The organism is Micromonospora arida (assembly GCF_042873195.1).
GTDB lineage: Bacteria > Actinomycetota > Actinomycetes > Mycobacteriales > Micromonosporaceae > Micromonospora > Micromonospora arida.
Genome location: NZ_JBIALC010000014.1, coordinates 1 through 55228 on the forward strand (window position 1 = coordinate 1; position 55228 = coordinate 55228).

Consider the following 55228-nt stretch of genomic DNA (forward strand, 5'->3'; position numbering starts at 1 on the left):
GGGGGCGCGGCGGGGCTTGGGCGGGGGGGGGGCCGGGGGCCCCCCCCCCACCCCCCACCCCCCCCCCCCCCCGGCCCCCGGGGGGGGGCGGGCGCGGGGCCCCCCCCCCCCCCCACGACTCGATCTGCCCGGGGCTGTCAGCTTCCGGTGCAACTCGCTGTGGCCCCGCTGCCGCTGCCGGTGCCCTGGAAGCCGAAACTGGTGGCCTGACCTGCGGCCAGTCGCCCGTTGTAGCTCTGGTTGGCGACCGTGATGGTCCCGCTGGTGCCGCTGCTGACCCCGTTCCAGAGCGAGCTGACCGACGCGCCGCTCGGCAGGATGAGGGTGACCCGCCAGCCGGTCAGCGCCGTTGTTCCCGCGGTGACGCTGACGTTGGCGACGAATCCGCCGTTCCACTGGTCCTGGACGGAGTAGACCGCGGTGCAGCCGGTGGTACCGGTCGGCGGCGGTGTGGTGGGAGGCGGTGTGGTGGGAGGCGGCGTGGTGGGCGGCGTGCCGTCGTCGAGCGTCAGGTTCTTCTGCTGGACGCTCCACTGGCTGCGGCACAGACCGCAGTCGGCGCCGACGAAGTTGCGCCCGGCGGTGGTGTCGCCCTTCAGGCGCCACTTGAGGTAGAGAGTCGCCACCCGGCCGAACTCGCCGCCGTTGGCCTGGTCGTAGGTGCCGCCATGCCCGACGTTCAGGTTGCCCATGAAGGCGGGCAGGCCCGCGGGCAGCTTGCCCCAGTCGTCCATGGCGTTCGGGTAGGCGATGTCACTGGGCCCGCCGACGAAGTAGGCGATCGGCTTGGTCAGTCTCCTGAGCTGGTAGTCGTCGGCGTCGTTGAGCAGACCGCTGCTGAAGATGCCGGTCGTGGTGACGCGCGGGTCGTTCGAGACGGCGTACGCCTCCAGACCTCCGCAGGAGAAGCCCGCGACGGCGACCTTGCTCGTGTCGATCTTGTTGTAGTACTTGCTGCCCTGCCGGGAGTTCTCGGCGATCGCCCAGTCGATGGACTGGGTGAGCATCTGGGAGCTGGTGGAGCCGGATCCGTTCGGGGCGCCGTTGGCGATGGCGAGGAAGCCGTGGGAGGCGATCTCGCGGAGGAAGTTGCCCTGGGACAGGCCGTTGGCCGAACAGCCGCCGTTGCCCCACACGACGATGGGCAGGCGTTCGGACGGGAGGGTCTGCGGCCGGAAGATGGTGTGGTTGGCCAGGGTGGCCGAGGTTTCGTAGTCGGCCGGATAGGGGCCGGAACCGCCGATGGCGGCGGACGCCGGTGTCCCGCCGAGCGCCATGATCACGGAGGTGACCGGGACGATGGCGGCCGCCAGCCCCGCGTAGATCTTTGCTCGCCTTCTCATCGACCCTCCAGCACACGTCACGGTGGTGCTCCCGGCGGCGGTCGTTCATTCACGCCTCGACGAGGGTGGTCAGCGCTGGCCACGAGTCGGGTCGACGTGGGCGCGAAGGCCATTCGGCCGCGGTCCGCACAGACAATCCGATGGGAGCTGGATGCAGTTACTATCATCGGTCGAATGACGACTGTCAATGTCTGGTCTGTCCTGACCAGCCGGGACGGGTCGGCTCGGCATGGCCTCGTCCCGCAGGGCGGGGGTAAGGCGCTACCAGGGGCGGAAGGGAGCACTATCGTTCTGGCGTGCACATCCGTTTTGACGTCCCCGCCGATCCCGCCTACCCGAGCCGGGTGGCCGCGGCGCTCGGCAACGTCCGGCTACGCAGATTCGGCTACATCGGAGCGGTCCTGACGGCGGTCGGGGCCATCGGTCTCGTTGTCTCGCGGGGGCTCGGGTGGGGCGAGCGGAGTTCACCGCTATGGACCGCGCTGGTCGTGGCCGGCGTGCTGTCGATGCTGTACCGGCCGTGGGTGCTGGCGCGCGCCCGACGCCGTTCCGGTAGCTACGCCGTCGAGGGCGCCTACGACATCACCGAAGACAACATCATGATGCGCAGCGGCTCGGAGTCCGGCGGCATCGCCTGGGACGGGGTTGCCCAGGTGCGGGACGCCGGAGATTTCTGGGTCGTGTACGTCGGCCGAATGCCGGCGACCGTGATCCCCCGCTGGCTGATGTCCGCCGAGGATGCCGAGACCTTGCGTACCTACATGACCGAACGAGGGCTGCTGCCCCGTCGCTGAACTCGGCTGCCGCACGCCGCCGGGGGATCGGGCTACCGCGTCCTAGTCGGTCACGAGGGGGCGCCGAGGAGTACCTCGTACTGGTAGAGATCATCGTTGGTGCCGGTGTGCCGGAAGCCGGCACGTTCGAGGGTCCGCCGGGAGGCGACGTTGTCGCCGGTGGTCTCGGCGACGACGCGGGACAGTCCGTGCGCTGTCGCGAGGTCCAGCAGGGCGGCGAGTGCCTCCGCCGAGTAGCCGTTTCCCCGGGCTGACGGGGCAAGGCCGTAACCGACCTCGATGCGTCCGTTCTCCGATCGACCCTTGAAACCGATTCCTCCGATGGCCTTTCCGTCGGCGGCGCGGGTGATCCGGTAGTGCCCGAACGGACGTCGGTCGCCGTAGGCGGCGGTGGCGGCGAGAAAGCCACGCACGCCGAGGACGTCGCCGTCGAAGGGGAAGTCCTCGGCCCAGTCATCCCCGGCCCCGGCGCGTCGCCCGACGATGCGTTCACCCTCTGCGGTGTCGATGGGGTGCAGGCGCAGTCGCGGCGTACGAAGCTCGGTCACGGGCAACAGCGAAGCAGCCCTCAGGAAACAGCACAAGCCGATTTACGCGCCCGGCACAGGCCGGCTTCGCGAAATCGAACCTCCGTGTCGGCGTCCCAGCCCCTGATCGTCTGTGGCTACCTATCCTCGACGGAGATGCACCGATCCGAGTAATGGCCGTCGGCCCGACGGCTCACAGGAGGCCGTCATGAGCACCAAGGATCGACCTGAGGGGATCAGCCCCACAGCTGTGGAGTCAGCACCAGGGCTTTGGCGGATCGATCTGCAACGGCACGACCTCAGCATCCCCGGGCGAGAAGTCATTCAGACCCGGGTGGAGTTCACTCCGGATTCGCCACCGTTCAAGCATTTCCACCCCGGCGAGGAAATCATCTGCGTTCTGCAGGGAACGCTCGAATATCGGCTGGAGGGGCAGCCACCCGTGGTGTGCAATCCCGGCGACGCGCTCACGGTCCCCTACGGTGTGCACCACCAGGCGCGCAATGTTGGCGAGGGTATCGCCGTCGAACTGGCCACGTACGTCGTCGAGAAGGGCAAACCACTTCTCACCAAGGTGGAGTGAGAACTCCACGGGCGGCCGTTGATCGACGGGTGCGGCGCTCGCGCCAAGGCCGCCCGCCACCATCAACGCCAGCGCATTACACCAACCGCCCAGCGCCAGGAGCACGGGGGCACGGGAAACCGCGGCGGCGGCACGAACCTTAAAGTGAACGGATGTCGGTCAAGCAGTTCCAAGTGACTTTCGACTGCGCCGAGCCTGTGCGCGTCGGTCGTTTCTGGTGTGAGGTGTTGGGGTACGTCCCGCCGCCGCCCCCGGAGGGGGTCGCCACCTGGGACGATGTCAATTCCGAGCAGGGTTCGTGGTTCGCGTGCAGTGACCCTTCGGGGGTGGGTCCGCGGCTGTACTTCCAGCGGGTGCCCGAGGGCAAAATCGTCAAGAACCGGGTGCACCTCGACGTGCGGGTCGGCACCGGGCTCGTGGGCGAAGAGCGACTGGCCGCCCTTGAGGCCGAATGCGCGCGGTTGATCCCGCTCGGCGCCGTACGCGGGCAGCTGTTGCTCGCCGACGGCGAGAACGAGTCGTGCCTCAACATGCAGGACGTCGAGGGCAACGAGTTCTGCCTCGACTAGGGCCTGGCTCCAGCCGAGGGGCGCTAGTCTCGGCCCTCATGACCTGGCTGCCCGAGGACTTCGTCCACCCCGTCCACGTGCCGGTGCCTGGCACCGCGTTGCATCTTCGGCCGATCCGCGAGGCGGACACCCCGCTCGACTACCCCGCCGTGATGGGCTCCCGTGAGCGCCTGTGGGAGATCTTCGGTCCGGCCTGGGCGTGGCCCAGCGAGACGATGACATACGAAGAGGACCGCGTCGACCTGCTGCGGCACGAGATGGAGATCGCCGCGCACCAGTCGTTCAACTACGCGTTGCTGGACGAGGGGGAGACGGCGATCCTCGGCTGCGTCTACGTCGACCCGCCGGAGCGCACCGGCTCCGACGGCGAGGTCTCCTGGTGGGTGGTGGACGACCTGGTGGGCAGCGAGGTGGAGGCCGCGGTCGACGCGCTGGTGCCGCAGTGGATCGCCGCGGACTGGCCGTTCCGCCAGCCCCGCTATCTGGGCCGCGACATCACCTGGCAGGACTGGCTGGCGTTGCCGCGCGTCCCCTGAGCGCGACCGAGCCTGATGGGGGCCAGGCGAGGTCGCCCGGCCCCCCTTCGGGCTCGGTCAGCCCAGGTACTTCTCCCACGGGCCGGTGATGGCCAGGGTGAGGCCCGGGTCCTGCATGTTGACGAAGAGCACCTTGCCGTCCGCGCTGAAGGTCGGCCCGCAGAACTCCGAGTCGTTGAGCTGGTTGCGGGCGATCGCGTAGGTGGGCCCGCCCGGGATCGTGCTGAGCACGTGCGAGGCGCCCGAGCCGTCCTCGGCGAGCACGAGGCTTCCCCACGGGGTGACCGTCACGTTGTCCGGGCCGTCGAAGGTGATGTCGGTGTACTTGACCGGCGTGCCCTCCTCGGACTGGGTCTGGTGCGGGAAGTACGTCACGAGCTGGATGGTCTGGTCCTTGAAGTTGTAGAACCAGACCATTCCGTCGTGCGGCGCCGCGTCCGCCGGCAGGTCACCCTCGTCCCAGGCGTACGAGTTGACCACGTACACGCCCTCGTCGGTGGCCCACACGCCCTCGAACTTGCGTCCACGGGTGACCTGGCCGTCGGCGAACTGCTCGCGCACCGACCTGGTGCGCGCGTCGCGGTCCGGCACCTCGATCCAGCGGACCGGGAAGGGGCGGCCCAGCTGGGCGGAGGTCAGGTAGGCGACGTCCGGCAGCACTGAACCGTCATCCATGATGATCTGCATCGCGGCGAGGACGCCGGCGTTCGGTGCGAGGCGGGTGAGCACGCCCGGGCCCAGCTTGACGCCGTGTGGCGCCGTCCAGCGGTAGAAGAGGCCGTTGGGCTCGTCGGCGTCCTCGGAGAGGTAGATCCGAGTGCGGTCCTTGTCGACGGCCACTGCCTCGTGGGAGTAGCGGCCCAGGCACTTGATCGGCTTCGGGTCGGCGCTGCCGTCGGCCCACACCTCGAAGACGTAGCCGTGGTCCTTCTGGTAGACGCCGGACCGGCCGCCCTCTTCCCACTTGTCGCCGGCCCGGTCCTCGGTCTCCTCGCAGGTGAGCCAGGTGCCCCAGGGGGTCGGTCCGCCGGCGCAGTTGGAGATGGTGCCGGAGAGCGCCACGAACTCACCCAGGTTGCGGCCCGCGAGGTCGGTCTTGATCACGGTGCAACCGCCGGCGTCGACGGCGCCCGCGTCGTAGACAGTGCCCTTGGCGTGCGGCACGCCGAACTCCGCCCCCGGGTCGATCTCGTGGTTCTGGATCAGGGTGTACCGGCCGTGGCCGGCGTCGTAGACGGCCATGCCGTCGTGGTCCGACGGGGTGGTGCCCTGACCGCGGTCGAGCCGGGTGACACCGGTCCGGGTGATCACTGTGTAGCGGAAGCCCTTGGGCAGGGCCAGGATTCCCTTGGGGTCGTCCACGAGCGGCGGGAAGGGCACGTTACCGGGCTTCACCGGCGGGTGCGGCCGGGCCGGGCTGGCCTGGGCCAGGGACGGCAGGCCACCCGCGACGGCAAGGCCGACGCCGGCGGCGGCGCCACTGGCGAGGAAGGTACGACGAGAGGAAGGCACGTGGATCAGCTCCTGGTCAAGACAAGTGCGACGACTGGCAGCCAACTCCTTCGGGCGGACGGCGACACGTCACCCGGGGGATCGCGCGGTGACATCGGAGTGAAGAGTTACCTGCGGTCCCAACCAAAGCCCGACTGAGGCCGGCGGCATCGGGGCTTGACCTTGACGCTGCGTCAACCCTCCATGCTGCCGCCATGAGCAATTCGCACACAACAGCTCAGGCCGAGCAACCCGCGATCCACGTGCACGGCCTGGAGAAGTCGTTCAAGCAGCTGAAGGTGCTGCGCGGCGTCGACATCGACGTCGCGCGGGGCAGCATCTTCGCCCTGCTCGGCTCCAACGGTGCCGGCAAGACCACAGTGGTGAGGATCCTGGCCACGCTCCTCGGGGCCGACGGCGGGACAGCCCGGGTCGCCGGCTTCGACGTGGCGACCCAGGCCGCCGACGTACGGCAGTCGATCAGTCTCACCGGGCAGTTCGCGGCGGTCGACGAGATCCTCACCGGGCGGGAGAACCTGATCCTGGTCGCCCGGCTGCGGCACCTCAAGGAGCCCGGTGCGATCGCGGACGACCTGCTGAGGCGTTTCTCGCTGACCGAGGCGGGCGCCCGGAGGGTGCGGACGTACTCCGGCGGCATGCGTCGCCGTCTCGACATCGCGATGAGCCTGATCGGGGACCCGCCGGTCATCTTCCTCGACGAGCCGACGACGGGGCTGGACCCGGAGGCGCGCATCGAGGTGTGGCAGGCGATCAAGGAACTCGCCCGTGGCGGCACGACGGTGCTGCTCACCACCCAGTACCTCGACGAGGCCGAACAACTCGCCGACCGGATCGCGATCCTCCACGAGGGACGAATCATCGTGAACGGCACCCTCGACGAGCTCAAGCAGCTCCTGCCACCCGCCGAGATCGAGTACGTCGAGAAGCAACCGACCCTCGAGGACGTCTTCCTCACCCTCGTTGGCGCCAAGACCGAGAAGGAACAACGATGAACAAGCACTTTGTCGGCGACACCACAGTCCTGCTGGGACGCTCACTGCGCCACATCGCCCGCAGCCCGGACACCATCATCACGACCGCCGTCATGCCGATCGCCTTCATGCTGCTGTTCGTCTACGTCTTCGGCGGCGCGATCGAGACCAGCTCCGACTCGTATGTGAACTACCTGCTCCCCGGCATCCTGCTCATCACGATCGCCTCGGGCATCTCGTACACCGCCTTCCGGCTCTTCCTGGACATGCAGGGCGGCATCTTCGAACGGTTCCAGTCCATGCCGATCGCACGATCCTCGGTGCTCTGGGCGCACGTGCTGACCTCGCTGGTCGCCAACCTGGTCTCGTTGGTCGTCGTCGTCCTCGTCGCTCTGCTCATGGGCTTCCGCACCGGCACGAGCGTGCTGGGGTGGCTCGCCGTCGCTGGCATCCTGGTGCTGTTCACCCTGGCGCTGACCTGGATCGCCATCATCCCCGGCCTCACCGCTCAGTCTGTGGACGGCGCGAGCGCCTTCTCGTACCCCCTGGTCTTCCTGCCGTTCGTCAGCTCGGCCTTCGTGCCCACCGCGTCGATGCCCGGCCCGGTGCGCGCCTTCGCCGAGCACCAGCCGGTGACCGCCATCGTCAACGCGATCCGAGACCTCTTCGCGCAGGAGCCGGTCGGATCGGGCATCTGGACCGCTCTCGCCTGGTGCGTCGGCATCCTCGTGGTGGCCTACCTCTTCGCCAACCTGACCTACCGCCGCAAGATCTCCTGAGCTGGATTCGAGTGGGGCCGAGCGACTTGAGGGGCAGGATCAGGGCATGCTGACGATCAGTCAACTCGCGGCGTACGCCGGCGTCACGGTGCGGGCGGTACGGCACTACCACCAGATCGGCCTGCTGCCGGAGCCCGAGCGGGACGCCTCGGGTTACCGGCGGTACAGCGCGGGGGCGGTGGTGTCCCTCATCAGGATCCGGATTCTCGCCAACGCCGGCGTGCCGCTGTCCCAGATCGGTCAGATGCTGGAGGCCGACGCGTCGACCTTCGCGGCCGCGGTCGAGGAGATCGACAGGCAACTGGGCGACGAGATCGCACGACTGGAGGCCAGCCGGAAGCAGATCGCGCAACTCGCCGCCGGGGATCGGCTGGCGCTCGCACCAGAGGTGATCACCTACCTCGACCGGCTCCGGGACATCGGCGTCTCCGAGCGGGTGGTGGCGGGTGAGCGGGACAGCTGGATCCTGATGTCGGCTCGCTGGCCCGATCGCGTCCGCGAATGGATGCCCGGCAAGATCGCGCAGCTCGACGACCCGCAGCTCATTCGGCTCTACCGGATCCTGTCGGAGATCTTCGAGAGCGACACCGGCGACGACGCGCTTCTGGTGGAGGCCGCCGACATCCTGGCGAGCCTCGCCGAGCAGGCATACCGCTCTGGTGAGATCGACCTCGGTGAGGTGGCGCAGGACGATCTACCGTTCGACCTTCTGGACGCCTTGGCCGTCGAGTCGGACCCGCGGGTGCAGCGACTGCTGGATCTGATGCGCGAGCGCGGCTGGGATGGTCTGGCGCGGCTGGAGCGGCTGGCAGAGCCGTCCACCTGATCGACTGTCAGCTCTGTTGGTAGTTGACCGCGGCGAACCCGCAGGGCTGGTGCAGGTGCAGGTAGTAGGCGCCCTCGCCGAACTCGTCCAGGTCCGCGCCGCCGATCAGGCCCACGTAGTCCATCGGCTCCCCGCACCCGGGGCAGTCGGCGTGCTCGGCGTCCTGGATCCAGTCCGGTCGGCCGCCCAGGGTGGAGCCGCCCTGGTTCCAGGCACTGGCCTGGTACGGGCTCGCCAGGGCCGGCCCCGCAACCGGGAGTAGGGTCGGCGGGTCCTCCGGTCCGGTATCGCCGCCCAGGTAGCTCGGCCGGGTGTTGTCGGCCCACCAGGTGGTGGCACCGGCCGGCGTGACCCGGCTGTACAGCGTCGTGTAGCAGGCGCAGAAGTGGCAGGTCTCGACGACCAGGCGGCCGGACCAGCCGGTGTGGGCCAGCGCGGCGCCGATGGCGGGGTCGGTGGTGTCGAGGTCGGCGGCGACCCAGAGCGGGGACGCGCACCAGGGGCAGGCGGATCGGTCCGCGGACGCTGGCGCGTCCCGCATGACCCACCGGTACGCGACGTCAGCGCACAGGTCCCGTCGGTTGCCGTCCGGGCCGATCGTCCAACCGCCCTCGGCCGCGTAGCTCAGCACCCCCACGTGCAGGTCGTCAGCACCGGCTGGCGGGTGCGTCGACCAGCGACGCAGGGCGTCCTCGGCGAGCGGGTGAGCGCTGTGGGCCAGGATGAGGAGCAGATGGTTGAGTCGGTCCGGCGTCCGCCCGCCGTCGACCTGCTCGATGACCCGGCCGACCACGTCGGCGCCCGCCGCCCGGTACAACGTCGCCGGCCACAGCAGATCGAGGTCGAGCAGGGCCCCGTGGTACGGCGACAGTCTCTGCGGATCGGCGGCGGCGATCTCGCCCAGCTCCTCGATCGCGTCGTCGTCCTCGTCCGCCGCTCTCCTGATCAAATCCTCGATCACCAGCGGATGTTAGCTCCCAGCTCCGACGCTCAGCGTCCCGCTGCCGGGGCCGGCTGAGGTCGACGATCTGTGGACGTGTCGGGTGTGTCGCGCCACCAGCGGCGGGACGCCAGCGCCGCCAGCCCGGCGCCGGCGGCGTTGAGCAGGACGTCGTCCACCGACGACACCCGGTCCAGCCGCAGGACGTACTGGGCGGTCTCCACCAGGACCGAGCAGCCGGCCGCGAGAGCCAGGACGCGCGGCACCGACGCCAGCGCCGGGAACCGCAGCGGGGCGAAGAACCCCAGGGCCGCGAAGACCAGCAGGTTGCCGACGACCTGGACCGTCGCCGTCAGCGGCCCTCCGTCGGAGAAGATCGTGAACAGGTCGCGCAGCGGCACCACTGTCACCCGGCCGGGGACCGCGCCGGCCTGGTCACCCGGCAGCATGATCATCCATACCCAGGGGATCGTGCCGTAGACGATGCCGACATCGGCCAGCGACGTGCGCCATGCCGACGTGGTGCCGGCGGCGCGTCGGCGGCGGGCCAGGGCCCACACCGCCAGCACGGCCAACGGCAGGACGATGACCGTGATCAGGACGACGCCGTTGAACGTACCGAACCAGCCGTGCCAATCCCTGACCATCCGACCCCCGCCATTCGCCCAGCCCCGAACCTACCCGGCCCGGGTGGCGGGCGATCGCCCGTTTGTGGCACCCGCGCGCCGGGCACACACCAGCGTGGCGATTGAACGAGCCCCGCAGATCCTGTTCATCCAGGGTGCCGGTGCCGGCGTACACGACGAATGGGACAACAGGCTGGTCGACAGCTTGCGCCGTGAGCTCGGGGACGGGTTCGAGGTCCACTACCCGCGGATGCCCGACGAAGCCGATCCGGGCTACGCCACCTGGGGCGTAGCCATCCGGCGGGAGATTGCGGCGCTGGACGACGGCGCGATCGTCGTGGGTCACTCGGTCGGCGGGACGCTCCTCGTCCACACGCTCGGCGAACGGCCACCGGAGCGGGCGCTCGGTGCGATCGTGCTGATCGCCGCCCCCTTCGTCGGTGCTGGCGGCTGGGCCGGTGAGGAGTTCGAACTGCCGCCCGATCTGGGCGCAAGGCTGCCGCCCGGAGTGCCGGTGCACGTGTTCCACGGCCTCCAGGACGACACGGCGCCACCGTCACACGCAGATCGGTACGCCGCAGTCATCCCGCAGGCGCACCTGCACCTGCTCCCCGGTCGCGATCACCAGCTGAACGACGATCTGAGCGAGGTGGCGACGGTGATGCAGCGCGATCTGGCGACCGCAGCGGATCGTGCTCTGCCGCGGCTGTCGCTCGTCCGACCCGAAGCTGGTGTTCAGCGCATCACGGGCTCATCGGTTGACGTTGAGAGGGACCGCTCTTTTCGGGATGCGGCGACGGGCGAGGTGCCTGATGCCGGTAACGGCGGCCGCGATCACCGTGATGAGGATCGCCAGGGGTAGCGGCTGACCGTCGAAGTGCTGCATCGCCGTGTTGACGAGCAGCGGGTCGGGGATGAGCCATCCGGCCAGGAAGCCGGTGAGTCCGACGCCGACGATCACGGCGGGCCGGTGGCGGCGGACCGCGAAGGCGGCGACGACAGCGGCGGTGGCGGCAGCGAGGATTCCAATGACCGTCGGCACGGCGTCGAGAACGTAGACGCCGTGGCGTCCCCACTCACCGGTGCCTTTCCAGGCGAGGACGCCGAGCGGGACGAGGGCCCACCAGAACAGGCGCGGCCGGGGCGCGGTCCACCGCTCGCGGGCGGCGATCGCGAGCAGGACGAGGGTCGAGACCGGTACGGCGTACGTGAGGAGTTGTTGGCCGGGGTTGGTGCCCATGCCGGTGCCGTTGAGCACGTCGATGACGAACCAACCAACGGTGACCGTCAGGAATATGGCTTGCAGGGTGAGGGCTGTCCGGTTCGCGCCGCACAGCCAGGCGATCAGCGGTGCGAGGGGCAGCAGGCCGAGAGCGACTATCTGCGGCCAACTGGAGATGACGGCCGGCATGTCGGTGGCGAGGACAGCGCCGGTGAACAGGTCCAGGGTGTCACCGGCGGGCCGGGTGCCGGCGGCGACGAGCAGGGCACTGAGTCCGGTGGTGAGGGCCGTGCTGGTGACGGGCGTGGTGAGTCGCAGCCGGATCGCCAGGGCGATGATGTTCAGCGCCTCGTGCGGGCTCGGGTGTCGGCGGCCGTGGTCGAGGTCCAGCAGCAGCCCGAGCAGTTCCTCGCCGCGGGCGGTGCGGTGCGTGGCTGGCAGCAGGCGCAACAGCCGTCGATATCGTCGTTCCAGAGGGCTCATGCCCGGGCCCATCAGATGGCCCCGAGGCGCGGGGCGTTGCGGGCGGCACGCTTGTTGAGGCGCTCCTCGGCGAGCCGGACCGCGGCGGCCATCCGCTGGCTTTCAGCGCGGATGGCGTCTGCCCCCGCGTCGGTCAGTTTGTAGAAACGGCGCAGCCGGCCCTTCTCCACCTCGTCGTGGTCGGGGGCGATGAGCCCTTGGGTGACGAGGCGGTCGAGGGCCCCGTAGAGGGTGCCGGCGCGTAACCGGATCCTGCCGCCGGTCATTTCGTCGACCTCCGTCACCACGGCGTAGCCGTGCCGAGGTTGGTCGGCGAGGGCAGAGAGGATCAGGAACGTCTGCTCGCTGATGTCCATGCGCTATATGTATCGCACCACGATATATATAGCAAGGATGTCCGCGTTGACACGGCGAGGCCGTGATCGGTGCGAGAGGCCGCCGGTCGTGCCGCCCCGGGAAGCTCGTGGGGTCGGCACGACCGACCGATCGTGGGGTGGTCAGCTGCGGGTGGACCACCGCTGGTTGGTGCCGCCGTTGCAGGCCCAGAGGATGAGCTTGGTGCCGTTGGCGGTGCCGGCGCCGTTGGCGTCGAGGCAGAGCCCCGATTGGACGCCGGTGAGGGTGCCGTTGGAGTTGAGGTTCCACTGTTGGTTGGTGCCGCCGTGGCAGTCCCAGATGATGGCCTGGGTGCCGTTGGTGGTGCCCTGGCCGGAAGCGTCCAGGCACTTGTTGCCGTACACCTGGAGTTGTTTGCCTGCGGTGTAGGTCCAGCGCTGCGCGGCGCTGTTGCTGATGCAGTCCCAGAGCTGGACCTGGGTGCCGTTGGTGGTGCTGCCGTTCGGTACGTCGATGCAGCGGCTGGACTGGGCGCCCACGACCTGGACGTTCTGTTGCGGGTTGCTGCCGCCGGCCGGCGCGTAGGCGGCGGCGTTGATGTTGGCCTGGACGGCGTTCTCGGTGGCGGCCGTCGGGTAGCCGGACGTCAACACACCCTCGAAGAAGGTGCCGCGACCGGTGATGCTGTTGTCACCGCCGATGCCGAGCAGGATGGCGCCTTCCTTCTTCATCGGGTGGTAGCCGTTGGGGCGTGGCCCGTCGAAGTAGGTCGTCAGGCTGCCCGACTGGGCGTTGCCGCCCCGGATCGCCCAGTGGTTCGGCTCGCCCTTGACCATGGCGGTGACGAAGCGGTGGTTGATCGACGCGATGTTGTTGTAACCCGCGTTGACTCCGGAGAACAGCCCCCACTCCAGGTCGGCCATGATCCAGGGGCCGGCTCCTGCCCCGTAGCCCCACTGCTTGTTGGCGCCGAAGTAGACGGTCTCCATGATGGCGCGTTCGTCGGCGAGGTTGTTGGTCTGCGCGTTGCCGTAGTCGAAGCAGCACCACTGGTTGTAGTGCGTGCCGTCGACGACCGCGTAGATGCCCTCGGGCTGGTCGCCGGTCGCGACACCGTTGGTGTTGTTGTTGCGGTAGCCGGTGCCGGGGGCGATGTAGACGCCGTACGCCTTCTGGCCGCCGACCGTGACCGGTGCCGCCTTCGCGTCGGCGAGGTTGTCCCATCCGCCAGGGGCGGGCCCGGCGAAGCCGCCGGGGGGTGCCTGCGTGAGGCGGTTGTTACGGCCGGACTGGTCGTAGATGATCGTGATGACGCAGGTGGTGTTGGCGCAGAACGTGTCCTGGGTGGCGGCGTTGGCGTAGCCACCCTCGCTGAGCACGCCGACGTCGCGGGTGGTGTTGTCCGACGATCGTCGGACCTGGTAGAGCGGGCCGTTGTAGGCGCCGTACAGCGCGCGGGTGGTGCTGTGGGCGGCCACGCACGGCGTGCCGCCGGAGGCGTAGATGTCACACGGGCCCGTGCCGGCGGCGTGGGCGACGCCCGGCGGGTCCGAGACCACGTAGGCGCCAGCGCCGACGACGAGGACGAACAGGGTCCCGGCGGCGGCCATCAGGCGACCCAGTTTTCTCTTCACTTTCATCGGATCCTTTCGGGTGCGTGGTGGAGGTGGGTGCGGCGACATTGACGTCACACGTCATACCTGTGACATTAATGGTCGTCCATCGATTAGCGCTAGTTGGCACGCGTTGGTCATCGATCGATGAGCCTGAGGACAGATATGCTGGTCGGCAGAGCAAGGTGCGTCCCCGTGTCGGGGCAAAAATCGATTCGAGGGCGACTGATGAACATCGGGGAAATCGCCCGTCGGGCGGGGGTGTCCCGCAGCACCGTCTCCTACGTGCTCAGCGGAAAACGCAGCGTGTCGGAGGCGACCCGGCAACGGATCCAGTCGGTCATCGACGAGTTGGACTACCGGCCGAACGCCAGCGCCCGTGCTCTCAAGGAGGGGCGCACCCGCACCCTCGGGCTGGTCATCCCGCCCGCGAGTCAGCGGTTGACCGACATGCAGCTGGGCTTCGTCGCCAGCGTCGTCGAGGCCGCCGCCCGCCACGACCTCGACGTGCTGCTGTCCCCCTCCGGTGGCGACCATGACCGGTCGTTCGAGCGGATCGTCACCGGGCGTCGGGTGGACGGCGTGGTCCTCATGGAGATCCGGTTGGCGGACGACCGGGTGACCCGTCTGACCAAGGCCGGGCTGCCGTTCGTCACCATCGGCCGGACCGCCGAGCCGCACGGGATGAGCTGGATCGACATCGACTACGCCGGGCTGATCGCCCGGTGCGTGCAGCACCTGGCCGACCTGGGGCACCGGCACGTGGCACTCGTGAACCGGTCCGCCGAGTTGGTGGCCGCCGGGTACGGCCCCAGCCATCGCGCGCTGACCGGCTTTCGTGCGGCGGCGGTGGAGCGGGGGTTGACCGGCGTGGAGGTGTGCAGCGGCGACGACACCGCCTCCGGCGAGGCGTGTATGGAGCAACTGCTCGCGACACACCCGGAGGTCACGGCGGTGGCCACCATCAACGAGGCCGCACTGCCCGGAATGCAGCGCGCGTTGACCGGCGCCGGGTTGTCCGTGCCACGCGACTTCTCCGTCACCGGAGTCGCCGCGCAGCACTGGGCGGAGGATTTCCGCCCGCCGCTGACCGCCGCCGACGTGCCGATGGTCGAGATGGGCGCCGAGGCGGTGTCGCTGCTTCTGGAGATCATCGCGGCTCCCGGCGCCGTGCCACGACACCGCCTGTACAGCCCGCCCATCTCGTTGCGTTCCAGCACCGGCCCGGTCCGGGGCCGCTGATCCGACCGGCTACCCGCCCCTGACCCGCCGCTCCTCCTGGGCGGCGGCGAGGATGAGATAGCTGCTGGCGGTCCAGGTGTAGGCGCGGTCCCGCAGCCCGGTGCCGGTCTCGGCGTCGAAGTTCTCCGCGAAGCCGGACTTCTCGCACAGCGCGAGGAACCGCCGACTGATGTCGTCGGCGATCCTGGTCTGCCCGGCCCGGCGCAGGCCGTCCTCGACGAGGACGGTGGAGGGCGCCCAGATCGGGCCCCGCCAGTAGCCGTCGGCGAGGTAGTGGGCCGAGTCCGTCGGCTCGGTGGCCAGACCGTGCGTGGTCAGGTGGGTTTCGACGCCGCGCGCCAGTGCGGCGGCGACCGGGGCCGGGAGGTCGGCTCCGAGTGCGACGGGCATCAGGTCGAGCAGGCTGCGGCTCCTTCGTCGGTGCCCGGTGCGGGGGTCACGGGCGGTGAAGCGTTCGCCGTCCCACAGGTCGCGCAGCATGGCCCCGTGGATCCGGTCGGCCTCCTGCCACCAGCGGTCGGCGGGCTCACCCAGCTCGGTGGCGAGGTCGGCGAGGCAGCGAAGCTGCGCGACCAGGAACGCGGCGAGGTCGGCCGTCTCCAGGACCCGGTTCTCGTCGAAGGTGGTGGCGTTGTCCCAACCGCTGTCGTTGCCGTGCTGATAGTGCGGCAGGTCGTGGCCGGGGGCCCGCCGCGCGTCCAGCCAGAACTCGGTCCAGCGGGCGAGCCGGTCGTACGTCTGCGCCAGCGCCAGCCGGCTCGGCGGCTGGGGAAGGCGTCGGCGCAGGTGACGGAGGGCCCAGCCGTGGATGGGGGGCTTGACGTAGTTGTGCAGGACCTCGGAATGGGTGACCGAGTCGGGGAGGGCGCCGGTCTCGTCCTGGTGGTCGAAGGGCAGCTGGAACTGGTGCCAGGCCAGCTCCGGGTCGCCGGCCGCCAGGGCGATCGCGTTGAAGCAGTGGTCCCAGCTCCACACCTTGTCCATCCAGTGCTTGGACATCAGGACGGCCGGCCGGGTGACGAAGCCGGCCGGGGCGACCGTGGCCGACCACAGGACGTACGCGGCCAGCTCGGCGGCCGGGGTCTCCGGGCCGCGCCAGGGCGCGATCGCGTCGACGAACGCGGTGAACTCCGCGAACCGGTCGCGGCACAACTGCTCGAAGGCGACGGCTCCGACGTACGGGCGGCGGGCGGTGGCGTACTCCTCGATCGCGATCTCCCAGGGCTGGTCGCCGGTAAGGTCCAGGGAACGGTCGGCGGTGCCGAGCGCCTGCGCGCCGTCGGTCCGCGGCAGAGCGCCGGAGAGCACCGTGATGCGGTAGCGGCGACCGGTCTCGTACGAGGTGAACACGTGTGATCCGTCGACCGGATCGGCGTACAGGTAGGTCCCGCTGAACGGGGTGAGGGTGTGCGCGGCCGCGGCCACCCGCAGGCCGAGCCGGTGGCCCCGGATCCGCAGGGTGTCCGGCCCGTCGTAGACGGCCTCGATTCGGTCGGCCCCGTTGCGCCAGGTCAGCAGCGCGGGCGTGGCGACGACGGTGGTGCCGGCGACCGTTGGGGTGAGCCGCAGTACGGGGTGCAGCCCGGTCTGGTGGGAGACCAGGTGCAGGTCGTCGGCGTACGTCTTCTCGGCTACCACCGGGGAGATGTTGAACCAGGATCCGCGGTAGCTGAAGGGGATGTCCTGGATTCCGAACTCCGGACCGGACGGGGCGACGGTCATGGGTGGCGGGTGCCTTTCTGTGGTGCGGGTGGTCAGTCCTCGACCGCCGCGGATGGTCAGTCCTTGACGGCGCCGGCGGTCACGCCCATCGAGACGTACCGCTGGGCCAGGATCAGCAGCGCGGCGGCGGGGATCGAGGCGACGACGGCGGTGGCCATGATGGCGTTCCACTGCTGGTTGTTGTTGCCGATGTAGTGGTAGATGCCGAGGGTGATCGGCTGGTGGTCGCCGCCGCCGGCCAGGGTCGAGGCGAAGATGAAGTCCGACCAGGACCACAGGAACGCAAAGAGCGACACCGTGACGATCGAGTTGCGGCTGACCGGCAGCACGACCGACCAGAAGGTCCGTAGCCGACTGGCGCCGTCGACCACGGCGGCCTGGAGCAGTTCCTCGGGGATGCCGGACATGAAGGCCGTGAAGATCAGGACAGCGAACGGCACCGCGAGTGTGGTGTCGGCCAGGATCAGGCCGGGCAGCGTGTTGAGGATGCCGAGGGTGAGGTAGATGGCGTAGAAGCCCATCGCCATGATGATCCCCGGGATCATCTGCGCGATCAGCAGCAGGAAGCTCAGCGCCGGGCCGCCGGGTGGCCGGAGCTTCGCCAGCGCGTAACCGGCGGGCGCGGCCAGCGCCACGGTCAGCGCCACAGTGCCGAGGCCGACCAGGAAGCTGGTGCCGAGGTACGGCAGTTGCTGGTCGAGCACCGCCCGGTAGCCGTCCAGGCTGCCGTTGGTGGGGAACAGGTGCGGGGGACTGGTCCGCATGTCCTGGTCCCGGGTGAAGGACACATTGATCATCCAGTAGACGGGGAAGAGCATCAGCCCGGTCAGCACCAGGCCGACGCCGGTCTTCCACCAGGCCCGAGGCGTCGAGGTGGTCATCGCAGCTGCTGCCTCCGCTCGATCCGGATGTAGACGAGGCCGGCGATCAGAGCCAGCACGATGAGCAGGTTCCCGATGGCCGCGCCGGGGCCGAACTCGGGCAGCAGGTTGCCGAAGCCGAGCCGGTACGACCAGGTGGCGAGCGTTGCCGAGGAGCCGGTCGGGCCGCCCTTCGTCATGATCCAGATGATGTCGAAGACCTTCAGCGTGTAGATCAGCCCCAGCAGCAGCGTGATCAGGGAGACGGGACGCAGCAGCGGGAAGGTGATCCCCCAGAACCGTTGCCACCCCGTCGCACCGTCGAGCGCGGACGCCTCGTACATCTCGGTCGGGATCGCCTGTAGGCCGCTGTAGAGCACCACCAGGTTGAACGGGATGCCGATCCAGACGTTCGCGATGATCACCGAGGTGAGTGACCAGCCCGGCGAGGTGAGCCAGTTGACCGGGTCGATCCCGACGACGCCCAGCGCCGCGTTGACCAGCCCCGAGTCGCTGTTGAGAAGCCACGACCAGGTCGACGCCGAGACGATCAGCGGCAGCAGCCACGGTACGAGGATCAGCGCCCGCAGCGTGCGCGACAGCGGGAAGTGCTGGTGGAAGAAGAGGGCCAGGGCCATGCCGATGGTGAACTGGAAGGCGAGTGAGGTCGCGGTGAAGACCACTGTGTGCGTCAGCGTCGGCCCGAATGCGGGGTCGGTCAGGACCGTCCGGTAGTTGTCGAGGCCGGCGAAGGGTGCTCCGCCCTGCACGAACGAGCGGACGGTGTACTCCCGCAGGCTCAACTCGACGTTGCGATAGAGCGGGTAGGCGTAGAAGGCAGCCAGGTAGATGGTCACGGGTGCCAGGAAGCCCCACGCCCACCATCGGCTGGGGCGGCGGGCACGGGACGGGGGAGGCCCGGGTGGGGCGGCGGTCGCCGCCCCACCCTGGTCCCGTACGGCGGTGGAGGTCTCTGTCGTGGAGGGCATGGTGTCGGTTCGGATCGCTTACCTGGTCGTGGCGGCGGTCTGCGCGGCGGCCAGTGCCTCCTGTGGCGACTTTCCGCCGCTGAGGGCCGACTGCACAGCGGTCCACAGCGCTTCGGAGATCTTCGGGTACTTCGTGCCGAGGTCGTCACCGGTGCGGCCCTTGGCTGCCCGGACCGCCTCCACCCAGACCTTGAGCTTGGGGTCCGCGGTGGCCTGTCGCTCCTGTACGGCGGCGACGGGCGCGACGTAGGAGAGCGTGGTGTCCGTGGTGAGGAGGTTCTCGGCGTTCGTCAGGCAGGTGACGAGCTTCTGCGACGTCTCGTACCGGCCGGTCTTCTTCTGCACCGGGATGGAGACGAACTCACCGCCGGTGGGCGCCGGGGCCGGGCCGCCCGCGCTGGCCGGGATCGCGATCGTGCCGTACGAGAAGCCGAGCTTCTCCGCGTTGGCCAGCTGCCAGGTGCCGTTCTCGGCGAACGCGTAGTCGCCGGTGGCGAACTCCTGCCAGCTCGTGGTCTGGGTGTTGTTGATGACGGAGTTCGGAGCGTGGCCCTGCTTGAGCCAGTCGGTCCAGAGCGTCAGCGCGGACACCGCCTGCGGCGAGTCCAGACTGGTCAGTTGAGCACCCGATCCCCAGAACCAGGGCAGGAACTGGAAGCTGCCCTCCTCGGTGCCGATCGCGGAGAAGGTGATGCCCTTCTTCCCCTTGGCCTTGACCTTGGTCAGTGCCGCGGTCAGTGAGGTCCAGTCCTTGACGGTGGCGGGATCGACGCCGGCCGCGGTGAGCAGATCCTTGTTGTAGTAGAGGGCGAGGGTGTTCGCCCCGATCGGCACCCCGTAGGTCTTGCCGTCGCTCTGGCCGGCGCCGAGCAGGTTCTTCTCCATGGCCGAGACGTCCAGCTTGTTGTCGTCGGTGGTGGTGAGCGCACCGGCTTCGGCCAGAGTTGAGATGACCGGGTTGTCCACGATCAGCACGTCGGGTGAGTTTCCCTGCTGGGCGGCGAGCAGCGCCTTGTTGGTCAGGTCGGTGGTGTCGTAGCCGGTCCGCTCGACCGTCACCCCCGCGGAGGTGCCGCACTTCTTGAGCAGCGCGACCCACTCGGAGTCGTCGGCGAACTGCGGATACGGGTCCCAGACGAGGTAGGCGCCACCGTCGGCGGGGCCGTCGGCGGACGACGAGCAGGCGCTGCCCGTCACTGCGGCGAGAGCTATCACGGCGACGGCGGCGAGGCGCCGCCGACGACTGAGTCCGGTCATGTGGTGCCTCACTTCAAATCGATCGTCAGGTGGGTGTGTCGGTTGATCGTCGCGGGTTGGACCAGTCCAACCATGAGGCGAATCGATTCGACGAATCGGTTCGCCCGAAGATAGGTCTGGCCGTACCCAGGGGTCAAGGGCCAGTTGGTCGAGCCGGGAGGATCGCTGGGAAACGAGGGCGTCACCGCGCGGTCACTTCATTGACATGGTTCAGTTCCCGGTCCTACGATCCGTGCGAATCGATTCGCAAGTGCTGCCCTCCGGAGAGCGTCCCCCGCGCCCCACCAAGGAGCCGCCCGTGAAAACCCCGTCCCGCAGCAGGTCAGGACGAGCCCGCGTGTTCGTGGCCCGACTCGTCGTCGGCCTGCTCGCCGCCGCTGCCGCCGTCACCGTCGTCCCGCCCTCCGCCCAGGCCGCGGACGAGTCGATCAGCGTCAACTTCGCCACCACCAACGGTGCGCCGACCTACCGCGCCTCCGGCTGGATCTACGGCATGACCGAGAACGCCAGCGGTCCGGCCGACCACTTCTACCGGGACGTCAAGTTCCAGCACATGCGTGCCGGCGGCGCACAGCTCCCGGGCAGTGGCTGGGTCGGCGGAACCTACGACCGTCGCTGGAACTCCACACTCGCCCAGGCGCGTCGGACCACTGCACTCGGCGGGAAGTTCATCATCCTGCCGCACGACCTCTGGGGTGCCGACGGCGCCGGAATCTCCCGCTTCCCCGGTGACAACGGCAACTGGACCGACTACGACAACTTCCTGACCCGCCTGATCAACGACGTCCGGGCGTCCGGCCTGTCGGTGCAGTGGGACATCTGGAACGAACCCAACATCACCATCTTCTGGAACCGGCCGATCTCCCAGTACCTCGAACTGTGGCGGCGGACCTACCAGCGCATCCGGGCGGAGTTCCCCAGTCAGCTCATCGTCGGGCCGAGCTGCGCCTGCGTGCCGTCGACCACACACACGTTCTGGAACCAGTACCTGGACTTCGTCCGCTCGACCAACACGGTGCCGGACATCATCAGCTGGCACTCGCTGCCCGGTGATCCGGTCGCGAACGTCGCCGCCGCCAACGCCACCCTCGACCCGCGCGGCATCGCCCACCCACGTCCGTACCAGATCAACGAGTACGGCGCGCCCGACGAGCAGAACCCGGCCGACGGCGCCTGGTACATCGCGCGCCTGGAGCGGGCCCGGGCCGACGGCCTGCGGGCGAACTGGGCCAGCGGCGGCAGCCTGCACAACGACCTCGGCAACCTGTTGATCCGTAACTCGGCCGGCCAGCACCAGCCGAAGGGGGAGTGGTGGAACTACCGCTACTACGCCTCCCAGGTCGGAGAGATCGTGGCGGTGACCCCCAGCCAGTCGTACGACGCTCACGCCACGAAGGCGGCCGGGGTGGCGAAGGTGCTGGTCGGCGGTGGTCGTACCACCGGGAACCTGACCGTCAACCTGCAACGTCTGGACACCACCAGCGGCATCGTGCAGAACAGCCAGGTCCGGGTCCTCACCCAACGCATCCCGCACAACGGTGGCGGCGCGGTGGCGGGGCCGGTCACGGTCTCGAACAACGTGGTCGGGGTGTCCAACAACAACGCCACGGTGACCCTGCCGTACACCAACCAGAACGACACGTACACCGTCACGCTGCTGCCCCCCTCGGACGGTGGCTTCCAGTCGGTGGCGGTGGCCCAACACTCGCAGCAGTGTCTGAACAACGCCGGTCTGAGCACCGCCGACGGCAACGTCCAACAGCAGAACTACTGCGACGGCGGTGACCAGCAGCTCTGGAACTTCGTCCCGGTCGCGGGCGTGGCCAACACCTACACCGTGGTCAACCAGCAGAGTGGCAAGTGCCTCGACGTCAGCGGCGTGTCCACCGCCGACGGCGCGGCGGTGCACCAGTGGACCTGCCTCAACAGCTCCAACCAGCAGTTCGCTCTGCGCAAGGTGACCTACTCGGGCAACGACTCGCACGACTACCAACTCGTCGCCCGGCACAGTGGCAAGTGCGTCGATGTCAACGCGGTCTCCACGGCGGCCGGCGCACTGGTCCACCAGTGGACCTGCAGGGCGGTCAACCAGGGCAGCCCGTTGAACCAGACGTGGCGGCTCCTGGGGCGGTAGGCCTCCCGGGGGAGGTGGGTGCGCTGGCGGTCCGCCCAACGGTCAGCGCACCACCCCGCTACTGCATTCATTGACATGAATTGAACAAAGGTCATACGATTCGCTGCGAATCGATTCGCATCGCCACCACCCTCCCGTGGCGCGTCGACAATCCCCCGCGCTTCCACGACTCCGAGGAGCCACCTCGTGCGAAATCCGTCCCCCCTCGGGCCAGGAAAGGCCCCTGATCTCATCCCGAGGCGTCGGCGCGCCCGCCGTCTGAGCGCCCTGGCGGGTGCTCTCGTCGCCGTTCTTGTCGGCATCGGCGCCACCCCCGGTGCCCCGTCACCGATCGCCGAGGCCGCCGCCGCCCCGATGGCGGCCGCCATCCAGCCGGGGCAGAGCACCCCGATCGTCGGTACGCCGTCCGGCCGCTGCCTCGAAGTGCCCAACTCCAGCACCACCAACGGCACCCAGACGCAACTCTGGGACTGCAACGGCAGCGCCGGCCAGACCTGGACGTGGACGTCGACCAAGCAACTCCAGGCGTACGGCAACAAGTGCCTGGACGCCTCCGGCCGCGGCACCGCCAACGGCACCCAGGTGATCATCTGGGACTGCAACGGCCAGAACAACCAACAGTGGAACGTCAACAGCAACGGCACCATCACCGGCGTGCAGTCCGGGCTGTGCCTCGACGCCAACGGCGCCGCCACCGCGAACGGCACCAAAATCATCCTCTGGGCCTGTAACGGCGGCGCCAACCAGCAGTGGGCCTCGCCGACCACCACCACCCCGCCGCCGACCAACCCGCCGACCGGCGCGCGTCCGTGCGACATCTACGCCTCCGGCGGCACCCCGTGCATCGCGGCGCACAGCACCACGCGGGCGCTCTACGAGGCGTACGCCGGCAACCTGTACCAGGTCCGACGCTCGTCGGACAACACGACCCGCAACATCGGGCTCACGGGAACCGGCGGCACCGCCAACGCCGCGACGCAGGACTCGTTCTGCTCCGGCACGACCTGCGTGATCACGGTCGTCTTCGACCAGTCCGGGCGCGGCAACGACCTCTGGTACCAGGGGTCGAGCGTCGTTCCGGGCTCCCCGCAGAGCAAGCCGGCGATCGCGACCTCGGAATCGCTGACCGTGGGCGGCGCGAAGGCGTACTCGCTCTACATCAACCCCGGTAACAGCTACTGGCGCGACGGGCACCTCACCGGCGTGCCGACCGGCGCGGCACCCGAGGGCATGTACATGGTGACCAGCGGGACCCACGTCAACAGCGGCTGCTGCTTCGACTACGGCAACAGCGAGACGACCAGGAAGGCCGACGCCGCCGGGGCGATGGACGCCATCAACTTCGGCAAGCAGTGCTGGTTCGGCGGCTGCTCCGGCAGCGGGCCCTGGGTGCAGGCCGACCTCGAGTGGGGTCTCTTCCCGGGCGGCAGCAGCTCCTGGAACCCGAACCAGCGCGCGTTCACCAGCAAGTTCGTCACCGCGACGCTGAAGAACAACGGCACGACCCGGTTCGCCATCAAGGGTAGCGACGCGCAGGTCGGCAGCCTCTACACGCTGTACGACGGCTCGCTCCCGTCGGGATACAGCCCGATGAAGAAGCAGGGCGCGATCATCCTGGGCAGTGGCGGTGACTGCTGCAAGCCCGACGGCGGCGCGAACCTGAGCGCCGGCACCTTCTACGAGGGGGCGATGGTCGCCGGCTATCCGTCCGACGCGACCGAGAACGCGGTGCAGGCCAGCGTGGTGGGCGCCGGCTACCGCTGACCCGGTGACGCCGGAACGGGTCGTGCGCCGGTCACCACCTGCGTGGTGACCGGCGCACTGTCTCGTCGACGCCAGCCTGGTCTTAGGCGATGGTGCAGGACGCGCCGTTGAGGGTGAACGAGGACGGCCGGGCGTTGTTGCCGGTGTGGGTGGCCTGGAAGCCGATGGTCACCGAGCCGTTGGCGGGGATGCCGCCGTTGTAGGCGACGTTGCGGGCCGTCACCTGCCCGGAGTTGGGGGAGTAGGTGGCGTTCCAGCCCGAGGTGATGGTCTGCCCGCTCGGCAGGGTGAAGACCAGGGACCAGCCGTTGACGGCACCGGTGCCGGTGTTGGTGATGGTGATGTTCTCGGTCAGGCCGTTGTTCCAGGCGTTGACGGCGACGCTCACCCGACAGGCGCCGTTGGTCGGCGGCGGCGTGGTGGGCGGCGGGGTGGTCGGGGGCGGCGTGGTCGGGGGCGGCGTCGTCGGCGGCGGGGTGGTCGGCGGCGGCGTCGTGGGGTTGGTCAGGTCGAAGAACTGCACGGCGGCGGCGGCCATACCGCCGGAGGGCAGGCTGTGCCCGGCACCCTGGATGCTGTACGCCTCGACCTGGACGGTGCCGCTGCTGTCGGCGTACCGACGCCGGTTCCAGTTGGCCTGGGGCGTGTCGGTGGAGGTCGGTGTCTGGCTCAGGCCGAACACGTTCGTCCACTGCTCGATCGTCTCCTGCAACAGCGAGTACGGCACGAGCGTGTCGCTGGTGCCGTGCCACAGCTGCACCCGCGGCCGGGGTCCGGAGTAGCCGGGGTACGCCTGGCGCACCGCGTCGCCCCACTGCTGGGGAGTCCGGTTCATGTTCCCGCCGGTGCACTGGCTGCTGCCGGGCGGGTAGTCCGCCGCGTTGGCGAAGCAGTTGTACGGCACGCCCATGAACGCGGCGCCGGCCTTGAACACGTCGGGATAGAGGGCCAGCATGTGGTTTGTCATCATGCCGCCGGATGAGCTGCCGGTGGCGTAGACCCGTTCCGGGTCGGCCGAGTACTGCTGTTGCACGTGCCGGATCATGCTGATGATCGACACCGGGTCGCTGCCCCCACCACGCCGCTTGGCGGCGTCCGACCAGGTGTCGAAGCAGTTGCCGAAGCCGGCCTGCTGGGTCGCGGACGGGTAGATCACGATGTATCCGTAGCGGTCGGCCTGGCTGGCGAACTCGCTTCCGGAGTAGAACCCGGGGCCGGACCCGCCGCAGCCGTGCATTGCCACCACGACCGCCGGCCGGGCCGGGCGGTTGTCCGGCACGTAGACGTGCATGCGCATCCGGCCCGGGTTGTCGCCGAAGCTGGTCACCTCGGTCAGTGACGCCGCGTACGCGGGCCCGACCGTGGGGGCCACCAGGCCGGCCGCGACCAGTGACGCGGCCAGCGCGAGTAGCAGTTTCCTTCTGATTTTCACCGCACGACTCCTTCGATTGCCTGTGCAGGCTGGATTGGTCGTGCGATCCGGTTGCGGGTCTGCCCGACTCCCGCGGTGATCGCACGATGCCCGCTACCTGTGGCTCGCCCAGCCCGGCTTCGGATGGCGTCGCGTGGCAATTAGTGTTCCCTGCGGACCAACAAGTGTCAATCGAGGACTCTCTATTTGCGGCAGGTCGCGCCGGTCCGTCTACAGTCGTCATACCGTCCCCGAGGAGCACGGAGCGCCTGTGGCAAGCCTCTTCGACATCGACGAGATCTATCCGGACGACGGCGACCACCCGCTCCGGCTGCCCCGCCGGCAGGTCGGCAACTCACCCCAGGGTGTCGCGGTGACCCTGTTGGCCGACTACACGCTGCGGACCCGGGTCGCCCTCCCGTCCGCGGCCATCGTTGCGCTGCTCGGGGAGACTGGCGTGACGACGGCCGGAGCGCGGACCGCGATCAGCCGGCTGGCCCGCCGTGGCGTGTTGGAGGGCAGTCGACTGGGGCGACGCAGCTCCTACCGGCTCAGCCGCGCCGCCGCCGCCAATCTCTCCGCCGGAGGGCACTGGATTCTCGCCTCCACCACCTCGACGGGCCGGTGGGACGGTCGCTGGACGATCGTCGCCTTCTCGCTGCCGCAGGACCGCAGTACGCAGCGCCGGGCCCTGCGGGCGCAACTCCGGTGGCTCGGTTACGCGCCGCTGTACGACGGTTTGTGGATCTCGCCGCAGGAGTTGACTCCCGCGGCTCGGGCCGAGCTCGACCGGCTCACCCTCGGCGCCGTGACGGTGTTTCGTGGGCGGCAGAGCGCGCTCGCCTCGGCCATTCACCGCGCGCCGATCGAGGCCTGGGACATCGAGGCGATCAGCCGGAGCTACGACGCGTTCCTGCGTCGTTGGACACCACTGTTGCCCGCCGTGGTATCCGGGCAGGTCGACGGTGCCGCGGCGGTGCGGGCCCGGACCGAGGTCATGGACACCTTTCGACGTTTCCCGGTCCTCGACCCGCAGCTGCCAGTGGAACTCCTTCCACGGGAGTGGCTCAGGCGGCCGGCGCGGGAGTTGTTCGAGGCCGTCTACGACGGCCTCGCCGCACCCGCCGAACGACACGTCCGGGCGGTCGTCGAGCGGTTCGCCGACGCCGCGCAGCCCGGCATCGAGGCGCACACCACCGCCGACCTCGTCGCCGGCATACGCGCCGATGTCGAACCGGCGCAGCCGTCTGCGAGTGGCACGGCCACCGGGTGTTCGTGAGCCGCCGGCAGCCGCTGCCGGCTGACGACTGTGAGCGATAACAGGATTGCCCTTTGAAGCGATCCCGGTGGCACGGCGGTACGACTCGTCACCTGGTCGCGCGGCGGTTGAGCACTGTTGCCCCGGGCATTTGGTACCGGGCGAAACGCGGCGTTCCGGGAGATCGGCGTGAACGGCCCGTTACGTCTTGACGTACGGCATGTTATCGCTCACTCTCGATATAGAGGACGATCGTTCCCGTGGCTCACCGGGCGAGCCGCACGGGTCGTACCTCCGATCACGACGTCCGCAAGGGCATGCGGCCGTCACCTCGGGACCCGGCAGTTGCCGGCGACAGCTCTCTCGGACCGTGCGTGCTGGTGCCGGGCGGCCAGGAAGACCGTCCCGATCGGTCGCCCCGAGTGAAGTGGCACATCACCACCACCGATGCAACCACTGAAAAGGAACGCCATGAAACCCATGAGAACGATGCTGGCGGCGGCGACCATGGCCGTCGCCCTCACTACCGGCATGACGGTCGCGCTGACCCCCGCATCCGGTGCCGGCACGACCCTGAAGGCGGCCGCCGCCGAGAAGGGCCGCTACTTCGGCGCGGCTGTCGCCGTCGGCAAGCTGTCGACCAGCGCCTACACGACCATCCTGAACCGTGAGTTCAACAGTGTCGTGCCCGAGAACGAGATGAAGTGGAGCTCGACCGAGCCGCAGCAGGGCACCTTCACCTACTCCAGCGGTGACCGCCTGGTCAGCCACGCGCAGGCCAACGGCATGAGCGTGCGCGGTCACACGCTGTTGTGGCACGCGCAGCAGCCGGGCTGGGCGCAGGGCATGTCGGGCAGCGCGTTGCGAAACGCGGCCATCAACCACGTCACGCAGGTCGCGACGCACTACCGGGGCAAGATCTATGCCTGGGACGTGGTGAACGAGGCGTTCGCTGATGGTGGTTCGGGTGGGCGGCGGGACTCGAACCTGCAGCGCACCGGTAACGACTGGATCGAGGCGGCGTTCCGGGCGGCGCGGGCTGCGGATCCGGGTGCGAAGTTGTGTTACAACGACTACAACACCGACGGGGTCAACGCGAAGTCGACGGGGATCTACAACATGGTGCGGGACTTCAAGTCCCGTGGCGTGCCGATCGACTGCGTGGGTTTCCAGTCGCACCTGGGCACCTCGCTGGCCGGTGACTACCAGGCCAACCTGCAGCGGTTCGCCGATCTCGGTGTGGACGTGCAGATCACCGAGCTGGACGTGATGACCGGCGGCAACCAGGCCAACATCTACGGCGCCGTCACCCGCGCCTGCCTGGCCGTCTCACGCTGCACCGGCATCACCACCTGGGGCGTGCGGGACTGCGACTCGTGGCGTGGCTCGGACAACGCGCTGCTGTTCGACTGCAACGGCAACAAGAAGGCCGCGTACACCGCGGTTCTGGACGCCCTCAACGGCGGCTCGACCCCGCCCACCACGCCCCCGCCGGGGTCCGGGGTGGACACCAGCGCCTGGTACGTGTTGCTCAACCGGAACAGCGGCAAGGCGCTGGACGTGTACGCCTCGGCCACCAACGACGGGGCGCGGATCAGCCAGTGGACGCGTAACAACGGCGTCAACCAGCAGTGGCAGTTCGTGGACTCGGGGAGTGGCTACTACCGGGTGAAGTCCCGCAACTCCAGCAAGGTGCTCGACGTCAGCGGCTTCTCCACCGCCGACGGTGGCGCGATCGTGCAGTGGTCCGACCTCAACGGCACGAACCAGCAGTTCCGACTCGCGAACTCGGACGGCGGCTACGTACGCCTGATCAACCGCAACAGCAACAAGGCAGTCGAGGTGCAGGGCGCGTCCACCGCCGACGGCGGAAACATCGTCCAGTACGCCGACTGGGGCGGCAACAACCAGCAGTGGCAACTGGTCCGGATCGGCTGACGACCGCCGTCATCGACTGGCTGTCGGCCCTCTGAATCCGTCCGGCGCCCGCCCAGGCGAGGTGTGACCAGTGGCGGCCCGCCCCATCCGGGGCGGGCCGCCGTGACCGCCAGGTCGCGGCTGGCTACGACCGCGCGGATCGATACGCCACCACCAGGACGCCGGCACGCACGCCACGGCACGCGCGGGCGCTCCCGCTCGTGGGTGACCCGATCGAAGGAGTGGACCATGAAAGCCCTCGGTGAGGCTCGTCCCGCCTCTCGACAAAGATCTCGCTGGCGGTCAGGGTTGGCCGCGGCGGTGGCCGCGGTCATGGCAGCCAGCGCACTCGTCGCGGTCAACGCGGCGCCCGCGGCGGCGGCGACAGTGGACACCAATGCCTCCTACGTGCTGGTGAACCGCAACAGCGGCAAGGCGCTGGACCTGTACGCCTCGGCCACCAACGACGGGGCGCGGATCAGCCAGTGGACGCGCAACAACGGCGTCAACCAGCAGTGGCAGTTCGTGGACTCCGGGGGTGGCTACTACCGGATCAAGTCGCGGCACTCGGGCAAGGTGCTCGACGTCAGTGGTTTCTCCACCGCCGACGGCGGCGCGATCGTGCAGTGGTCCGACCTCAACGGGACGAACCAGCAGTTCCGGCTGGCCGACTCGGACGGCGGCTACGTTCGGCTGATCAACCGCAACAGCAACAAGGCGGTCGAGGTGCAGGGCGCGTCCACCGCCGACGGCGGAAACATCGTCCAGTACGCCGACTGGGGCGGCACCAACCAGCAGTGGCAGCTCGTCGCCGTCGACGGTGGCACCACCCCTCCACCCACGGGTGGTAGCGGGTGCGGCAAGGCACCGACCCTGGCCAGCGGCACGCACACGATCCAGAGCAACGGCAAGAGCCGGACCTTCATCCTCCGGGTGCCCGCCAACTACAACAACAGCAACCCCTACCGGCTGATCTTCGCTTTCCACTGGCGGGGCGGCACCATGCAGGAGATCTCCTCCGGCGGCACCAGCGGGACCGCCTGGTCCTACTACGGGCAGCAGGAGCAGTCGAACAACAGCGCCATCCTGGTGGCGCCCCAGGGGTTCGGCAACGGCTGGGGCAACTCCGGCGGTGAGGACATCACCTTCGTCGACGACATGATCAGCCGGATCGAGAGCAGCCTCTGCGTCAACCCGAGGCAGCGGTTCGCACTCGGCTTCAGTTGGGGTGGCGGAATGAGCTACGCCGTCGCCTGCGCCCGAGCCAACGTCTTTCGGGCCGTCGCGGTCATCTCCGGCGCGCAGATCAGCGGGTGCAGCGGCGGTACGCAGCCGATCGCGTACTTCGGGCTGCACGGCATCACGGACAACGTCCTGAACATCTCCCAGGGCAGGGCGCTGCGCGACACCTTCGTCCGCAACAACGGTTGCACCGCGCAGAGCCCGCGCGAACCGGCCGGCGGCAGTCGTACCCACATCACCACCGCCTACTCGGGTTGCCGGGCCGGATACCCGGTGCAGTGGGCCGCGTACGACAACGGCCACATGCCCGGCCCGGTGGACGGCACCTACGCCGAGAGCGGCATCACGACCTGGACCAAGGGCGAGATCTGGAGGTTCTTCGCCCAGTTCTCGTGACTCTTGTCGGCCTCAGCTGGCGGCGCCTGCCCCCGTACCTCGGGGGCGGGCGCCGTCCGTTGCCCGTGACGGTCAGCGTTCGAGGCGGACGGGGCTCCCCGAGCCACTGCGGCGGACCAGCCAGGCCTCGGTGATGTGGGTGAACATCGCCTCGGCGGCGCCGTTCGAGTCGTGGGCGGCGATGCGCTCGTAGATGCGTCGGTGACCCTGGTTGGACGCCACGCACAGCGCGCGCTCGGTCCGGCCCATGTAGCGGGCGGTGTTGATGACCTGGCTCTCCAGCGCGCGTACGACGCCCCGAGCGATGCGGTTGCCGGATGCCTGCATGATCGTGTCGTGGAAGGCCCGATCGTGGTCGTGGTAGGTGACGTGGTCGTCGACGAGTTCGTCCATCCGGTCCACCATGGCCCGCAGCCGATCGATGGTCTCGGTGTCGGCGAGGCGGGCGGCGACGTTCGCCATGTCGGACTCCAGCACGCGCCGGGTGACGACCAGGTCGTCGAGGATGGCGAGGCTGTCGTCCACCGCGATGGTCGCCGCGAGGACCAGCTCGTCGAGCATGTCCCAGTGCGCCGGTGGGGTCACCATGGTGCCGGCGCCCTGGCGAACCTGCACCAGCCCCTTCTCCTGAAGGATCTTCACTGCTTCCCGGACGACGGTCCGGCTCACGCCGAAGGTCTCGCAGAGGATCGGCTCGGGGGGTAGGGACGACCCGGACGGGTGTACGCCGCGGACAATGCGCTCCACCAGTTCGGCGGTGACCGCCCTGGCGAGGTTGGTCGGCCGACGCACCCATGCCGGGGTCCCCGGGCTGTTCAGGGCTGTTTCCTGCGGTGGCGTCATGTCCCCCTCCGATGGCTCGCCGTGGCACGACGTCCGGATCAGTGTACGGCCGACCGTTGACGTAACACGTCATACGAGTTACCTTCCGGTCAACATTTGGCTAGCGGGGCACCCGCCGGCCACCCCCCATATAGAGGTGACAACTGATGAGACAGCGCGCAATATGGTCGGCCGTCCTCGTTGTGGGCCTGGCCCTGGCCGGTTGTGGAAGTGCTAGCGATTCGGGCAAGTCGACCAGCTCCGATGGCAAGTTGGTCGTGTGGGACTGGAAGTCCGGCGAGCCATTCGCCAAATCCTATCTGGACAAGGCCAAGGCCGACTTCAAGAAGAAGCACGCCGACGTCGAGGTCGAGTTCGTCGCGCAGCCGTTCGACCAGTACTACACCCTGCTCGGCGCGGCGATCCAGTCCGGCAAGGGCCCCGACGTCATGATGTTCAACGGCGGTGGCCAGATCCGCGACCGGGTGGACGCGTTGGTGCCGATCACCGACTACGTCGCCGAGGACAAGCAGCGGCTGGCCGGATGGGACGCGTTCACCAAGGACGGCAAGGTCTACGGCGGCCCGGTGACGCTGCAGGGCTACCCGATCTACTACAACAAGGAGATCTACCGGAAGGCCGGCCTCGACCCGGCCAGCCCGGCCACCACCTGGGACAAGTTCGTCGCGGACTGCGCCGCCATCGCCAAAGCCAGCTCCAAGTGCTTCGCCCTCGGCAACAAGGAAGGCGTCGGCATCCAGTTCTGGATGTCGAGCATGGGGTCGGTGACCCTCACCGCCGCCGAGTACGACGCCTGGATCACCGGCAAGCGCGACTGGACCTCGCCCAACGTGAAGCGGCTCTTCCAGACCTGGAAGGAGACCGGCGACAAGAAGATGAACACGGACGGGGCCAACTCGACCGCGATGTTCAACGACTCCTTCGCAGCCTTCCAGTCCGGCAAGGCCGCCCACGTCATGGGCCTCATGTCCGACGTCGGGCACTGGAAGTCCTTCAACGAGTTCCTCACCGCGGAGAAGCTCGGCGTCATGAAGGCCCCGGTCGTCACCGCCGGCACCACCCCGAGCCTGCCGTACGACGGTGGCATCGGCTACGCCGTGGCCAAGTGGACGAAGGACCCGAAGGTGGCCGCCGACCTGGTGCGCTCCCTCACCTCGGCCGACGCGTTGAAGGCGTTCTACGCCGACGCAGGCGCGATCGCCGCCGACATCACGATCGACGTCTCGCAGGCCGGCCCGGCTGCCTCCACGATCGTCGCCGAGCTGAAGACCGGCAAGCCGGCTCTGCACGTCGCGCTCTCCTCGAAGACGATCGACCTGATGGGGCGCCTTTCCCAGCAGCTGCTCAGCGGTTCGATCACCGTCGACGAGGTGGTGAAGCAGTTGGCCGCTTCCGACCAGGCGGGCTGACCTCGTGCCGATCGGAAACACGCAACCGTCGGTCCGCCTGGCTTCGGCCGGGCGGGCCGGCGGCCCGGCGGCCACCTCCCCCGCGCGCCGCGGTGGCACCCGTCCCCGTCGCACCCGTGGCGGCCTGGGGGCCGAGCGCTACGCCCCCTACATCCTGATCGCTCCGGCCGTCCTGATCATCGTGGCGCTGCGGCTCTACCCGCTGATCCTCGGGGTCAACTTCTCCTTCACCGGCGATGGTGACCAGAACGGAGAAGCGGTCGGGTTCGGCAACTACCAGGAACTGTTCGCTGATCCGCTGTTCCGCACCGCTCTGGGCAACGTCGGCCTGCTGGTGTTGCTGCTTCCGGTGGCGGTGGCGATCCCCGGCCTCCTCGCCACGTTCATCTTCCTCCGCGTGCCGGGCCACCGCTTCTACCGCAGCGTCTACTTCTTTCCGGCGGTGCTCTCGCCGGTCATCGTCGGGGCGATCTTCAACCTGCTGCTCGCCTTCGACGGCCCCCTCAACGCCGTCCTCGGATCGATCGGTGTCGGTCCGGTGGACTGGCTCGGGGACCCGGACGTCGCGATGTTCATGGTGGTGGGCGTGCACATCTGGGCCACCTTCGGGATGGCACTGGTGGTATTCCTCGCCGGCTTCGCCACGCTGGACGCCGCGCTGCTGGACGCCGCCCGGGTGGACGGCGCCTCGCTGCGCCAGGTCGTCTGGCACGTGATCATCCCGAGCCTCGCCCGGACCATCCAGTTCGTCTTCGTGACCACGATGATCGGGATGCTGACCTCGATGTTCGGGCTGCTCTTCGTGATGACCAGTGGCGGCCCGGAGGGCTCGACATACCTGCCGGAGTACTACATCTGGATCCAGCAGGGCCAGATGAACCGCCCGGCTCTCGCGTCCGCCGCGTCCACGATCCTCTTCGCGATCATGCTCGTCGTGGGAATGTTGCAGATCAAACTGCTCGAACGATCGGGAAAGGTGGACTGATGTCCCGCGTCCGACTGGGACGGTGGATGATCGCCATCCCGATGTCACTGCTCGCGGTGGCGACGATCTACCCCCTGCTCTTCACCGCGAACGTCGCGTTGAAGACCCGCCGGGACTACATCCTGGACCGGTTCGGCCTGACCAGCACTCTGCAATGGGAGAACATCAGCACGGCGTGGACCAGCGTCGGCATGGGCCGCTACTTCGTCAACTCGCTGGTCGTGGTGACGTCGTCGGTGCTGCTGCTGCTCCTGCTCGGGTCGATGGCCGGCTTCGCGCTGAGCCAGTTGCGATTCCGTGGCTCGTCGGCGCTGTTTCTGGGCTGCCTCGCGGGGCTCTTCATCCCGTTCCAGGTGATCATGGTGCCGCTCGCCCGGATCATGGCCGACACCGCGCTGATCGACACGTACCCGGGTCTGATCCTCGTCTACGTGGCCCAGTTCCTGCCCTTCACCGTCTTCCTGATGACGAGCTACTACAAGGGCATCCCACCGGAGATCGTCGACGCCGCCCGGATCGACGGCAACACCGTGTACGGCGTGTATCGCCGGATCATGCTGCCACTGGGCACCCCGGCGCTGCTGTCGGTCGGCATCCTCAACGCCCTGTTCTGCTGGAACGACGTCCTCATGGCGTTGGTGATGATGCCCTCGGCCGAGAACCGGACGCTCATGATCGGGGTGACCTCGTTGCGAGGGCAGTACTCGGACAACATCCCCACCTTCGCGTCCGGGGTGCTGATCGCCGCCATACCCGTCCTATTGGTCTACCTGTTCCTCCAGCGCCAAATTGCCGACGGCGTCGCCGCCGGTTCCACGAAGGGTTGACATGCGGATCACGGGATATCGGACGCTCACCACGGTCCAGGAATGGGGGCGCCCCGTCGGCGACGCCAACGGCGTGTTCGCTGACGGGGTGGTCCCGGTCTCGATCGTCCTCGTCGACACCGACGAGGGCATCACGGGCGTCGGCCTCGGGCCGCACGTCGAGATCGAGCGGATCTTTCCAGCCATCGAGGGCGAAGACCCCCGTGCCGTGACGTCCCTTTACGACCGCATGTTGCGGCACACCTTCAAGGCCGGCCACGCCGGCCCGGTGTTCGGCACCATCGGCGCTCTGGACACCGCGCTGTGGGACATCAAGGCGCAGGCCGCCGGCGAGCCGCTGTGGCGACTGCTGGGCGGGCGGGACCGGCGGGTCACCGCCTACGCCTCCGGGCTGGACATCGGGCTCACCGACGACGAACTCGTGGCCGAGTACGAGGTCTACGCGAGCCACGGCCTTCGGGCGGCAAAGCTCAAGGGCGGCCTCGACATCGAGCGCGATCGACACCGCCTCAGCCTGGTCAGAGAGGTCCTGGCCGAGGCCGGGCACGGCCGGCGGCCCGGCCTGATGCTCGACGTCAACGAGGCGTGGACCCGCAAGCAGGCCGTCCGACACGTCTGCGAGCTGGAGCGCACCCTGGACCTCATCTGGATCGAGGAGCCGGTCCGGCGCTGGGACGCCGAGGGTCTCGCCGCGGTCAGCCGAGGCGTGTCCGCGTCGGTCGCCACCGGTGAGAACCTGACCGGGCTCGAACAGTACCGTCCGCTGATCGCCGCAGGTGCTGTCGACATCGTCCAGATGGCGGCCGTCTGGGGGGTCACCCACTTCCTGCGGGCGTCCGCCCTGGCCCATGCCCACGACCTGCCGGTCAGCCCGATCGGCAACAGCCCCGTCGGGCTGCTGCACGCCGCGACCTCGGTGCCGAACCACCTGACCAGCGAGTTGCAGGACCTGCACACACCCGTTGGTGTCTCCATCGACCTGCACGTCGAGGACGGCGCCTTCATCCTCGGCGACGCACCCGGTCTCGGGGTCCGGGTGGACGAGGAGCGGATCCGGGCGGTCAACCGCCGTCCGCAGGCGCAGACGGCCGACAGCCCCAACGTCCGGCCGGAGCGGGCCGGACGACGGCTGCTGGCCGGAGTCGACGCGGTGATCCCCACCCGCCAGGTGCCCGTCGTGTCGCTGAACTCCCGCAACGAGGTGTCGCCGACCGTACGGCACTGAGCTGAGCACCAGAGAAGGAAGGGCGTGGGTGCATCGCGACGGCGGTGCACCCACGACCATGCCCGGTCGGCACGACCGACGTACCGACCGTCGAGACGGAGGAACGATGAAGGCAGTCGTCTACCGGGGAGCGCGACACCTCGGAATCGAGAACCGCGACCCGGAGCCACCAGGCCCCGGCCAGGTTCGGATCGAGGTGGCCTACACCGGCATCTGCGGTACGGATCTGCACATCTACCACGGGGACATGGACGCCCGGGTTGGTGACTCCGCGATCATCGGGCACGAGATGTCTGGGCGGATCGCGGCCGTCGGCGACGGCGTGACCGGCTGGAACATCGGTCAGGCCGTCACCGTGATGCCGACCCGGCCCTGCGGACGCTGCGCCGCCTGCCAGCGGGGCAACTCCCACGTCTGCCACGCGATGAACTTCCTCGGCATCGACTCACCGGGTGCCATGCAGTCCTCCTGGACGGTGCCGGTGGAACTGGTCCTGCCGCTTCCCGAGGAGTTGCCCCTCGACCACGCGGCGCTCGTCGAGCCGGTGGCGGTCGCCGTGCACGACGTACGCCGCGGGAACGTGACCGCCGACGACCAGGTCGTCGTGGTCGGTGGTGGGCCGGTCGGCGTCCTCATCGCCACCGTCGCCCGGGGCCGTGGCGCGCGGGTGCTCCTCGTCGAGCCGGACCCGTTCCGACGCGAGGTGGCGGAGGGGATCGGGATCGAGGCCGTCGACCCGCGAGCGACCGACGTCGTGGCGCTGGTCAACGACCGTACCGATGGCGCGGGCGCCGACATCGCCTTCGAGGTGTCCGGCTCCCCGGCCGGCGTCACCACTGCGGTCGACGTCCTCACCACTCGGGGGCGGCTGGTCATGGTGGCGATCCATCCTCAGCCCCGCGAGGTCAACCTGCACCGGTTCTTCTGGCGTGAGCTGGAACTCCTGGGTGCCCGGCTGTATCAGCGCGACGACATGGTGGAGGCGATCCGGTTGGTCGCCTCGGGTGCGATCCCGGCACAGCGGCTGATCTCCCGGGTCGAGCCGGTCGAGGCGGCCGGCGCGGCCTTCGAGGCGCTGGAAGGTGGCGGCGTCATGAAGGTGCTGCTCGATGTGCGGGAGGGAAACCAGTGACGGTGTTGTTCGACCTGTCCGGCCAGACCGCCGTCGTGACCGGGGCGCGGCGCGGTATCGGCCTCGCCATGGCCGAGGCCCTGGCCCTGGCCGGCGCCGACATCGTGGGGGTCTCCGCCCAGCTCGAAGCGGAGGGCAGCGAGGTCGAACGCCGGGTGCGCGCCACCGGCCGCCGGTTCACCGGGCTGCGGGCGGACCTCGGCGACCGGGCGGCCGTGCACCGGTTGGCCAGCGACATCACCGCGCTCGGGCCGGTCGACATCCTGGTGAACAACGGTGGCACGATCGCCCGGACCCCGGCCGTCGAGCACCCGGACGAGATGTGGGACCAGGTGATCGAGGTCAACCTCAGCAGCCAGTTCATCCTCAGCCGGGAGATCGGCCGGACGATGGTCGAGCGCGGCCGAGGAAAGATCATTTTCACCGCGTCGTTGTTGAGCTTCCAGGGCGGCATCACCGTCCCTGGTTACGCCGCCTCGAAGTCGGGCGTGGCCGGCCTCACCAAGGCGCTCGCGAACGAGTGGGCGGCCCACGGGGTCAACGTCAACGCCATCGCGCCCGGCTACATCGCCACCGACAACACCCAGGCGCTGCGCGACGACCCCGACCGCAACCAGGCGATCCTCGGCCGGATCCCGGCCGGGCGGTGGGGCCGGGCCGACGATCTCGGCGGTGCCACCGTGTTCCTGGCGTCGACAGCGTCGGACTACGTCAACGGCGTGGTGCTGCCCGTCGACGGCGGCTGGTTGGGCCGATGACGGGCGCGCAGGAGCCCGGGCAGACCGGGATCGTCGACGCACACCACCACCTCTGGGTCCGGGCACGGCACCCGCAGCCGTGGATCGACCCGGTGACCATGGCGGCCATCGACGCCGACTTCGAACCCGCCGATCTCGCGCCGCCAGCCCGGGCGGCCGGGGTCACAGCGACAGTGGTGGTGCAGTCCATCGCCTCCGACACGGAGACGGTCGACCTGCTGGGAGTGGCCGCCGAGGACACCCTCGTCCGTGGGGTCGTCGGCTGGGTGGACCTGACCGCCGCCGACGTCGCGGAGCACCTCGACCATCTGCGGGCAGCCCGAGGCGGGGAACGCCTCGTCGGCATCCGCCACCTCGTGCAGTCCGAGACCGACCCGGCCTACCTGGACCGTCCCGACGTCCGTCGGGGGATCGCGGCGGTGGGCGCCGCCGGCCTCGTCTTCGACCTGCTGGTACGCCAACACCAACTCCCCATGGCCGCGCGCCTCACGCGCGACCTGCCCGAGGTCAGCTTCGTCCTCGACCACCTCGGCAAGCCCGCGCTCGGCAGTCCGGAGATGGCCGAGTGGAGCCGGGACCTGCGGTCGTTGGCGGCCTCGCCCAACACGACGGCGAAGCTCTCCGGGCTGGTGACCGAGGTGCCGCACCCGTACTGGACGCCGGCTGACCTTCGACCCGCCGTCGAGGACGCCCTCGACGCGTTCGGGCCGGAGCGACTGATGTTCGGCTCGGACTGGCCGGTCTGCCTGCTCGCCAGTTCGTACCAGCGGTGGGTCGACACCCTGGCGGAGCTGCTGGAGGGCCGGGACGGGGCCGACCAGGCGTCGGTCTGGGGTGGGACGGCACGCCGCGTCTACGGGTTGGAGCCATCATGATGGCGCGCGCACTGCCGCGCCGCCCGCAGCTACGACTCACCGAGCTGGGCTTCGGCGCGGCCCAGGGGGGCAACCTGTACCGGACGACGACGGACGAGGAGTTCGCCTCTGCGGTCGACGCCTCGTGGGAGGCGGGCGTCCGGTACTTCGACACCGCGCCGCACTACGGTCTCGGGCTGTCCGAGCGCCGCCTCGGCGCGGCGCTGCGCCAACGGCCGCGCGACGAGTACGTGGTGTCGACGAAGGTCGGGCGACTCCTGGTGCCGTCGCCCCAGGACGCGCACCTGCGGGACTCCGAGGGGTTCGACGTTCCCGCGACCCACCGGCGGGTCTGGGACTTCAGCCGCGACGGCGTACTCCGCTCGATCGAGGCCAGCCTGGACCGGACCGGGCTGGACCGGATCGACGTCGTCTACCTGCACGACCCGGACGACCACTGGGAGCAGGCCGCGCACGTGGCCGTGCCGGCCCTGGTCGACCTGCGCGACCAGGGCGTCGTGGGCGCGATCGGCGCCGGGATGAACCAGTCGGCGATGCTGGCCCGGTTCGTCCGGGAGACCGACGTCGACGTGATGATGTGCGCCGGGCGGTACACCCTGCTCGAACAGGGCGCCGCCGCCGACCTGCTGCCGGCCGCTGAGAGCCGGGGGGTGGGCGTGGTCATCGCGGGCGTCTACAACTCCGGCCTGCTCTCGCGGGACCGGCCGCCGGCCGACGCCGTCTACAACTACGAGCAGGCCCCGGCGGCGTTGATCGAGCGGGCGCGGCGGATCGCCACGGTCTGCGAGACGTTCGGGGTGACACTGCCGCAGGCGGCACTCGCCTTCGTCCGCCAGCACCCGGCCGTGGTGTCGACGGTGGTCGGTGTCCGCACCGAGGCGCAGGTCACCGAGACGGTACGACGCTCCGATGTCGCCGTACCCGAGGAGCTGTGGGACGACCTGGCGGCGGCCGGGCTGCTCACCGTGCCGCCCGGCCGGCTTCCCCTCGGTCCTGCCTGACTGACGACGACGTCCACCTTTGCTCTGCACCCGCGGATGCGACGGTGACGACGACGTCCCGGTCGGGACCGGCTCCGTTACTCGGACACCGGTCCCGACCGGGACGTCATCTGTTACCGCGACAGCCGCAGGGTCAGAGCGCGGTGAACCGCCACAGCTGGTTCGTCGCGTTGCTGCAGGTCCACTGCAACACCCGGGCGCCGTCGGCCGTGGAAGCGCCGTTGACGTCCAGGCAGAGCCCGCTCAGCACACTCTTCACCGTGTACACGCCGGAGGTTCCGGTCGCGGTGGCGGTGAACTTCTGCTGGTTGCCGTTGTTGCAGGTGGCCTGCTGGACGAAGGCACCCGCCGTGGTCGAGCTGCCGACGACCTCGACGCACTTGCCGCTGTGCACCGCCTTGAGGTAGAGCGCGCCGTTACCGGCGTCGACGGCCTGCCACTTCTGGTTGTTGCCACCGGTGGACGCCCACTGGGTGATCTGGGCGCCGTCGGCGGTGGAGACACCGCTGACGTCCATCAGCTTGTTGCTGTGCTGCGCCGTGACCGTGTAGGTCTTGCCGGCCAGGCCGGTGCCGGTGCCGGTGCCGGGTGTCCCGACGCCGTTGCCGCCGAAGGTGTGCGAGTCCAGATCGAAAGAGTTGTTGCTGTTCTTGAACACCATGTAGAGCGTGTGCGTACCGCCGAGGGCGGCGACGCTCACCGGTGTCGTGGACTGGTAGTTGTCCCAGCCACCCGTGCTGGGCACCGTGGTGGTGGCCAGCAGGGTGCCGGTCGGCGAGTCGGCCCGTAGCTCGACCGAGCCGCCGCCGGACGGCGACGACAGCCGGTAGCTGACCGTCGAGATCCCCGACAGGTTCATCGGGTTGAACGCGATCCAGTCGTTGCTGGAGATGTCACCGACGCGCTTGGTGCTCTCCGCGGCCGCCTGGTCGACCACCCGGATGCCGGACTGGCTGCTGAAGTACTCGGACTGCTTGTGCTTCGGTTGCAGGATCGCCTGTGCGGTGCCGGTGAGCGGGGACCCGCCGCCCGAGCCGCCGTTGTCGGTGTACCGCGCGTTCAGCACGTAGAACAGGTTGGCGCCATCGGGGTGCCCACCGAGCAGGTCGGTGGAGATGGTGCCCGAGCAGCCCGGGTACTCGGTGGTCTCGTGGGCGTGGTCGTCGTGACCCAGCGCCGGGTTGAGGAACACCTTCGAGCAGTCGACGGTTCCGCCGTCCGGATCGGTCACGGTGATCTGGTACGACACCTTGTCACCGAAGGTCAGCATGCCGCCGTTGCCCGGTGTGGTGATGGTGACCACCGGGGCGCTGTTGCCGACGGTGATCGGGACGTTGGCGAAGCCGGTCTTGCCAGCGCTGTTGGTGACCTTCAACTGGGCGGTGTAGTTGCCGTTGGAGGTGTACACCTTCGACGGGTTTGCCGCCGTCGAGGTGGTGCCGTCGCCGAACGTCCACAGGTAGCTCAGCGTGTTGCCGTCCGGGTCGGACGTGCCGGCGCTGCTGAACTGGACGGTCAGCGGTGCGCTGCCGCTGGTGGGCGTGCCGGTGGCCTTGACGATCGGTGACCGGCCGCCCTGGTTGTAGTCGATCCGGTAGAGCCCGGAGTCGCTGTTGCCGCCGCCGAAGTTGGTGCCCCACTCCAGCAGGTAGAGCGAGCCGTCCTTGCCGAACTCCATGTCCATCGGCTTGTTGAACCGCACGTTGGGCAGGAACGGGTTGGTGCGGGTGACCGCCGACGAGGAGTCGAAGTGCACCTCCTTGACGTAGTTGCGCGCCCACTCGTAGAAGAAGTGCACCCCGTCGTAGTAGGGCGGGAACTTCGTCGCGGAGGGGTTCGACGCGTCGTACCGGTAGACCGGGCCACCCATCGGCGCCGAGCCGCCGGAGCCCAACTCCGTAAAGGTCGGCGAGGTGCCGTAGCCATACCACATATTGGGTGCGACGACCGGCTTCAGGCTGGTCAGACCGGTGTTGTTCGGCGAGTTGTTGACCGGCGAGCTGCAGTTGAACTTGGAGCCGACGACGCCGGTGTCCGGGTTGAACGGCGCGTACGGCTGGTTGTCGCCGTGGCAGAACGGCCAGCCGTAGTTGCCGGCCTGCTTGATGACGTTCAGCTCGACCAGGCCCTCGGGCCCGCGGTTGGTGGTGGGCGGGTTCCGATCCGGTCCGTAGTCGGCCAGGTAGACCCAGCCGTTGGCCGGGTCGATGGAGAAGCGGAACGGGTTGCGGAAGCCCATCGCGTAGACCTCGGGCTTGGTCTGCGCGGTGCCCTGGGGGTAGAGGTTGCCCGTCGGGATGGTGTAGCCACCGTTGGCCGAGGGCCGGATGCGCAGCAGCTTGCCGCGCAGGTCGTTGGTGTTGCCGGCGCTGCGGGCGGCGTCCAGGTTGGACTTACCCGACCGCCAGTCCAGCGGGGCGTAACCCTGCCAGTTCGGGTCCAGGTTCGGCGGCGTGTCGTCGCCGGTGCCGATGAAGAGGTTGCCGTCCGGGCCGAACTTGATGTAGCCGCCGGTGTGGCCGGGCTCCGGGAACGTCCGGTCCCGGTACGCCGGAATGTCGATGATCGTCACGCCGCTGGACGTGTTCAGCGTGTCACCGCTGACCGTGTAGCGGGAGACCCGGTTGACGTCGGTGCTGCTGCTCGCCGGCGAGTGGTAGAGGTAGATGTAGCCGTTGGTGGCGAAGTTGGGGTCCAGCGCCATGCCGGTCAGGCCGTCCTCGCCGCCGGTGTAGACGCTGAGCGTGCCGGCGGTGACGGTGCTGTTGGTGGAGGGCTTGAAGATCTTCACCTGGCCGCCGCGCTGGACGTAGAAGACCCGGCCGTCCGGTGCCACGCCCAGCGCCATCGGGTCGACGGTGTTGTCGTCGAGGGTGCGCTTCTCGAAGTTGCCCCAGACGGTGCCGCCGCAGTCACCGGCGGCGTTACCGGCCGCCCACTTGATGCCACCGAGCACGTGATTCTGGAAGTTCGCCTCGCTGTAGGAACCGATCGCGTGGCCCATCGCGGTGGCCCACACCCGCCCGCCACTGGTGTTGCGGCACCAGGAGATCGGATGATCCGGGCCCATCGCCCGGGATCCCGGGTTGTACGTACGCTCGTCGGCGGTCACCAGCACGTGGACGTTGCCGCGGGGGTTGGCGTCGAAGTTGTACCACTCTTCGCTGCGGGTCCACCGATCCGGCAGGCTGGCCGTCGACGGGTGCTTCTTGTCGGCGACGATGGCGGTGCCCTGGAGTACGCCGGGGGAGTGCTCGGGCATGTGGGCGCCGCCGTTGATGGTCTGGTCCCACCACGGGTACTCGGACTCGATGCCCATGTCGAGGGCGTTGTGGATGCCCACGATGCCCTTGCCGCTGGCGAGGTAACCCTCCACCGCCTGGCGCTGCGCCGCCGAGGTCCAGACCATGCCGGAGGTCTGGAGCATGACGATCACGTCGAAGGTAGCCAGGTTGCTGGCGGTGAAGACGCTCGAGTCCTCGGTGGCCACCACCTCGAAGTTGTTCGCGGTGGCCTGCTGCTGGATCATGCTGATCCCGGCGGCGATCGAGTCGTGGCGGTAGCCGGTGGTCTTGCTGAACACCAGGGCGCGGAAGGCGGGGGCCGCCGACGCGGGTGGGGCGAGGCCGAGCGCCAGTAACAGGCCGGCGATCACCGAGATGAGCAATGTGTTACGACGCATGCCGTCTCCTAGGTTGGGCGGGCGTAGGGATTGCGACCACGGGCCCTGCGACGCGTCAGGTTGACCCTGGACACGTGCGGGGACACGGGCGCGCTTGTCTGCCTCATGCCGTTCGCCGCAACGGCAGTCAGACCTGCGGGACGTCACACAGCGTGATGGTGGCCGTGGTGCTCGTCCCGTGGTCCACGAGGTCAGGATGAGCTAGAGATCGAAGACTGTCAATGCACAAAGTAACGTCCGACGTCCTGCCCGGTGGACGGCGGTCGCGCTCGGCCCCTTTTGCTGCGGCACCGCCTGTCGATCGCGACCCGGCCTGCGGTCGGGCTTGATCGAGGATTGCGGACCCGCATCCAAACATCTATCTTCATACGTGTGATGTTTCGCGGATGTCAAGGGAATGTTTGCACCGCAAGAACGTAAGTCCTCGCTGTTGGCACGAAAGTTTGTTGTCCAGCGCCTCGAAGCCGCCGTAGTGTGGCATTTAATCTTGTCGATGACTACTGTCTGTGAGGGCTTTCGGGATGTCAGATCCGCCGCCGACGCCGCTTCTCACCCTTCGGGGCATCGGCAAGTCCTTCCTCGGAGTGCGCGTTCTCGACGGTGTCGACCTCGATGTCGCGCCGGGCGAGGTGCACGCCGTGGTCGGCGAGAACGGTGCCGGGAAGTCCACCCTCATGAAGATCGTCTCGGGCGGGTACGCCCCGGACGGGGGCACTGTCGAGTTCGCCGGTGCGAGACGTACGTTCCGTGGCCCGCGCGACGCGCAGCGGGCCGGCATCGGCATCATCCACCAGGAGTTCAACCTGCTCCCGGAGCGCACCGTAGCGGAGAACGTCTACCTGGGGCACGAGCCGGTCCGACGCGGGCTCGTCGATCGTCGGGGGATGCTCGACCGCACCACGCGGCTGCTCGCCTCGGTCGGTGAGACCACGTTGCCGGCCGACGCCCGGGTGGGGCAGCTGGGCGTCGCGCAGCAGCAGGTCGTCGAGATCGCCAAGGCGCTCGCCCTGGACGCGCGTCTGCTCATCATGGACGAGCCGACCGCCGCGCTGGCCGACCACGAGGTCGAGTTGCTCTACGGGCTGGTGCGCCGACTCCAGGAGCGGGGCATCGGGCTGCTGTACGTCTCGCACCGGCTCGCCGAGGTCTTCGACCTGTCCGGTCGGATCACCGTCCTCAAGGACGGCCGTCGGGTCACCACAGTGGACACCGCAGACACCACCGCAGACGAGCTGGTGCGGCACATGGTCGGCCGGGAGCTGTCCAGCTACTACCCGGACCGGGCCGCCCCCGAGGACCGGGGCCCGGTGCGGCTCAACCTTCGCGACGCGGGAAACCGGAAGCTGCGGGACGTCAACCTCCAGTTGCGCGCCGGCGAGGTGCTCGGTATCGGTGGCCTCCAGGGCTCCGGGCGCTCGGCGCTGGCCCGCGCGATCTTCGGGGTGTCACCGTTCACGACCGGCGACGTCACGCTCGACGACCGGCCGGTCCGACTGCGCTCACCCCGCACCGCGATGCGGGCCGGCATCGCCTACGTCACCGAGGACCGCAAGGGCGAGGGGATCGTCCCCCGGCAGTCGGTGCTGGACAACGCGCTGCTCGCCAGCCGGGCCGTCTTCGCCGCCCGGTCCGGTCGGGCGGCGAGGACCACCCGGGTACGCGAGTTGCTGGCCGCCGTGGAGATCCGTGGCGCCGGCGACGACCAGGAGATCCGCTTTCTGTCCGGCGGCAACCAGCAGAAGGTCGTGCTGGCCCGATGGCTCGCGCTCAACCCGCGGATCCTGCTCTTCGACGAGCCGACCCGGGGGATCGACGTGGGAGCGAAGTCAGCCATTCACGATCTCGTCCGCCGCCTTGCCCGTGATGGCGCGGCCGTGCTGATGATCTCGTCCGATCTACCGGAGCTGCTGGGGATGAGTGACCGGATCGTCGTCATGCGGGACGGCCACGTCGCGGGCGAACTGCCCGCCGGCGCGACCGAGGAGGAGGTCGTCGCGTTGGCGGTCGGCACCGTGCGGGAGCCGGCCCAGTGAGCGCGAGGAGTGAGCCGGGTTTGCGAGCCCCGCAGTCGCGAACCGAGGTGACCCAGTGAGCGCGAGGAGTGAGCCGGGTTTGCGAGCCCCGCAGTCGCGAACCGAGGTGACCCAGTGAGCGCACTGTCGCTGTTGCCGGCCCGGCGTTCCGTACCGGGCGTGTTCGTGGCCCTGACCCTGACCCTGACGATCGGCTGGCTGGTCGTCCTGCTCGACGGGGGTCAGCTCTTCAACCAGTCCACGACGGTGAGTCTGCTGCATGTGGCCGCCGGCCTCGGCCTCGTCGCGGTGGGCCAGACCCTGGTCATCCTGGGAGGCTCGCTCGACCTCTCGGTGGCGTACGTGATCAGCCTCAGCACCCTCGTCGCGGCCGAGACGATGAACGGCAGCGACGGCGCGGTGCTGCCGGCGATCGGCCTGGTGCTCGTCGTCAGCGCCGGCGTCGGGCTGCTCAACGGGCTGCTCGTCACCAGGTTCCGGGTCAACGCGTTCATCGCGACCCTCGGCGTCGGGCTGCTGCTCAAGGGTTACCTCGACAACGGCTACGACGGCCCGGCCGGCACCACCGCACCCTCGCTGGTGCACGCGCTCGGCTACCAGCGCATCGGGCCGCTGCCGGTGTCGTTCCTGCTGCTGATAGCGGTCACCGCGGCGGCCTGGTTCGCGCTCTCGCGGACCCGCTTCGGCCACCACCTGGTCGCCGTCGGCGGGGATCCGGAGGTGGCCCGGCTCTCCGGCGTCCGCAACGACCGGGTCCTCGTCACCGCCCACGTGCTGTGCTCGATGTGCGCAGGGCTCGCCGGCATCTACCTCGCCAGTCGGCTCGGCTCGGGCGCCCCACGCGTCGGCACCGAGGGCCTCTACGACCTGGAGTCGATCGCCGCGGTGGTGATCGGCGGTACCGCCCTCGCCGGTGGGCGCGGCGGCGTCATCGGCACGGTCGGTGGGGTGCTGCTGCTGGCCAGCATCGACGCCATCTTCAACCAGCTCGAGGTCGACGCCTTCTTCAAGCAGGTGATCCGGGGCGTCATCATCATCGCCGCGGTCGCCGTCTACGCCCGCCGGGCCATGCGAAAGGCGGCCTAGCCATGCAGACCGTCCAGCCCCGTTCCCTGCCGCTGCGTCTGCCGCGGGTGCGTCCCGGTGGTGTCCTGCCGATCCTCGCGATCCTCGCGGTGCTGTTGGTGCTCGTCGGCATCCGGCAGCCCGACTTCCTGGCCCCGCAGTCGCTGATGTCCTTCCTCGGCCGTTCGGCACCGATCATCCTGCTCGCCGCCGGTCAGTACTTCGTGATCGTGTCCGGCGAGTTCGACCTCTCGGTCGGTTCCCTGGTCACCGCTCAGGTGGTGGTCGCCGCCCGGCTGATCGACAGCGACCCGGCGCGTACCTGGCCGGTGGTGCTGCTCCTGCTCGCCTTCGGAGTGCTGGTCGGGCTGGTCAACGGCCTGATCACGACGCGGCTGCGGGTGCCGTCGTTCATCACCACCCTCGGCATGTTCCTGATCCTCGTCGGCGCGGTCTACCTCTGGTCCGACGGCGCCCCGAAGGGTGGGCTCTCCGAGGAGTTCCGGCGGTTCGGCCGGCGGGCCTTCGAGGACGTGCCGCTGCTGGGCCGCGTGCCGTACGCGCTGCTGGTCCTGGTGGTCCTGGCGGTGGCGGCCGTGCTGCTGATGCGCTCGGACTTCGGTCGGACGCTGGTCGCCGTCGGCGACAACCCGCGCACCGCCGAGCTGAGCGGTGTACGCGTGTGGCGTACCCGGACCTTCGCCTTCATCCTCAGCGGGCTCGCGGCGGCGGTGGCGGCCATCCTCCTGGGCGGCTACAGCGGTGTGTCGTTCCAGGCCGGTGCCGGCCTGGAGTTCGGTGCGATCACCGCTGTCGTCCTCGGTGGGGTGGCGCTCGGCGGGGGTCGCGGCGCGGTCGTCGGGGCGATGCTCGGCGCGCTGACCCTCGAACTGCTGTTCGCCCTCATGAATTTCTACGGCGTCTCCGGCGCCCTCAGGTCGACCGTCCAGGGCGCGATCATCCTGCTCGCCGTGGCGGTCTCGGCAACCCGTTCTTCGTCGAGATAAAGGGGAAACCATAGTGCGACGTTCCATGGCGGCCATTGCCGCTGTCACCCTGCTGTCCCTTGCCGCCTGTGCCACCGACGAGCCGGCCGCGAGCCCGTCGGGAAGTGCGTCCGCCGCCACCGGGTCCGGCACCGGGGACCAGTCGAAGTTCTTCGTGCAGGCCGACTACGACGCCGAGTTGGCGCTGCTCGACGCGGCACCGACGGGCCCGGCCGACAAGCCGTGGGAGCAGGTGCTCAACCCGACGATGGTCGACACCGCCAAGTTCAAGAAGAACGGCCCACACAAGATCTGCTTCTCGAATGCGGCCCTGAACAACCCCTGGCGGCAGGTCGGGTTCAAGACCATGCAGGCCGAGGTGGAGGCGCAGAAGAGCCGCATCAAGGAGTTCGTGCACGTCGACGCCGAGGGCAAGGACCAGAAGCAGATCGCGGACATCAACGATCTGCTCGGCAAGGGCTGCGACGCGCTCATCGTCTCGCCGAACACCACCGCCACGCTCACCCCAGCCGTCGAGGCGGCCTGCAAGGCCGGGCTGCCGGTCGTCGTCTTCGACCGTGGTGTCAACACGAAGTGCCCGGTGACGTTCATCAACCCCATCGGCGGTTACGGGTTCGGCCACGTCGGGGCCGAGTTCGTCAGCCAGAAGATGAAGCCCGGCGGCAAGGTCCTCGCCCTGCGGATCCTGCCCGGCGTCGACGTCCTGGAGACCCGCTGGTCGGCGGCGAAGGTGGCGTTCGACAAGGCGAAGGTCGACGTCGTCGGTGTCGAGTTCACCGATGGTGATCCGGCCAAGACCAAGAAGATCGTCGACGACTACATCCAGCGGTACGGCACGATCGACGGGGTCTGGATGGACGCCGGAGCGGTGGCCGTCGCGGCGGTCGAGGCGTTCCAGGACGCGGGCAAGCCCGTTCCGCCGATGAACGGTGAGGACCAGCTCGACTTCCTGAAAATCTGGAAGGACAAGAAGCTCACCGCGATCGCGCCGACCTACCCGACCTACCAGTGGCGTACGCCGATCATCGCGGCGCTGCGGATCCTCGACGGCCAGCAGGTGTCCAACCCGTGGAAGCTGCCGCAGCCGACCGTCACCCAGGACAACCTGGACCAGTACATCGACGCGGGCATGCCGCCGCTGCACTACGCGATGTGCGGCTGCACCGACCTGCCCGGTTACCCGCAGCGCTGGAAGTAGGGTCCGATGTACGCCATCGGCGTCAACCCCTGGGTCTGGGCCTCGCCGGTCGACGACAAGGCCCTGGCCGAGCTGATCCCGCGGATCGCCGCGTTCGGCTTCGACGCGATCGAGTTGCCGATCGAGCAGCCCGGCGACTGGGACCCGATCCGTACCCGGGACCTGTTGGCGGAGCACGGCCTCGTCGCCGCCGGCGTCTGCGCGGTGACCCCGCCGGGGCGGGAGTTGGTCGACGCCGCGCCAGCGGTCGTCGAGTCGACGGTGGCGTACCTGAAGGGCTGCGTGGCGAGCGCGGCGGCCGTCGGCGCTGGATGCGTCGGCGGCCCCGCGTACGCCTCGGTCGGCCGCACGTGGCGGATGTCGCCAACGGCTCGCGCGGCCTGCTACGCGGATTTCCGGCGGGCCCTGGCGCCGGTGGCCGAGCAGGCCGGCGAGTTGGGCGTGAGCATCGGTGTCGAGGCGTTGAACCGCTACGAGACGAGCGTCGTCAACACGATCGAGCAGACGATCGAGTTGATCGACGGGCTACCGCCGAACGTCGGCATCATGATCGATACCTACCACATGAACATTGAGGAGGCCGACCCCTACGCGGCCCTCGCCGTCGCCGGCCGGCACATCAAGCACGTCCAGGTCAGCGGCACCAACCGGGGTGCTCCCGGCGCTGACCACTTCGACTGGCCCCGCTTCTTCACGGTCCTGCGGGACACCGGTTACCAGGGTGCGATCTGCATCGAGTCGTTCACGGCGGAGAACGAGGCCATCGCCACCGCCGCGGCGATCTGGCGTCCGTTGGCCCCCTCGCAGGACCGTCTCGCCACGGACGGCCTGCGCTATCTCCGGGAGATCCTCGGATAACTGCCCGACCCGTCACCCCCGCGCTGGTCGAGGCCGTTGCGCCACCCCCACCCCGTTCTCACGTCAGGAGCACCGTCCCGTGTCCTCGTCCCTTTCGTCGCTGCGCCGACTGCTGGCCGGCGCCGCCGCGACAGCGGTGACCGCCCTGGTCGCGGTAACCGCCTCGGTGTCCCCGGCCCAAGCGGCCACCACCACCCTCTACGCGTCGCCCGCCGGCACCGGCACCGTGTGTTCCGCCAGCCAACCGTGTTCGCTGACCGCCGCCCAGACCGCGGTGCGGGCGATCAACAGCGCGATGTCCGGTGACATCGTCGTGGAGTTGGCCAACGGCGCGTACCGGCTGTCGTCGCCGCTGCGGTTCACCGCTGCCGACTCGGGCAACAACGGCTATCAGGTGATCTGGCGGGCGGCCTCCGGCGCACGTCCGACGATCACCGGCGCCCGGGCGGTCACCGGCTGGTCGCTCGTCGACTCCGGGAAGAACATCTGGCGGGCCAACGTCGGCGCCGGGCTCGACTCCCGTCAGCTCTACGTCAACGGGGCCGTGGCCACCCGGGCACGTACCGCCGTGAACCGCTCCGACTTCACCTTCACCACGTCCGGCATGCGGTTCACCAACGGCGCGCTCAGCTACCTCAACAACCTCGGCAACCAGAACCGGGTCGAGGTGGAGAGCGTCGGTTCGTTCACCGACCGGTACTCGCCGGTGCAGAGCATCAGCGGAAACTTCCTGACGATGCAGCAGCCCGCGTGGAACAACAACACCTTCGGGTTCGACACCCTCTCCAGCCCGCACCGCGCCGGCCCCTTCTACCTGACCAACGCGTACGAGTTCCTGGACTCGGCGGGGGAGTGGTACCTCAACCCCAGCAACGGTCAGCTCAACTACATCCCCCTCGCCGGGCAGAACATGAGCTCGGTCAGCGTCGAGTTGCCGCAGTTGCAGTCCCTGGTCAACGTGGGCGGCACCCTCGCCTCGCCGGCACACCACATCTCGTTCAGCGGCATCACCTTCACCGGCACCAGTTGGCTCGGCCCGAGCAGCAGCAACGGCTTCGCCGACCAGCAGACCGGCGCCCACATCACCGGCACCTGGTCCCGGCCGGCCGACGCGCTGACCTCCTGCCAGGCCGGCTGCCCCCAGTTCGAGGCCACCCGGCCCAACTGGAACCAGATGCCCGCCGCCGTGCAGGTCTCCGCGGCCAACACCATCACCTTCAGCGACTCCCAGTTCGTCAACCTCGGGCAGACCGCGATCGGCATCGGCAACGACGCCAACGCCCACGCCAGCGGTGTCGGTCTGGGCGCCAGCAACATCACCGTCACCCGCTCCGAGATCGCCCGCAACTCCGCCGGCGGCGTCGTGGTCGGCGGTGTACGCGCAGACGCCCACCACCCCAGTGATCAGCGGATGGTCAACCGCAACATCACCATCAGCAACAACCGGGTGCACGATCTCGGCCTGGAGTACCGGGGCGTGGTCTCGATCCTGACCACCTACGTGAACACGGCGACGGTTTCGTACAACGAGGTCTACAACATGCCGTACACCGGCCTGTCGGTCGGCTACGGCTGGGGCGCCAACGACGCGGGCGGCAGTCAGCACTACGCGAACCGGGGCCTGTACAACTACCAGCCGCGCTACACCACGGCGACCACCGCGGCCAACAACCAGGTCATCGGCAACTACGTGCACGACGTGATGCAGCAGATGACCGACGGCGGATGCATCTACACGCTGTCGGCGAACCCGGGCGCGACCATCAACCAGAACTACTGCCTGCGGACCAACGGCTGGTTCGGGCTCTACTTCGACGAGGGCTCCCGCTACTACACCGCCCGCAACAACGTGTTCTCCTCCACCGGTACCTGGGCCACCGCCAACTACTGGTACGCGGAGAACATGGGTAACTTCACGGTCACCAACAACTGGTCGACGAACAACTCCACGAACGTGACGAACGGCGACCGCGGCAACGTGGTCAACGGCAACGTCACGGTCAGCAACGGCAGTTGGCCGTCGGGCGCGCAGACGGTGATCAACGCGGCTGGTGTGCAGAGCGGTGGTGGCACCAACCCGCAGAACGTGCAGATCGTGGGTGCACAGTCGGGCCGGTGCGCCGAGATCGGCAACTCCAGCACGACAAACGGCACGCAGGCCCAGATCTGGGACTGCATCAGTGCGGCCACCAACCAGCGGTGGACCCACACCGCCAGCCGTCAGCTCATGGTCTACGGCACCAAGTGCCTGGACGCCTCCGGCCAGGGCACCAGCAACGGCACCGCGGTGGTGATCTGGGACTGCAACGGCGGCACCAACCAGCAGTGGAACGTCAACGCCAACGGCACGATCACCGGTGTGCAGTCGGGTCTCTGCCTGGACGCCAACGGCGCCGCGACGGCGAACGGCACGAAGCTGATCCTCTGGGCCTGCTCCGGCGGCACCAACCAGCAGTGGCAGTTGCGCAGCTGATCCAGTAGCTGGACACCGACAGGTCCGGGCCGGGGCGAGACGCCTCGGCCCGGACCTGTCCGGTTACGGCTCTGCGACCACCGTCAGCCCGGTCGAGGAGCTGTAGCGGACCGGGATGGGATCGGTGAGTTCCCCGACGAATGTTCCGTCGACGTGGTCGAGGAAGCCGATGAGGGACCAGTCGTCGGCGGGTCCGGGGACCAGCCGGGGCGCGTACAGGTGCGGGTGGGCGAACGGTTGGGCGGACGCGATGTCCCACGGCCCGAGGGTGGTCTCGCCGGTCGCCACCCAGATCCGGTGGTCGTCGCGCCGAGCGCTGCCGGTGGCCTCGGTGGAGAAGAGCAGCAGCGGCTGCCCGTCGAGGACCGCGACCTGGGGCACCTCCAGGTGACCGAAGCCGGCCGGAGTCGACAGCGGCGGCGCGACGGTCCAGGTGACGAGGTCGGTGGAGGTGGCGTGGCCGACGACGCCACGGGTGTTCGCCGGACCGGTGTTGGCGCGGGCGGTGATGAGCATGTGCCAACCCTTGCCGTCGGGGTCGGGGAACACCCACGGGTCACGCCACGCCTGCTCGTACCACAGCTCCTTGTCCAGCAGCTCGTACCAGGTGGGGTCGGCCTGGACGATCGGTTCGGTGCCGTGCCGGTGCCAGGTCATGAGGTCGTCGGAGACGGCCAGTCCGATGCGTTGGACGAGCCCGTCCTCCGCACGACCGACCCCGGTGTAGAACAGGTACCAGCGTCCGTCAGGCCCGCGGACGGTGCAGCCCGTCCAGGTCGCCAGGTCGTCCCAGCTGGGCGCGTCGGCGGGGACCACGGCGTCGGCGACCAGGCGCCACGAGCGCAGGTCCGCCGAGACGGCGTGGCCGATGGTGGCCCGGCGGTGGCGGCGGTGCGGGTCGTGCAGGGCACGGGACGCGCGCAGGAAGAACACGTGCCAGAGGCCGTTGTCGTCCCGCGTGTACCAGCTGTCCCACACCCAGTGGTCGGGTAGACGAAGCATGGTCCGAAACCTAGCACTAAACCGTTTTAGCGCCGGTCGAGGCCGAACCGCCGGCACGGATCGGAGGGCCGGTGGTCAGCCGGCCGGAGGCGCGAGGGACCGGCGTCGGCGCAGGGGCATCGGAACGAGCGAGGGTTCGGCGGCGCCCCCGTCCAGGAGCAGTTCGACCGCTCGCCGTCCCATCTGCTCGTGCGGCAGCGCCGTGGTGGCCAGGCTCGGACGCAACCAGGCGGCGATCGGGTCGTCGTCGAACGAGATCACCGAGATGTCCTCCGGGACGGTCAGCCCCGCCTCGCCGAGTGCCTGGTAGGCCCCGAAGGCCAACCGGTCGTTCATGCAGATGATCGCGCTGGGTCGCTTCGGCTTGCTCAGCAGGCTGCGCATGGCGGCGTACCCGTGCTCGGGCAACCACTCGGTGCAGAAACACTCGGCCAGGAGGCCGACCTTTGCCTCGTCCAGTGTCTGCCGGATGCCGTGCAGGCGGGCGCGGGCGGCGAGCGAGACCTCCGGGTCGTCCTCCTTGAGTCGGTTGCGGCCGATGAGCGCGATCGTATCGCGGTGGCCAAGCTCCAGCAGGGCGGTGGCGACGGAGCGGCCGGCCCCCTCGTCGTCGGGGACCACGCTGGGCAGGCCGTCGGGGCTGGTGGCGTTGAGCAGCACCACCGGGCCCCCGAGGATGGCCGCGGGCACCGTCAGCCGCCGGGTCGCCATCGCCGCGTAGATCACCCCGTCGACCTGCCGGTCCAGGACAGCCTCGATGGCGTACTGCTCGAAGGTGGCGTCGCCCTGCGTCTCGGTGATGAGCAGGACGTGGTCCCTTTCGCGGGCCGCGTCGAGGGCGCCGCGGATGAGGTCGCCGGCGAACCGGGTGGTGGCCACGATGTCGGAGACGAACGCGATGGTGGCCGTCTTGCGGGTGCGCAGGCTGCGCGCGGCGAGGTTGGGCCGGTAGCCGAGCTCCTCGGCGGCGGCGAACACCCGCTGGTGCGCCTCGGCCGAGAGTCGGGTGCCCTCCCTGCCGTTGAGCACCATCGACGCGGCGGTCTTGGACAGCCCGGCTCTCCGCGCGACGTCGGCGAGTGTTGCTCTGTTGCGGCCCATCAATCCTCCGAATCAGGCGCGGTGCCACAGGCGCCGCTCCCGCCCATCATGATGCGTCGCCGTCCGGGATCGAGCGCCGGTCACGTCGGGTGTGGTGTGAACCCGACGTTTCCGCACCGTTGCCAAGTTGTCCTTGACAGCTTCCCGTGCCGCGCGCATGCTCTGCTAAATCAGTTTAGCGACCACTTCTGGTGCATCCAGAGGCGCCTTCGGTGGCCGTGCCGGGTTCTTTTGTGCTGACGGTACGGGTGCTGCGCTCGGGCGACAGGTCACGGCGTACGTGTCGTGACCTCCGCCGGGTCGCGGTGGTCCCGGTGGAGCCGTCGCGCGGCCGTGGGTCGCGGGACGCGTGGAGATGTCAAGGAGTCATGAAATGGCAGAATTGCTGACAAAGTTTCCGCGACGGAGAGCTGTGCTCCTCGCGTCGCTGCTGGCGGTCGGGATGACCGCGACGGCCTGCAGCGCGCCGGGGGAGGACCGGTCGTCGACCCAGAAGTCCGACGCCGCCGTCAAGACGGAGCTGGGCGCCGATCCGATCACCCTGGAGATGTACGCGGAGACCGGCTTCCCGCTGGCCAAGGCGTTGGCCGACGAGTTCTCCAAGCAGCACTCGAACGTCAAGTTCAACGTCCGCGAGGACCAGTTCACGGTGATCGTGGAGAACGCGCCCCGGGTGATGGCGTCGGACAACTCGCCCGACATCATCCGGCTCCCGACCATGGTCGACCTGGTCAAGGACGACCTGCTCAAGAACCTCGACCCGTACTTCACCGCGTACGGCTGGGACAAGTTCCCCGCCTCGCAGCTCATGCAGCTGCGCGTCGGCGAGAACACCCGGGGCACCGGCTCGCTGTACGGGATGGGGCTCGGCTACAGCGTCACAGGCGTCTTCTACAACAAGAAGCTGGCCACTCAGATCGGCATGACCCAGCCGCCGGCCACTGTCGCCGAGTTCGAGGAGCTGCTGGCCAAGGCGAAGACCGGTGGGGTCCAGCCGATCATGCAGTTCAACAAGAACACCGCGGGCATCAACTTCCCGCACCAGGCACTGCAGAACCAGTTCGGCGACCCGACCCTGGTCGCCGACTGGATCTTCCAGAAGCCGGGGGCCACGTTCGACACGCCGGCCGCCCTGAAGGCCACCCAGACCATCCAGAAGTGGGCCCAGGCCGGCTACTTCACCAAGGACGCCAACGCCCTGGACTACGCGGGCATGGTGGGGGAGTTCCAGAAGGGCAACGGCCTGTTCATGTTCAACGGTGACTGGGAGTCGGCCAACCTCGACAAGTCGATGCCCGGCAACGTGGGCTTCTTCCTCTTCCCCACCGAGTCCGCCGGTGGAAAGCACGTGGCGATGTCCGCCCCCAACACCTTCGGCGTCTCCGCCAAGGCCAAGAACCCGGACGCCGCCGCGTACTTCCTGAACTGGGTGCACACCAACGCCAAGGCCCGCGAGATCTCGGTGACCGTCGGCGGCTCCAGCCCTGGCGGCCCGAGTGACCTGCCGGTGCCGAGCGCCGCCCCGAACACGGTGCTGGCCGAGACCCTGAAGGCGTCACAGCAACTCGGTGCGGAGAACGGCGCTGTGGACTTCACCGCGAACGCGACCGGCGGAATCTTCGCCGCCGCGATCACGCCGGAGATGCAGAAGCTGATCGCCGGTCAGCAGACGCCCGAGGGGTACGTGAAGGCGGTCCAGGCCGAGTATCAGAAGGAACTGTCCCGATGACGTCTGCCCTCGGCAGCGCACCAACCGGGCACGACGATCGTCGCGCCCGCCCCACCCCCGCGGGGGGGCCCCCCCCCAAAGGGGGGGCCCCCGCCCCGGCCCGCGCGGGGTGTGACAAGGCCGCCCCCGGGGTGTGCACGGGGTTTTGATAGCGGCCCCGCCCGCCCGCCACA

At 69.1% G+C, this 55228-nt stretch carries 46 protein-coding genes; 29 read left to right on the top strand and 17 right to left on the bottom strand.

Annotated elements, in window-relative coordinates; all coding sequences use genetic code 11:
- Positions 1-137: 137 nt before the first annotated feature.
- Positions 138-1343, bottom strand: a complete 1206-nt coding sequence (locus tag ACFYP0_RS28850) for a cellulose binding domain-containing protein (RefSeq protein WP_386998290.1) — start codon at positions 1341-1343, stop codon at positions 138-140.
- Positions 1344-1639: 296 nt separating this feature from the next.
- On the opposite strand from ACFYP0_RS28850, the gene ACFYP0_RS28855 reads away from it, so the two are divergent.
- Complete coding sequence (locus ACFYP0_RS28855; protein ID WP_386998291.1) at positions 1640-2137, top strand: YcxB family protein; 498 nt, start codon at positions 1640-1642, stop codon at positions 2135-2137.
- A gap of 50 nt (positions 2138-2187) precedes the next feature.
- Here the strand turns inward: ACFYP0_RS28855 and ACFYP0_RS28860 are convergent, their stop codons facing one another.
- The gene (locus ACFYP0_RS28860) at positions 2188-2685 is read right to left on the bottom strand and encodes a GNAT family N-acetyltransferase (protein ID WP_386998292.1); all 498 of its coding nucleotides are present in this window, start codon (positions 2683-2685) and stop codon (positions 2188-2190) included.
- 187 nt (positions 2686-2872) lie between these two features.
- On the opposite strand from ACFYP0_RS28860, the gene ACFYP0_RS28865 reads away from it, so the two are divergent.
- The 3 genes from ACFYP0_RS28865 (at position 2873) to ACFYP0_RS28875 (ending at position 4352) form a co-directional block, all read left to right on the top strand.
- On the top strand, positions 2873-3247 hold the full coding sequence (locus ACFYP0_RS28865; protein WP_386998293.1) for a cupin domain-containing protein: 375 nt from the start codon (positions 2873-2875) through the stop codon (positions 3245-3247).
- A 152-nt stretch (positions 3248-3399) separates the two neighbouring features.
- Positions 3400-3816 (top strand): VOC family protein, encoded by a 417-nt coding sequence (locus ACFYP0_RS28870; RefSeq protein WP_357006348.1) that lies wholly within the window; start codon positions 3400-3402, stop codon positions 3814-3816.
- 38 nt (positions 3817-3854) lie between these two features.
- Positions 3855-4352 (top strand): N-acetyltransferase, encoded by a 498-nt coding sequence (locus ACFYP0_RS28875; protein ID WP_355494919.1) that lies wholly within the window; start codon positions 3855-3857, stop codon positions 4350-4352.
- Positions 4353-4409: 57 nt separating this feature from the next.
- Here the strand turns inward: ACFYP0_RS28875 and ACFYP0_RS28880 are convergent, their stop codons facing one another.
- Positions 4410-5864, bottom strand: coding sequence for an alkaline phosphatase PhoX (locus tag ACFYP0_RS28880; RefSeq protein WP_355494918.1), 1455 nt, complete (start codon positions 5862-5864; stop codon positions 4410-4412).
- Positions 5865-6058: 194 nt separating this feature from the next.
- Here ACFYP0_RS28880 and ACFYP0_RS28885 point away from each other — a divergent pair, with 194 nt between their 5' ends.
- Genes ACFYP0_RS28885 through ACFYP0_RS28895 form a run of 3 tightly spaced genes read left to right on the top strand, consistent with a single transcriptional unit; the run spans position 6059 to position 8440 of the window.
- Positions 6059-6856, top strand: a complete 798-nt coding sequence (locus ACFYP0_RS28885) for an ABC transporter ATP-binding protein (protein WP_355494916.1) — start codon at positions 6059-6061, stop codon at positions 6854-6856.
- Positions 6853-7614: an ABC transporter permease gene (locus ACFYP0_RS28890; protein ID WP_355494914.1), complete on the top strand. Its 762-nt coding sequence runs from the start codon at positions 6853-6855 to the stop codon at positions 7612-7614. Before ACFYP0_RS28885 ends, ACFYP0_RS28890 begins: the two co-directional genes overlap by 4 nt.
- A gap of 46 nt (positions 7615-7660) precedes the next feature.
- A complete protein-coding gene (locus tag ACFYP0_RS28895) occupies positions 7661-8440 on the top strand; it encodes a MerR family transcriptional regulator (protein ID WP_334505947.1) in 780 nt (259 codons plus the stop codon).
- 7 nt (positions 8441-8447) lie between these two features.
- Here the strand turns inward: ACFYP0_RS28895 and ACFYP0_RS28900 are convergent, their stop codons facing one another.
- Together ACFYP0_RS28900 and ACFYP0_RS28905 are read right to left on the bottom strand one after the other, a co-directional pair.
- Positions 8448-9401, bottom strand: coding sequence for a hypothetical protein (locus ACFYP0_RS28900; protein ID WP_355494912.1), 954 nt, complete (start codon positions 9399-9401; stop codon positions 8448-8450).
- Positions 9402-9430: 29 nt separating this feature from the next.
- Positions 9431-10027: a VanZ family protein gene (locus ACFYP0_RS28905; RefSeq protein WP_355494910.1), complete on the bottom strand. Its 597-nt coding sequence runs from the start codon at positions 10025-10027 to the stop codon at positions 9431-9433.
- Positions 10028-10121: 94 nt separating this feature from the next.
- On the opposite strand from ACFYP0_RS28905, the gene ACFYP0_RS28910 reads away from it, so the two are divergent.
- On the top strand, positions 10122-10868 hold the full coding sequence (locus ACFYP0_RS28910; protein ID WP_355494908.1) for an alpha/beta fold hydrolase: 747 nt from the start codon (positions 10122-10124) through the stop codon (positions 10866-10868).
- On the opposite strand, the gene ACFYP0_RS28915 is transcribed toward ACFYP0_RS28910, so the two are convergent.
- From ACFYP0_RS28915 to ACFYP0_RS28925, 3 genes are all read right to left on the bottom strand, one after another.
- On the bottom strand, positions 10758-11711 hold the full coding sequence (locus tag ACFYP0_RS28915; protein WP_355494906.1) for a hypothetical protein: 954 nt from the start codon (positions 11709-11711) through the stop codon (positions 10758-10760). The genes ACFYP0_RS28910 and ACFYP0_RS28915 overlap by 111 nt on opposite strands.
- A gap of 11 nt (positions 11712-11722) precedes the next feature.
- On the bottom strand, positions 11723-12067 hold the full coding sequence (locus ACFYP0_RS28920; RefSeq protein ID WP_124860590.1) for a PadR family transcriptional regulator: 345 nt from the start codon (positions 12065-12067) through the stop codon (positions 11723-11725).
- 141 nt (positions 12068-12208) lie between these two features.
- Entirely contained in the window at positions 12209-13687 is a 1479-nt protein-coding gene (locus ACFYP0_RS28925) for an arabinofuranosidase catalytic domain-containing protein (protein WP_355494904.1), read from the bottom strand.
- Between the two features lie 201 nt (positions 13688-13888).
- Between ACFYP0_RS28925 and ACFYP0_RS28930 the strand changes: the two genes are divergently transcribed.
- A complete protein-coding gene (locus tag ACFYP0_RS28930) occupies positions 13889-14902 on the top strand; it encodes a LacI family DNA-binding transcriptional regulator (RefSeq protein WP_210781651.1) in 1014 nt (337 codons plus the stop codon).
- 9 nt (positions 14903-14911) lie between these two features.
- Here the strand turns inward: ACFYP0_RS28930 and ACFYP0_RS28935 are convergent, their stop codons facing one another.
- From ACFYP0_RS28935 to ACFYP0_RS28950, 4 genes are read right to left on the bottom strand one after another with little or no spacing between them, the layout of a single operon-like run.
- On the bottom strand, positions 14912-16624 hold the full coding sequence (locus ACFYP0_RS28935; RefSeq protein ID WP_355498718.1) for an amylo-alpha-1,6-glucosidase: 1713 nt from the start codon (positions 16622-16624) through the stop codon (positions 14912-14914).
- A 56-nt stretch (positions 16625-16680) separates the two neighbouring features.
- Positions 16681-17505: a carbohydrate ABC transporter permease gene (locus ACFYP0_RS28940; RefSeq protein ID WP_355498721.1), complete on the bottom strand. Its 825-nt coding sequence runs from the start codon at positions 17503-17505 to the stop codon at positions 16681-16683.
- The gene (locus ACFYP0_RS28945; RefSeq protein ID WP_124860600.1) at positions 17502-18473 is read right to left on the bottom strand and encodes a carbohydrate ABC transporter permease; all 972 of its coding nucleotides are present in this window, start codon (positions 18471-18473) and stop codon (positions 17502-17504) included. The genes ACFYP0_RS28940 and ACFYP0_RS28945 overlap by 4 nt, the downstream gene beginning before the upstream one ends.
- Before the next feature lie 18 nt (positions 18474-18491).
- Positions 18492-19730 (bottom strand): sugar ABC transporter substrate-binding protein, encoded by a 1239-nt coding sequence (locus ACFYP0_RS28950; RefSeq protein ID WP_355498723.1) that lies wholly within the window; start codon positions 19728-19730, stop codon positions 18492-18494.
- Positions 19731-20028: 298 nt separating this feature from the next.
- Between ACFYP0_RS28950 and ACFYP0_RS28955 the strand changes: the two genes are divergently transcribed.
- Both ACFYP0_RS28955 and ACFYP0_RS28960 read left to right on the top strand, forming a co-directional pair.
- Positions 20029-21864 carry an RICIN domain-containing protein gene (locus tag ACFYP0_RS28955; protein WP_355498725.1) on the top strand — a complete coding sequence of 612 codons (1836 nt, stop codon included), beginning with the start codon at positions 20029-20031 and terminating at the stop codon, positions 21862-21864.
- A gap of 186 nt (positions 21865-22050) precedes the next feature.
- On the top strand, positions 22051-23628 hold the full coding sequence (locus ACFYP0_RS28960; RefSeq protein WP_355498727.1) for an arabinofuranosidase catalytic domain-containing protein: 1578 nt from the start codon (positions 22051-22053) through the stop codon (positions 23626-23628).
- An 82-nt stretch (positions 23629-23710) separates the two neighbouring features.
- Here the strand turns inward: ACFYP0_RS28960 and ACFYP0_RS28965 are convergent, their stop codons facing one another.
- The gene (locus tag ACFYP0_RS28965; RefSeq protein WP_355498730.1) at positions 23711-25060 is read right to left on the bottom strand and encodes an extracellular catalytic domain type 1 short-chain-length polyhydroxyalkanoate depolymerase; all 1350 of its coding nucleotides are present in this window, start codon (positions 25058-25060) and stop codon (positions 23711-23713) included.
- A 250-nt stretch (positions 25061-25310) separates the two neighbouring features.
- On the opposite strand from ACFYP0_RS28965, the gene ACFYP0_RS28970 reads away from it, so the two are divergent.
- The 3 genes from ACFYP0_RS28970 to ACFYP0_RS28980 all read left to right on the top strand — a co-directional run bounded on the left by ACFYP0_RS28970 (position 25311) and on the right by ACFYP0_RS28980 (position 29852).
- Positions 25311-26318 (top strand): PaaX family transcriptional regulator, encoded by a 1008-nt coding sequence (locus tag ACFYP0_RS28970; RefSeq protein WP_124860606.1) that lies wholly within the window; start codon positions 25311-25313, stop codon positions 26316-26318.
- 450 nt (positions 26319-26768) lie between these two features.
- Positions 26769-28235 (top strand): endo-1,4-beta-xylanase, encoded by a 1467-nt coding sequence (locus ACFYP0_RS28975; RefSeq protein WP_355498733.1) that lies wholly within the window; start codon positions 26769-26771, stop codon positions 28233-28235.
- Positions 28236-28463: 228 nt separating this feature from the next.
- Positions 28464-29852, top strand: coding sequence for an RICIN domain-containing protein (locus ACFYP0_RS28980; RefSeq protein ID WP_355498736.1), 1389 nt, complete (start codon positions 28464-28466; stop codon positions 29850-29852).
- A 72-nt stretch (positions 29853-29924) separates the two neighbouring features.
- On the opposite strand, the gene ACFYP0_RS28985 is transcribed toward ACFYP0_RS28980, so the two are convergent.
- Positions 29925-30695, bottom strand: a complete 771-nt coding sequence (locus ACFYP0_RS28985) for a FadR/GntR family transcriptional regulator (RefSeq protein ID WP_124860612.1) — start codon at positions 30693-30695, stop codon at positions 29925-29927.
- Positions 30696-30841: 146 nt separating this feature from the next.
- Here ACFYP0_RS28985 and ACFYP0_RS28990 point away from each other — a divergent pair, with 146 nt between their 5' ends.
- The 8 genes from ACFYP0_RS28990 to ACFYP0_RS29025 all read left to right on the top strand — a co-directional run bounded on the left by ACFYP0_RS28990 (position 30842) and on the right by ACFYP0_RS29025 (position 38907).
- Positions 30842-32104, top strand: a complete 1263-nt coding sequence (locus tag ACFYP0_RS28990; RefSeq protein WP_355498739.1) for an ABC transporter substrate-binding protein — start codon at positions 30842-30844, stop codon at positions 32102-32104.
- 4 nt (positions 32105-32108) lie between these two features.
- Positions 32109-33089 carry a carbohydrate ABC transporter permease gene (locus ACFYP0_RS28995; protein WP_208741361.1) on the top strand — a complete coding sequence of 327 codons (981 nt, stop codon included), beginning with the start codon at positions 32109-32111 and terminating at the stop codon, positions 33087-33089.
- On the top strand, positions 33089-33916 hold the full coding sequence (locus ACFYP0_RS29000; protein ID WP_355006931.1) for a carbohydrate ABC transporter permease: 828 nt from the start codon (positions 33089-33091) through the stop codon (positions 33914-33916). The genes ACFYP0_RS28995 and ACFYP0_RS29000 overlap by 1 nt, the downstream gene beginning before the upstream one ends.
- Position 33917: 1 nt before the next feature.
- Positions 33918-35141, top strand: coding sequence for a mandelate racemase/muconate lactonizing enzyme family protein (locus ACFYP0_RS29005; RefSeq protein WP_124860618.1), 1224 nt, complete (start codon positions 33918-33920; stop codon positions 35139-35141).
- Between the two features lie 106 nt (positions 35142-35247).
- Positions 35248-36273 (top strand): zinc-dependent alcohol dehydrogenase, encoded by a 1026-nt coding sequence (locus ACFYP0_RS29010; protein WP_355498744.1) that lies wholly within the window; start codon positions 35248-35250, stop codon positions 36271-36273.
- Complete coding sequence (gene kduD, locus ACFYP0_RS29015) at positions 36270-37031, top strand: 2-dehydro-3-deoxy-D-gluconate 5-dehydrogenase KduD (protein WP_124860622.1); 762 nt, start codon at positions 36270-36272, stop codon at positions 37029-37031. Before ACFYP0_RS29010 ends, kduD begins: the two co-directional genes overlap by 4 nt.
- Positions 37028-37906: an amidohydrolase family protein gene (locus ACFYP0_RS29020; RefSeq protein WP_355498748.1), complete on the top strand. Its 879-nt coding sequence runs from the start codon at positions 37028-37030 to the stop codon at positions 37904-37906. The genes kduD and ACFYP0_RS29020 overlap by 4 nt, the downstream gene beginning before the upstream one ends.
- The gene (locus ACFYP0_RS29025) at positions 37903-38907 is read left to right on the top strand and encodes an aldo/keto reductase (protein ID WP_124860626.1); all 1005 of its coding nucleotides are present in this window, start codon (positions 37903-37905) and stop codon (positions 38905-38907) included. Before ACFYP0_RS29020 ends, ACFYP0_RS29025 begins: the two co-directional genes overlap by 4 nt.
- Positions 38908-39040: 133 nt before the next feature.
- Here ACFYP0_RS29025 and ACFYP0_RS29030 read toward each other — a convergent pair whose 3' ends face one another.
- On the bottom strand, positions 39041-42589 hold the full coding sequence (locus ACFYP0_RS29030; protein ID WP_124860628.1) for a ThuA domain-containing protein: 3549 nt from the start codon (positions 42587-42589) through the stop codon (positions 39041-39043).
- A 521-nt stretch (positions 42590-43110) separates the two neighbouring features.
- On the opposite strand from ACFYP0_RS29030, the gene ACFYP0_RS29035 reads away from it, so the two are divergent.
- From ACFYP0_RS29035 to ACFYP0_RS29060, 6 genes are all read left to right on the top strand, one after another.
- Positions 43111-44622 (top strand): sugar ABC transporter ATP-binding protein, encoded by a 1512-nt coding sequence (locus tag ACFYP0_RS29035; RefSeq protein WP_124860630.1) that lies wholly within the window; start codon positions 43111-43113, stop codon positions 44620-44622.
- A gap of 114 nt (positions 44623-44736) precedes the next feature.
- Positions 44737-45708 (top strand): ABC transporter permease, encoded by a 972-nt coding sequence (locus ACFYP0_RS29040; protein ID WP_124860632.1) that lies wholly within the window; start codon positions 44737-44739, stop codon positions 45706-45708.
- A 2-nt stretch (positions 45709-45710) separates the two neighbouring features.
- Positions 45711-46694 (top strand): ABC transporter permease, encoded by a 984-nt coding sequence (locus tag ACFYP0_RS29045; RefSeq protein WP_124860634.1) that lies wholly within the window; start codon positions 45711-45713, stop codon positions 46692-46694.
- A 13-nt stretch (positions 46695-46707) separates the two neighbouring features.
- Positions 46708-47892, top strand: coding sequence for a substrate-binding domain-containing protein (locus ACFYP0_RS29050; protein WP_355498753.1), 1185 nt, complete (start codon positions 46708-46710; stop codon positions 47890-47892).
- 6 nt (positions 47893-47898) lie between these two features.
- Positions 47899-48750, top strand: coding sequence for a sugar phosphate isomerase/epimerase family protein (locus tag ACFYP0_RS29055; RefSeq protein WP_124860638.1), 852 nt, complete (start codon positions 47899-47901; stop codon positions 48748-48750).
- A 79-nt stretch (positions 48751-48829) separates the two neighbouring features.
- Positions 48830-51223, top strand: coding sequence for an RICIN domain-containing protein (locus ACFYP0_RS29060; RefSeq protein WP_208741363.1), 2394 nt, complete (start codon positions 48830-48832; stop codon positions 51221-51223).
- Positions 51224-51286: 63 nt separating this feature from the next.
- Here the strand turns inward: ACFYP0_RS29060 and ACFYP0_RS29065 are convergent, their stop codons facing one another.
- Together ACFYP0_RS29065 and ACFYP0_RS29070 are read right to left on the bottom strand one after the other, a co-directional pair.
- Entirely contained in the window at positions 51287-52282 is a 996-nt protein-coding gene (locus tag ACFYP0_RS29065) for a family 43 glycosylhydrolase (protein ID WP_279635916.1), read from the bottom strand.
- Between the two features lie 18 nt (positions 52283-52300).
- Positions 52301-53326: a LacI family DNA-binding transcriptional regulator gene (locus ACFYP0_RS29070; RefSeq protein ID WP_124860642.1), complete on the bottom strand. Its 1026-nt coding sequence runs from the start codon at positions 53324-53326 to the stop codon at positions 52301-52303.
- A 412-nt stretch (positions 53327-53738) separates the two neighbouring features.
- Between ACFYP0_RS29070 and ACFYP0_RS29075 the strand changes: the two genes are divergently transcribed.
- Entirely contained in the window at positions 53739-55055 is a 1317-nt protein-coding gene (locus tag ACFYP0_RS29075) for an ABC transporter substrate-binding protein (protein WP_244219153.1), read from the top strand.
- Positions 55056-55228 lie beyond the last annotated feature (173 nt).

Bases quoted from the DNA above. Each gene is read 5' to 3' on its own strand.
- ACFYP0_RS28940 (WP_355498721.1), bottom strand. From the start codon at position 17,505: ATGACCACCTCGACGCCTCGGGCCTGGTGGAAGACCGGCGTCGGCCTG.
- ACFYP0_RS29025 (WP_124860626.1), top strand. From the start codon at position 37,903: ATGATGGCGCGCGCACTGCCGCGCCGCCCGCAGCTACGACTCACCGAG.
- ACFYP0_RS28885 (WP_355494916.1), top strand. From the start codon at position 6,059: ATGAGCAATTCGCACACAACAGCTCAGGCCGAGCAACCCGCGATCCAC.
- ACFYP0_RS28865 (WP_386998293.1), top strand. From the start codon at position 2,873: ATGAGCACCAAGGATCGACCTGAGGGGATCAGCCCCACAGCTGTGGAG.
- ACFYP0_RS29005 (WP_124860618.1), top strand. From the start codon at position 33,918: ATGCGGATCACGGGATATCGGACGCTCACCACGGTCCAGGAATGGGGG.
- ACFYP0_RS28945 (WP_124860600.1), bottom strand. From the start codon at position 18,473: ATGCCCTCCACGACAGAGACCTCCACCGCCGTACGGGACCAGGGTGGG.
- ACFYP0_RS29045 (WP_124860634.1), top strand. From the start codon at position 45,711: ATGCAGACCGTCCAGCCCCGTTCCCTGCCGCTGCGTCTGCCGCGGGTG.
- ACFYP0_RS28905 (WP_355494910.1), bottom strand. From the start codon at position 10,027: ATGGTCAGGGATTGGCACGGCTGGTTCGGTACGTTCAACGGCGTCGTC.
- ACFYP0_RS28850 (WP_386998290.1), bottom strand. From the start codon at position 1,343: ATGAGAAGGCGAGCAAAGATCTACGCGGGGCTGGCGGCCGCCATCGTC.
- ACFYP0_RS28920 (WP_124860590.1), bottom strand. From the start codon at position 12,067: ATGGACATCAGCGAGCAGACGTTCCTGATCCTCTCTGCCCTCGCCGAC.
- ACFYP0_RS28915 (WP_355494906.1), bottom strand. From the start codon at position 11,711: ATGAGCCCTCTGGAACGACGATATCGACGGCTGTTGCGCCTGCTGCCA.
- ACFYP0_RS28925 (WP_355494904.1), bottom strand. From the start codon at position 13,687: ATGAAAGTGAAGAGAAAACTGGGTCGCCTGATGGCCGCCGCCGGGACC.
- ACFYP0_RS28985 (WP_124860612.1), bottom strand. From the start codon at position 30,695: ATGACGCCACCGCAGGAAACAGCCCTGAACAGCCCGGGGACCCCGGCA.
- ACFYP0_RS29055 (WP_124860638.1), top strand. From the start codon at position 47,899: ATGTACGCCATCGGCGTCAACCCCTGGGTCTGGGCCTCGCCGGTCGAC.
- ACFYP0_RS28980 (WP_355498736.1), top strand. From the start codon at position 28,464: ATGAAAGCCCTCGGTGAGGCTCGTCCCGCCTCTCGACAAAGATCTCGC.
- ACFYP0_RS28930 (WP_210781651.1), top strand. From the start codon at position 13,889: ATGAACATCGGGGAAATCGCCCGTCGGGCGGGGGTGTCCCGCAGCACC.
- ACFYP0_RS29020 (WP_355498748.1), top strand. From the start codon at position 37,028: ATGACGGGCGCGCAGGAGCCCGGGCAGACCGGGATCGTCGACGCACAC.
- ACFYP0_RS29010 (WP_355498744.1), top strand. From the start codon at position 35,248: ATGAAGGCAGTCGTCTACCGGGGAGCGCGACACCTCGGAATCGAGAAC.
- ACFYP0_RS29030 (WP_124860628.1), bottom strand. From the start codon at position 42,589: ATGCGTCGTAACACATTGCTCATCTCGGTGATCGCCGGCCTGTTACTG.
- ACFYP0_RS29070 (WP_124860642.1), bottom strand. From the start codon at position 53,326: ATGGGCCGCAACAGAGCAACACTCGCCGACGTCGCGCGGAGAGCCGGG.
- ACFYP0_RS28875 (WP_355494919.1), top strand. From the start codon at position 3,855: ATGACCTGGCTGCCCGAGGACTTCGTCCACCCCGTCCACGTGCCGGTG.
- ACFYP0_RS29000 (WP_355006931.1), top strand. From the start codon at position 33,089: ATGTCCCGCGTCCGACTGGGACGGTGGATGATCGCCATCCCGATGTCA.
- ACFYP0_RS28990 (WP_355498739.1), top strand. From the start codon at position 30,842: ATGAGACAGCGCGCAATATGGTCGGCCGTCCTCGTTGTGGGCCTGGCC.
- ACFYP0_RS28935 (WP_355498718.1), bottom strand. From the start codon at position 16,624: ATGACCGTCGCCCCGTCCGGTCCGGAGTTCGGAATCCAGGACATCCCC.
- ACFYP0_RS28975 (WP_355498733.1), top strand. From the start codon at position 26,769: ATGAAACCCATGAGAACGATGCTGGCGGCGGCGACCATGGCCGTCGCC.
- ACFYP0_RS28950 (WP_355498723.1), bottom strand. From the start codon at position 19,730: ATGACCGGACTCAGTCGTCGGCGGCGCCTCGCCGCCGTCGCCGTGATA.
- ACFYP0_RS28895 (WP_334505947.1), top strand. From the start codon at position 7,661: ATGCTGACGATCAGTCAACTCGCGGCGTACGCCGGCGTCACGGTGCGG.
- ACFYP0_RS28870 (WP_357006348.1), top strand. From the start codon at position 3,400: ATGTCGGTCAAGCAGTTCCAAGTGACTTTCGACTGCGCCGAGCCTGTG.
- ACFYP0_RS28890 (WP_355494914.1), top strand. From the start codon at position 6,853: ATGAACAAGCACTTTGTCGGCGACACCACAGTCCTGCTGGGACGCTCA.
- ACFYP0_RS29035 (WP_124860630.1), top strand. From the start codon at position 43,111: ATGTCAGATCCGCCGCCGACGCCGCTTCTCACCCTTCGGGGCATCGGC.